At 73.3% G+C, this 55513-nt stretch carries 60 protein-coding genes (1 of these 60 cut by a window edge); 26 read left to right on the top strand and 34 right to left on the bottom strand.

Annotated features, from left to right (window positions below; all coding sequences use genetic code 11):
• The 12 genes from C5508_RS05320 to C5508_RS05265 all read left to right on the top strand — a co-directional run.
• Positions 1 to 164, top strand: partial view of an elongation factor G-like protein EF-G2 gene (locus C5508_RS05320; RefSeq protein ID WP_232796932.1) — the 3' portion only. It extends 1924 nt beyond the left edge of the window; only the last 164 of its 2088 coding nucleotides appear in the window; its start codon lies beyond the left edge, outside the window; its stop codon occupies positions 162 to 164.
• Between the two features lie 100 nt (positions 165 to 264).
• On the top strand, positions 265 to 924 hold the full coding sequence (locus C5508_RS05315; protein WP_198597893.1) for a CDP-alcohol phosphatidyltransferase family protein: 660 nt from the start codon (positions 265 to 267) through the stop codon (positions 922 to 924).
• Entirely contained in the window at positions 921 to 1826 is a 906-nt protein-coding gene (locus C5508_RS05310; protein WP_104523901.1) for a DUF881 domain-containing protein, read from the top strand. Before C5508_RS05315 ends, C5508_RS05310 begins: the two co-directional genes overlap by 4 nt.
• Before the next feature lie 4 nt (positions 1827 to 1830).
• Entirely contained in the window at positions 1831 to 2163 is a 333-nt protein-coding gene (locus C5508_RS05305) for a small basic family protein (RefSeq protein ID WP_104523900.1), read from the top strand.
• The gene (locus C5508_RS05300; protein ID WP_104523899.1) at positions 2160 to 2981 is read left to right on the top strand and encodes a DUF881 domain-containing protein; all 822 of its coding nucleotides are present in this window, start codon (positions 2160 to 2162) and stop codon (positions 2979 to 2981) included. The genes C5508_RS05305 and C5508_RS05300 overlap by 4 nt, the downstream gene beginning before the upstream one ends.
• Before the next feature lie 97 nt (positions 2982 to 3078).
• Positions 3079 to 3483, top strand: a complete 405-nt coding sequence (gene gcvH / locus C5508_RS05295) for a glycine cleavage system protein GcvH (protein ID WP_104523898.1) — start codon at positions 3079 to 3081, stop codon at positions 3481 to 3483.
• A gap of 262 nt (positions 3484 to 3745) precedes the next feature.
• Complete coding sequence (gene odhI / locus C5508_RS05290; RefSeq protein WP_104523897.1) at positions 3746 to 4261, top strand: oxoglutarate dehydrogenase inhibitor Odhl; 516 nt, start codon at positions 3746 to 3748, stop codon at positions 4259 to 4261.
• Positions 4262 to 4266: 5 nt separating this feature from the next.
• The gene (ftsR, locus tag C5508_RS05285; protein WP_104523923.1) at positions 4267 to 4989 is read left to right on the top strand and encodes a transcriptional regulator FtsR; all 723 of its coding nucleotides are present in this window, start codon (positions 4267 to 4269) and stop codon (positions 4987 to 4989) included.
• A gap of 114 nt (positions 4990 to 5103) precedes the next feature.
• Entirely contained in the window at positions 5104 to 5595 is a 492-nt protein-coding gene (locus C5508_RS05280) for a bifunctional nuclease family protein (RefSeq protein ID WP_104523896.1), read from the top strand.
• 281 nt (positions 5596 to 5876) lie between these two features.
• Complete coding sequence (locus C5508_RS05275) at positions 5877 to 6452, top strand: MerR family transcriptional regulator (RefSeq protein ID WP_104523895.1); 576 nt, start codon at positions 5877 to 5879, stop codon at positions 6450 to 6452.
• A 90-nt stretch (positions 6453 to 6542) separates the two neighbouring features.
• On the top strand, positions 6543 to 9536 hold the full coding sequence (gene gcvP, locus C5508_RS05270; RefSeq protein WP_232796931.1) for an aminomethyl-transferring glycine dehydrogenase: 2994 nt from the start codon (positions 6543 to 6545) through the stop codon (positions 9534 to 9536).
• A 38-nt stretch (positions 9537 to 9574) separates the two neighbouring features.
• Positions 9575 to 10189: a DinB family protein gene (locus tag C5508_RS05265; RefSeq protein ID WP_104523894.1), complete on the top strand. Its 615-nt coding sequence runs from the start codon at positions 9575 to 9577 to the stop codon at positions 10187 to 10189.
• On the opposite strand, the gene C5508_RS05260 is transcribed toward C5508_RS05265, so the two are convergent.
• Positions 10179 to 10382 carry a DUF5999 family protein gene (locus C5508_RS05260; RefSeq protein WP_104523921.1) on the bottom strand — a complete coding sequence of 68 codons (204 nt, stop codon included), beginning with the start codon at positions 10380 to 10382 and terminating at the stop codon, positions 10179 to 10181. The genes C5508_RS05265 and C5508_RS05260 overlap by 11 nt on opposite strands.
• Positions 10383 to 10601: 219 nt before the next feature.
• Positions 10602 to 11564: a type I pantothenate kinase gene (gene coaA, locus C5508_RS05255; protein WP_104523920.1), complete on the bottom strand. Its 963-nt coding sequence runs from the start codon at positions 11562 to 11564 to the stop codon at positions 10602 to 10604.
• Positions 11565 to 11679: 115 nt separating this feature from the next.
• On the opposite strand from coaA, the gene C5508_RS05250 reads away from it, so the two are divergent.
• Positions 11680 to 12489, top strand: a complete 810-nt coding sequence (locus C5508_RS05250) for a GNAT family N-acetyltransferase (protein ID WP_104523893.1) — start codon at positions 11680 to 11682, stop codon at positions 12487 to 12489.
• A gap of 37 nt (positions 12490 to 12526) precedes the next feature.
• On the opposite strand, the gene C5508_RS05245 is transcribed toward C5508_RS05250, so the two are convergent.
• Positions 12527 to 13072, bottom strand: coding sequence for a YbhB/YbcL family Raf kinase inhibitor-like protein (locus C5508_RS05245; protein WP_104523892.1), 546 nt, complete (start codon positions 13070 to 13072; stop codon positions 12527 to 12529).
• 170 nt (positions 13073 to 13242) lie between these two features.
• Between C5508_RS05245 and C5508_RS05240 the strand changes: the two genes are divergently transcribed.
• Both C5508_RS05240 and C5508_RS05235 read left to right on the top strand, forming a co-directional pair.
• A complete protein-coding gene (locus C5508_RS05240; protein WP_104523891.1) occupies positions 13243 to 13986 on the top strand; it encodes an HAD family hydrolase in 744 nt (247 codons plus the stop codon).
• Entirely contained in the window at positions 13983 to 16352 is a 2370-nt protein-coding gene (locus C5508_RS05235; protein WP_104523890.1) for a glycoside hydrolase family 65 protein, read from the top strand. The genes C5508_RS05240 and C5508_RS05235 overlap by 4 nt, the downstream gene beginning before the upstream one ends.
• Before the next feature lie 158 nt (positions 16353 to 16510).
• On the opposite strand, the gene C5508_RS05230 is transcribed toward C5508_RS05235, so the two are convergent.
• On the bottom strand, positions 16511 to 17215 hold the full coding sequence (locus tag C5508_RS05230) for a M50 family metallopeptidase (protein ID WP_104523889.1): 705 nt from the start codon (positions 17213 to 17215) through the stop codon (positions 16511 to 16513).
• Positions 17216 to 17337: 122 nt separating this feature from the next.
• Here C5508_RS05230 and C5508_RS05225 point away from each other — a divergent pair, with 122 nt between their 5' ends.
• Positions 17338 to 17949, top strand: coding sequence for an antibiotic biosynthesis monooxygenase (locus C5508_RS05225; RefSeq protein WP_104523888.1), 612 nt, complete (start codon positions 17338 to 17340; stop codon positions 17947 to 17949).
• Here C5508_RS05225 and C5508_RS05220 read toward each other — a convergent pair.
• Genes C5508_RS05220 through C5508_RS05210 form a run of 3 tightly spaced genes read right to left on the bottom strand, consistent with a single transcriptional unit; the run spans position 17946 to position 19214 of the window.
• Complete coding sequence (locus C5508_RS05220; RefSeq protein WP_104523887.1) at positions 17946 to 18134, bottom strand: hypothetical protein; 189 nt, start codon at positions 18132 to 18134, stop codon at positions 17946 to 17948. The genes C5508_RS05225 and C5508_RS05220 overlap by 4 nt on opposite strands.
• 34 nt (positions 18135 to 18168) lie before the next feature.
• Positions 18169 to 18573, bottom strand: a complete 405-nt coding sequence (locus tag C5508_RS05215) for a VOC family protein (protein WP_104523886.1) — start codon at positions 18571 to 18573, stop codon at positions 18169 to 18171.
• 56 nt (positions 18574 to 18629) lie between these two features.
• Complete coding sequence (locus tag C5508_RS05210) at positions 18630 to 19214, bottom strand: hypothetical protein (RefSeq protein ID WP_104523885.1); 585 nt, start codon at positions 19212 to 19214, stop codon at positions 18630 to 18632.
• A 517-nt stretch (positions 19215 to 19731) separates the two neighbouring features.
• On the opposite strand from C5508_RS05210, the gene C5508_RS05205 reads away from it, so the two are divergent.
• The gene (locus C5508_RS05205; RefSeq protein ID WP_104523884.1) at positions 19732 to 19968 is read left to right on the top strand and encodes a hypothetical protein; all 237 of its coding nucleotides are present in this window, start codon (positions 19732 to 19734) and stop codon (positions 19966 to 19968) included.
• A 10-nt stretch (positions 19969 to 19978) separates the two neighbouring features.
• Here C5508_RS05205 and C5508_RS05200 read toward each other — a convergent pair whose 3' ends face one another.
• Positions 19979 to 20263 carry a hypothetical protein gene (locus tag C5508_RS05200; RefSeq protein ID WP_104523883.1) on the bottom strand — a complete coding sequence of 95 codons (285 nt, stop codon included), beginning with the start codon at positions 20261 to 20263 and terminating at the stop codon, positions 19979 to 19981.
• 262 nt (positions 20264 to 20525) lie between these two features.
• Between C5508_RS05200 and C5508_RS05195 the strand changes: the two genes are divergently transcribed.
• The 5 genes from C5508_RS05195 (at position 20526) to C5508_RS05175 (ending at position 24921) form a co-directional block, all read left to right on the top strand.
• Positions 20526 to 21302 carry a glycerophosphodiester phosphodiesterase gene (locus tag C5508_RS05195; RefSeq protein ID WP_198597891.1) on the top strand — a complete coding sequence of 259 codons (777 nt, stop codon included), beginning with the start codon at positions 20526 to 20528 and terminating at the stop codon, positions 21300 to 21302.
• Positions 21299 to 22189: a lysophospholipid acyltransferase family protein gene (locus C5508_RS05190; protein WP_104523919.1), complete on the top strand. Its 891-nt coding sequence runs from the start codon at positions 21299 to 21301 to the stop codon at positions 22187 to 22189. Before C5508_RS05195 ends, C5508_RS05190 begins: the two co-directional genes overlap by 4 nt.
• Positions 22176 to 23594, top strand: coding sequence for an MFS transporter (locus C5508_RS05185; RefSeq protein ID WP_104523882.1), 1419 nt, complete (start codon positions 22176 to 22178; stop codon positions 23592 to 23594). Before C5508_RS05190 ends, C5508_RS05185 begins: the two co-directional genes overlap by 14 nt.
• A complete protein-coding gene (locus C5508_RS05180) occupies positions 23591 to 24385 on the top strand; it encodes a thymidine kinase (RefSeq protein WP_232796930.1) in 795 nt (264 codons plus the stop codon). The genes C5508_RS05185 and C5508_RS05180 overlap by 4 nt, the downstream gene beginning before the upstream one ends.
• Positions 24386 to 24576: 191 nt before the next feature.
• Entirely contained in the window at positions 24577 to 24921 is a 345-nt protein-coding gene (locus tag C5508_RS05175) for an RNA polymerase-binding protein RbpA (protein ID WP_104523881.1), read from the top strand.
• Between the two features lie 129 nt (positions 24922 to 25050).
• On the opposite strand, the gene C5508_RS05170 is transcribed toward C5508_RS05175, so the two are convergent.
• From C5508_RS05170 to C5508_RS05160, 4 genes are all read right to left on the bottom strand, one after another.
• Entirely contained in the window at positions 25051 to 25557 is a 507-nt protein-coding gene (locus tag C5508_RS05170; RefSeq protein ID WP_104523880.1) for an FxsA family protein, read from the bottom strand.
• Positions 25558 to 25594: 37 nt separating this feature from the next.
• Positions 25595 to 26356, bottom strand: coding sequence for a polyprenol monophosphomannose synthase (locus tag C5508_RS19825; RefSeq protein ID WP_198597890.1), 762 nt, complete (start codon positions 26354 to 26356; stop codon positions 25595 to 25597).
• Entirely contained in the window at positions 26353 to 28014 is a 1662-nt protein-coding gene (gene lnt, locus C5508_RS19820; protein WP_232796929.1) for an apolipoprotein N-acyltransferase, read from the bottom strand. Before lnt ends, C5508_RS19825 begins: the two co-directional genes overlap by 4 nt.
• A 532-nt stretch (positions 28015 to 28546) precedes the next feature.
• The gene (locus tag C5508_RS05160) at positions 28547 to 30052 is read right to left on the bottom strand and encodes an amidohydrolase (protein ID WP_104523879.1); all 1506 of its coding nucleotides are present in this window, start codon (positions 30050 to 30052) and stop codon (positions 28547 to 28549) included.
• 246 nt (positions 30053 to 30298) lie between these two features.
• On the opposite strand from C5508_RS05160, the gene C5508_RS05155 reads away from it, so the two are divergent.
• Entirely contained in the window at positions 30299 to 30826 is a 528-nt protein-coding gene (locus tag C5508_RS05155) for a GNAT family N-acetyltransferase (RefSeq protein WP_104523878.1), read from the top strand.
• A gap of 4 nt (positions 30827 to 30830) precedes the next feature.
• Here C5508_RS05155 and C5508_RS05150 read toward each other — a convergent pair whose 3' ends face one another.
• Together C5508_RS05150 and C5508_RS05145 are read right to left on the bottom strand one after the other, a co-directional pair.
• Positions 30831 to 31691: a lysophospholipid acyltransferase family protein gene (locus C5508_RS05150; protein WP_104523877.1), complete on the bottom strand. Its 861-nt coding sequence runs from the start codon at positions 31689 to 31691 to the stop codon at positions 30831 to 30833.
• A gap of 9 nt (positions 31692 to 31700) precedes the next feature.
• A complete protein-coding gene (locus tag C5508_RS05145) occupies positions 31701 to 32864 on the bottom strand; it encodes a carboxylate-amine ligase (RefSeq protein WP_232796928.1) in 1164 nt (387 codons plus the stop codon).
• 199 nt (positions 32865 to 33063) lie between these two features.
• Here C5508_RS05145 and C5508_RS05140 point away from each other — a divergent pair, with 199 nt between their 5' ends.
• Complete coding sequence (locus C5508_RS05140; RefSeq protein ID WP_104523875.1) at positions 33064 to 33921, top strand: hypothetical protein; 858 nt, start codon at positions 33064 to 33066, stop codon at positions 33919 to 33921.
• Between the two features lie 10 nt (positions 33922 to 33931).
• On the opposite strand, the gene C5508_RS05135 is transcribed toward C5508_RS05140, so the two are convergent.
• From C5508_RS05135 to C5508_RS05125, 3 genes are read right to left on the bottom strand one after another with little or no spacing between them, the layout of a single operon-like run.
• Positions 33932 to 36115 (bottom strand): intein-containing Rv2578c family radical SAM protein, encoded by a 2184-nt coding sequence (locus tag C5508_RS05135; protein ID WP_232796927.1) that lies wholly within the window; start codon positions 36113 to 36115, stop codon positions 33932 to 33934.
• 27 nt (positions 36116 to 36142) lie between these two features.
• Complete coding sequence (locus C5508_RS05130) at positions 36143 to 36613, bottom strand: Lrp/AsnC family transcriptional regulator (RefSeq protein ID WP_104523873.1); 471 nt, start codon at positions 36611 to 36613, stop codon at positions 36143 to 36145.
• Complete coding sequence (locus C5508_RS05125) at positions 36588 to 37736, bottom strand: M24 family metallopeptidase (protein ID WP_232796926.1); 1149 nt, start codon at positions 37734 to 37736, stop codon at positions 36588 to 36590. Before C5508_RS05125 ends, C5508_RS05130 begins: the two co-directional genes overlap by 26 nt.
• A gap of 76 nt (positions 37737 to 37812) precedes the next feature.
• Here C5508_RS05125 and C5508_RS05120 point away from each other — a divergent pair, with 76 nt between their 5' ends.
• Positions 37813 to 38718: a 5'-3' exonuclease gene (locus C5508_RS05120; RefSeq protein WP_104523914.1), complete on the top strand. Its 906-nt coding sequence runs from the start codon at positions 37813 to 37815 to the stop codon at positions 38716 to 38718.
• Here C5508_RS05120 and C5508_RS05115 read toward each other — a convergent pair.
• The 9 genes from C5508_RS05115 to C5508_RS05075 all read right to left on the bottom strand — a co-directional run bounded on the left by C5508_RS05115 (position 38681) and on the right by C5508_RS05075 (position 47260).
• Positions 38681 to 39049: a DUF4333 domain-containing protein gene (locus C5508_RS05115; protein WP_157943997.1), complete on the bottom strand. Its 369-nt coding sequence runs from the start codon at positions 39047 to 39049 to the stop codon at positions 38681 to 38683. The two genes, C5508_RS05120 and C5508_RS05115, sit on opposite strands and share 38 nt — an antisense overlap.
• The gene (locus C5508_RS05110; RefSeq protein ID WP_104523871.1) at positions 39037 to 39723 is read right to left on the bottom strand and encodes a DUF4333 domain-containing protein; all 687 of its coding nucleotides are present in this window, start codon (positions 39721 to 39723) and stop codon (positions 39037 to 39039) included. Before C5508_RS05110 ends, C5508_RS05115 begins: the two co-directional genes overlap by 13 nt.
• 93 nt (positions 39724 to 39816) lie before the next feature.
• On the bottom strand, positions 39817 to 42654 hold the full coding sequence (locus C5508_RS05105) for a DEAD/DEAH box helicase (protein ID WP_104523870.1): 2838 nt from the start codon (positions 42652 to 42654) through the stop codon (positions 39817 to 39819).
• Positions 42655 to 42769: 115 nt separating this feature from the next.
• Positions 42770 to 43675: a diacylglycerol/lipid kinase family protein gene (locus C5508_RS05100; RefSeq protein ID WP_104523869.1), complete on the bottom strand. Its 906-nt coding sequence runs from the start codon at positions 43673 to 43675 to the stop codon at positions 42770 to 42772.
• 4 nt (positions 43676 to 43679) lie between these two features.
• A complete protein-coding gene (gene tatC, locus C5508_RS05095; protein WP_104523913.1) occupies positions 43680 to 44549 on the bottom strand; it encodes a twin-arginine translocase subunit TatC in 870 nt (289 codons plus the stop codon).
• Positions 44550 to 44635: 86 nt separating this feature from the next.
• Positions 44636 to 44989: a Sec-independent protein translocase subunit TatA gene (gene tatA / locus C5508_RS05090; RefSeq protein ID WP_104523868.1), complete on the bottom strand. Its 354-nt coding sequence runs from the start codon at positions 44987 to 44989 to the stop codon at positions 44636 to 44638.
• Between the two features lie 88 nt (positions 44990 to 45077).
• Positions 45078 to 45290, bottom strand: coding sequence for a hypothetical protein (locus C5508_RS05085; RefSeq protein ID WP_104523867.1), 213 nt, complete (start codon positions 45288 to 45290; stop codon positions 45078 to 45080).
• A gap of 9 nt (positions 45291 to 45299) precedes the next feature.
• Positions 45300 to 46286, bottom strand: a complete 987-nt coding sequence (locus tag C5508_RS05080; protein ID WP_104523866.1) for a helix-turn-helix transcriptional regulator — start codon at positions 46284 to 46286, stop codon at positions 45300 to 45302.
• Positions 46283 to 47260, bottom strand: coding sequence for a helix-turn-helix transcriptional regulator (locus C5508_RS05075; protein ID WP_104523865.1), 978 nt, complete (start codon positions 47258 to 47260; stop codon positions 46283 to 46285). Before C5508_RS05075 ends, C5508_RS05080 begins: the two co-directional genes overlap by 4 nt.
• A gap of 114 nt (positions 47261 to 47374) precedes the next feature.
• Here C5508_RS05075 and C5508_RS05070 point away from each other — a divergent pair, with 114 nt between their 5' ends.
• Positions 47375 to 48553: a DUF3866 family protein gene (locus C5508_RS05070; protein WP_232796925.1), complete on the top strand. Its 1179-nt coding sequence runs from the start codon at positions 47375 to 47377 to the stop codon at positions 48551 to 48553.
• A gap of 57 nt (positions 48554 to 48610) precedes the next feature.
• Here the strand turns inward: C5508_RS05070 and C5508_RS05065 are convergent, their stop codons facing one another.
• The 8 genes from C5508_RS05065 to dop form a co-directional block, all read right to left on the bottom strand.
• Positions 48611 to 49363: an SDR family oxidoreductase gene (locus C5508_RS05065; protein ID WP_104523912.1), complete on the bottom strand. Its 753-nt coding sequence runs from the start codon at positions 49361 to 49363 to the stop codon at positions 48611 to 48613.
• A 5-nt stretch (positions 49364 to 49368) separates the two neighbouring features.
• The gene (gene pafA, locus C5508_RS05060; protein ID WP_104523864.1) at positions 49369 to 50727 is read right to left on the bottom strand and encodes a Pup--protein ligase; all 1359 of its coding nucleotides are present in this window, start codon (positions 50725 to 50727) and stop codon (positions 49369 to 49371) included.
• Between the two features lie 94 nt (positions 50728 to 50821).
• Positions 50822 to 51175: a hypothetical protein gene (locus tag C5508_RS05055; protein WP_104523863.1), complete on the bottom strand. Its 354-nt coding sequence runs from the start codon at positions 51173 to 51175 to the stop codon at positions 50822 to 50824.
• A gap of 34 nt (positions 51176 to 51209) precedes the next feature.
• On the bottom strand, positions 51210 to 52082 hold the full coding sequence (gene prcA / locus C5508_RS05050) for a proteasome subunit alpha (RefSeq protein ID WP_104523862.1): 873 nt from the start codon (positions 52080 to 52082) through the stop codon (positions 51210 to 51212).
• A gap of 3 nt (positions 52083 to 52085) precedes the next feature.
• A complete protein-coding gene (gene prcB / locus C5508_RS05045; RefSeq protein ID WP_232796924.1) occupies positions 52086 to 52937 on the bottom strand; it encodes a proteasome subunit beta in 852 nt (283 codons plus the stop codon).
• A gap of 103 nt (positions 52938 to 53040) precedes the next feature.
• Complete coding sequence (locus C5508_RS20670; RefSeq protein ID WP_104523861.1) at positions 53041 to 53664, bottom strand: endonuclease domain-containing protein; 624 nt, start codon at positions 53662 to 53664, stop codon at positions 53041 to 53043.
• Positions 53665 to 53684: 20 nt separating this feature from the next.
• The gene (locus C5508_RS05035; protein WP_104523860.1) at positions 53685 to 53894 is read right to left on the bottom strand and encodes a ubiquitin-like protein Pup; all 210 of its coding nucleotides are present in this window, start codon (positions 53892 to 53894) and stop codon (positions 53685 to 53687) included.
• Between the two features lie 115 nt (positions 53895 to 54009).
• A complete protein-coding gene (gene dop, locus C5508_RS05030) occupies positions 54010 to 55509 on the bottom strand; it encodes a depupylase/deamidase Dop (protein WP_104523859.1) in 1500 nt (499 codons plus the stop codon).
• Positions 55510 to 55513 lie beyond the last annotated feature (4 nt).

Genomic DNA, 55513 nt, shown 5'->3' with positions numbered 1-55513 from the left:
CCGACCCCGACCGGGACAGGTCCACCGTGCGGGCGGAGGTGCCCGAGGTGGAGCTGCTCGGCTACCCCGGGGTGCTGCGGTCGGTCACGCACGGCACGGCCGTCTTCGACCGGCGGCCGCTGCGGTACGAGCCCGCCCCGGCGGCCTTCGCCGTGCCCGCCTAGCTCCGGGCCCCGTCCCCGGGCTCGCGGGAGCCTGCGAGCGGCGGGCGGACGGGATCCGTCGACTAGCCTCGGGTGTGGTGGTGCAGGGGCTGGAGGAGTCGTGACGTCGTCGAACGGGCCGTCGGCGCCCGCAGCCGTACCCCCGGGCCGGGGCGGCGCCCCCGTGGTCGCGAACCGCGACGAGCTCTCCGACCGGATCTGGACGCTGCCCAACGCGCTGTCGGTCCTGCGCCTGCTCGGCGTCCCGCTGTTCCTGTGGCTGCTGCTGGGGCCCGAGCAGGACGGCTGGGCGATCGCCGTCCTCATGGTGTCCGGGTTCACCGACTGGGCCGACGGCAAGCTGGCCCGCTGGCTGGACCAGGGCAGCCGGCTGGGGGCCCTGCTGGACCCCGCAGCTGACCGGCTCTACATCGTCAGCACGCTCGTCGCCCTGGCCCTGCGCGGGATCGTCCCCGTGTGGCTCGTCGCCGCGCTGGTCGGCCGCGAGTTCGTGCTCGCCGGAATGCTCCTCCTCCTGCGCCGCCACGGGTACCCGCCGCTGCAGGTGCACTACCTCGGCAAGGCCGCGACGCTCCTGCTGCTGTACGCCTTCCCCGGCCTGCTCCTGGCCGACGGCTCCGGCTGGCTCGCCACGGCGATCGCGCCGTTCGCCTGGGCCTTCACGATCTGGGGCACGGCCCTGTACCTCCTCGCCGGGGTCTTCTACGTCGTCCAGGTCGTCGGGCTGGTCGCCCGCGACCGTGCGGCGAGCCGGTCGTGACGAGCACTGCCCGGTCGGGCGGGGTCCGGTCCCTGGGAGCCTCCCTCCTGGACGACGTGCTGGCCGAGACCCTCGACCCTGCCTACGCGCAGGCCGCCGCGGCCCGCGCCTCCCGCGAGAAGGCCGGCGGCACGCCGCGACGGCGCGGTCAGGTGCTGGTGGCCCTCACGATGGCCGTCGCCGGACTGCTCCTCGCGGTCACCTACAACCAGGCCGCGGCCAGGGAGCAGGGGCGCCAGGAGATCCGCACCGCCCTGGTGCGCGACATCCAGGACGAGTCCGCCGTCAGCGACGAACTGACCGCCCAGCTCGAGGAGCTCCGGGCAGAGGTCGGCCGCACCAGCGACGACCTGCTGGCGGCGACCGCGGTCGGCCAGCGGGCGCTCGACGCGCTGGCCCGGGCCGAGCAGGGCACCGCCGCCGTGGCGGTCACCGGACCCGGTCTGCTGGTCACCCTCGCGAACGCCGACGCCGACGCCGACGACGACCCGGTGGGCGGGGCGACGACGGAGAACAGCGGCGAGCGGGTGCAGGACGGCGATCTGCAGAAGGTGGTCAACGCGCTGTGGGCCTCCGGCGCCGAGGCGGTCAGCATCAACGGGCAGCGGCTGGGACCCACCAGCGCCATCCGGTTCGCCGGTGAGGCCGTGCTGGTGGACTTCCGGCCCGTCACCAATCCCTACGAGATCAGCGCCATCGGGGAGCCGGACGAGCTGGCCGCGGCCTTCCTGCTCGATCCCGAGGTGCGGTCGGTGGCCTGGGTGTCCAAGAACTACGGCCTGCGCTTCGAGTTCGCCAAGGAGGACGAGCTGTCCCTGCCCGCCGCGAGCCCGCCCGAGCTCCGCTTCGCCGAACCGCTCGGCACCCGCCGGGCCGGCGCCGACCCCTCACCCGGAGGCTGACCCCGTGATCCCGATCCTCGGACTCGCGGTCGGCATCCTCCTCGGGCTGGTCTTCGACCCGACGGTGCCGCTCGGCCTGCAGCCCTACCTGCCGATCGCGGTCGTGGCCGCCCTGGACGCCGTCTTCGGTGGGTTCCGGGCGCGGCTCGACGGCATCTTCGACGCCAAGGTCTTCGTCATCTCGTTCGTGTCCAACGTCGTCGTGGCCGCGCTCATCGTGTTCCTGGGCGACCAGCTCGGGGTGGGCGCGCAGCTGTCGACGGCGGTCGTGGTGGTCCTCGGGATCCGCATCTTCGGCAACGCGGCGGCCATCCGGCGGCACGTCTTCCGGGCATGACCGAGGACGAGCGGCCCGCCGCGCCGGAGGAGCCGGCCGACGGCCCGGCCGCGGACAGCCCGTTCCCCGTGCCGACGGCGGCACCCGTGCCCGCGACCGACGGGACGGGCCCCGTCGCGCCCGCCAGCCGGCGCCGCCGCGACCTGCGGGCAGCGGCCCTCATCGGCGTGCTGACCCTGCTGCTGGGCTTCGCGCTCGCGGTGCAGGTGCGCAACGCCGACGAGGCCCAGGTGCTCGCCGGCGCCCGCGAGGAGGACCTCGTGCGCATCCTCGACGAGCTCAACTCCCGGGAGGAGCGGCTCCGCGCGCAGATCGCCGAGCAGCGCACGGCGCTCCAGGAGCTCTCCGGCTCCGGCAGCCGTACCGGCACGGCGCTCGAGGAGGCCCGCCGCCAGGCCGAGGCGTTCGGCATCCTCAACGGCACCCTGCCGGCGCAGGGTCCCGGCATCACCCTGACGATCGGCGACCCCTCCGACGAGGTGCGGGTCCGCGACCTGCTCGACGTCATCCAGGAGCTGCGCGGGGCGGGAGCGGAGACCATGCAGGTCGACGGCGTCCGGATCGGGCTCTCCTCGGCCGTCACGGGCTCGGCCGGCAGCCTCCGCGTCGACGGCACGGGGCTGCGGGCGCCCTACGAGTTCCTGGTCATCGGTGACCCCCAGGGCATCGAGACCGCCATGAACATCCCGGGCGGCGTCGTCCAGGCGATCGGCAACCGCGGGGGCAGCGCAACCATCGAGCAGTCCGAGCTCCTGGTGGTCGACGCGTTGCGGCCGCTGGACCGGCCTCAATACGCTGCCCCTGACGAGGACGACTGAAGAAGGACCTCGGTGCCCCCACCTCTCGCTCCGCTCGAGGCGGGCCCCTGCACCGAGGCCGCAGCCGCAAGCAACCCAGTCTGGAGACGACCGCCGCATGAGCACGCCCGACGACCGCCGCTACACCGACCAGCACGAGTGGGCGATGGTGCAGGGCACGGACGGCACCTCCACCGTCGTCCGGATCGGCATCACCGACCATGCCCAGGACGCCCTCGGCGACATCGTGTTCGTGCAGCTGCCGGAGGTCGGCGACGAGGTGACCCCCGGGACGGCGATCGGCGAGGTGGAGTCCACCAAGTCCGTCTCCGACTTCTACGCCCCCGTGGCCGGTGTCGTGGCCGCGGTGAACGAGCGGCTCGCCGACGCGCCGGAGACGCTCAACAGCGATCCGTACGGCGACGGCTGGCTGGTGGAGATCGCGGTTCCAGGGGAGGGTGGCGACCCGGTGGGTCAGCTGCTCGACGCCGCCGCCTACCAGGCGCTGGTCGAGGGTTCGTGACCGGCCCGCCGGGAGGCTGACTCCCGGCATCGATCACTATGATCGCGCTGGGACGAGAGCTCGGGGTCCCCCCGGGAGACCGGCTCGTCCCACCCGGCACATCCGGTTGACCCTCGGGTCGACCGACTGGTTCCATGACCAACGGTCCGCCGCCACCTGCGGTGGCCGACCCACGACGGGCTGACCGGCCCGCCGTCAGCCGGCCGCCCGCGGCCCGTTCCGAGGCCCCGCGGCGGGCCCCTCGCACCGGAGGAGACGCAACGTGCACTGCACTCGATGTGGCCACGAGAACCCCGAGGGCAGTCGCTTCTGCGCGCAGTGCGGTGCGGCGCTGGCCTCCGAGCGCGTCGGCGACGCGACCAGCGTGATCCCCAAGGTCGGCGGGGAGGACTCGGGCGACCAGCCCGAGGCCACCGAGGCCGCCGACGTGCACGCCGGCGCCGTCGAGTCGCTGCCGGCGGGCTCCGCCCTGCTGGTGGTCAAGCGCGGCCCGAACGCCGGCAGCCGCTTCCTGCTCGACCAGGACGTCACCACGGCCGGTCGGCACCCCGACAGCGACATCTTCCTCGACGACGTCACGGTCAGCCGCCGGCACGTCGAGTTCCACCGCGAGGGCGGCGGCTTCTCCGTGCACGACGTCGGCAGCCTCAACGGCACCTACGTCAACCGCGAGCCGGTCGACGTCGCGAACCTGGCGGGCGGTGACGAGGTGCAGATCGGCAAGTTCCGGCTCGTCTACCTCACCGGCCCGCGCACCGGCGAGCCGGCCGCTCGCTAGTGGGCGTGCCCGAGCGCGACCGTGCGCTCGGGGACGCCGCCGACCAGCACACGCCACGCCTGACCATCGGTGAGGTGCTGGCTGTTCTTCGCGACGACTTCCCCGACGTGACGATCAGCAAGATCCGCTACCTCGAGTCCGAGGACCTGGTCCACCCGCAGCGCACGCCGTCGGGGTACCGGAAGTTCTCCCGGGCCGACGTGAGCCGACTGCGCTACGTGCTGACCGCGCAGCGGGACCACTACCTCCCGCTGCGCGTCATCAAGGACCACCTCGACGCGCTGGACCGCGGCGAGGAGCTCCCCGGCACCGGCGGCGCGACTCCGCTCCCGCCGGCGTCGACGGGGGAGGGGGAGGAGGCTCCGCTCACCGCGGACCAGTTCGCCCGCGCCGCCGGCCTGGAGCCCGACCAGCTGGCCGACTGCGTGCAGTTCGGTCTGCTGTCCACCGACGCCGACGGCCGGCACCCCGCCGGCGACCTGCCCATCGCCCGGGCAGCCGCGGGACTGGCCCGGCACGGGATCGAGCCTCGGCACCTGCGCGTCTACCGGAGCGCCGTGGAGCGCGAGGCCGGGCTCGTCGAGCAGCTCGTGGCGCCGGTCCTGCGGGCGCGGTCGGAGGAAGCGCGGGCCCGCGCCACCGAGAAGCTGGGGGAACTCGCGGCGCTGTCCGCGCAGTTGCACACGGCACTGCTCGAGACGCGCCTGCGGGACCTCCTGCGGCCCTGACCGGGCGTACCGTGGGGACGTCGCCGCCCGAGCCCGATCGACGTCCCGACCCGTGACCGGCCGTCTGACCAGACCGTTCCGCCCGACCCCGGGCCGCAGCCGAGGAGCCGCACCGTGCAGGAGCTTCGAGTCGTCGGCGTCCGCGTCGAACTGCCGGGCAACCAGCCCATCCTGCTGCTCAAGGAGACGCAGGGTGAGCGGTACCTGCCCATCTGGATCGGCGCGGTCGAGGCCGCCGCGATCGCGTTCGAGCAGCAGGGCGTCCGCCCGGCCCGCCCGATGACCCACGACCTGCTGCGCGAGGTCGTGCGCACGCTGGGCGCTGAGCTGGAGGCGGTCAACATCACCGAGATGCGCGACGGCATCTACATCGCCGAGCTGGTGTTCGGCGACGACCGGATCGTCAGCGCCCGTCCGTCGGACGCCGTCGCGCTGGCCGTCCGCACCGGAGCTCCCATCTACGGCGCCGAGGACCTCCTCGACGAGGTCGGCATCGAGATCCCCGACGAGCAGGAGGACGAGGTCGAGAAGTTCCGCGAGTTCCTCGACCAGATCTCCCCGGAGGACTTCGGGGCGGGCTCCGGGTCCGGCGGCGGCCCCGCCTGAAGAAGGACCCCGCTGCCCCCGCCACTCGAACGCTGGCGGCGGGTCCCTGCAGCGGGGCCGTTCCAGCACCTCACCTGCCGGAGCCCAACCACTTCCTATCGGCAGCTGGCGACGGATCATCACTCGAAATGAGTGAGCGGTCCCGACACGCCGTCCCGCTCAGTTGACCGGCCCCCCGGCCCGGCTTACCGTCGGCGGACAACAACGGTGTGACACCTGGTCTCCCGGGTGCGGGCCGTCGACCTGCTGCAACTCGCGGCGGGATGAGGAGGACGCTGAGCGTGAGCGACCAGGACAACGGCTCCCAGGGTCAGCTGTTCAGCGACGCCGCCGTCGGGGCGCCGTCGTACGACGATGCCGACTCCGACCTGGTTGGCTACCGCGGCCCGACCGCGTGCTCCGCCGCCGGCATCACCTACCGCCAGCTGGACTACTGGGCCCGAACCGGGCTCGTGGCACCCTCGGTCCGCAGCGCCACCGGCTCGGGCACCCAGCGGCTGTACTCCTTCCGCGACATCCTGGTGCTCAAGGTCGTCAAGCGGCTGCTGGACACCGGCGTCTCGCTGCAGAACATCCGCAAGGCCGTCGACCACCTCCGCCAGCGCGGGGTGAAGGAGCTGGCCAACGTCACGCTCTTCTCCGACGGCGCCACGGTCTACGAGTGCACCTCCGCCGAGGAGGTCGTCGACCTGCTGGCCGGCGGGCAGGGTGTCTTCGGCATCGCCGTCTCCGGCGCGCTGCGCGAGCTCTCCGGTGAGCTCGCCGAGCTGCCCGCCGAACGCATCGACGGCGGCCAGGTGGTGCCGTCGGACGACGAGCTCTCCATGCGCCGTCGCCGCCGGGCCGCCACCGCCTGACTCCTCGTCTCCGAAGGGCCCTCCCCGCGCTGCGGGGAGGGCCCTTCGGCCGTCCCGGTGGGTGTGCGCGGCGCTGGTAGCGTCGGGACAGTGACCCTCCGCGCTGACGTGCCCGCGCCGCTGCCCTCACTGAACGCCCTGGACCCCGCGGGATCGTTCATCGGCCGGCACATCGGCCCGCGCCCCGGTGACACCGCCGCGATGCTGGAGGTCGTCGGGCACCAGTCCCTGGAATCACTCGTCGACGCCTGCGTCCCCGAGGGCGTGCGGGACCGGGAGCCGCTGGCGCTGCCCCCGGCGCAGGACGAGGCCGCGGTCCTGGCGCTGCTCCGCGAGCGCGCGGCGGCCAACGCGGTGTTCACCTCGATGATCGGGCTCGGCTACGCCGGCACCGTCACGCCGCCGGTCATCCAGCGCACCGTGCTGGAGAACCCGGCCTGGTACACCGCCTACACGCCCTACCAGCCCGAGATCAGCCAGGGCCGGCTCGAGGCGCTGATCAACTTCCAGACGACGGTCGCCGACCTCACCGGCCTGGACGTCGCGGGCGCCTCCATGCTCGACGAGGCGACCGCCGCCGCGGAGGCGATGACCCTGGTGCGCCGCGCCGGGCGCGCGAAGCCGGACGCGGTGTTCGTCGTGGACGCCGACACGCTGCCGCAGACCCTCGGGGTGCTGCGGACCCGCGCCGAGCCGCTGGGTATCGGGCTGCACGTCGCCGACCTGTCCGCCGGCTGGCCGACCGACCTGCCCGAGGCCGGCGCGTTCGGCGTCCTGCTGTCCTACCCGGGCGCCAGCGGCGCCGTCCGCGACCACCGGGCCCTGGCCGCTGCCGCACACGAGGCCGGCGCGTCCGTCGTCGTCGCCGCCGACCTGCTCGCCCTGACGCTGCTGGAGGCACCGGGGGAGTGGGGCGCCGACGTCGCCTGCGGCACCAGCCAGCGCTTCGGCGTCCCCATGGGCTACGGCGGTCCGCACGCCGGTTACCTGTCGGTGCGCGAAGGACTGGCCCGCCAGCTGCCCGGACGCCTCGTCGGCGTCTCCCTGGACGCCGACGGCGACGTCGCCTACCGGCTGGCCCTGCAGACCCGCGAGCAGCACATCCGTCGCGAGAAGGCGACCAGCAACATCTGCACCGCCCAGGTGCTGCTGGCCGTCATGGCCGGCGCCTACGCCGTCTACCACGGGCCCGACGGCCTCACCGCGATCGCTGCCCGGGTGCACCGCAGCGCCACCGTGCTGGCCGGCTGGCTGCGCGCCGGCGGGCTCGCGCTGGCGCACGAGCAGTTCTTCGACACGATCCAGGTGTCGGTGCCCGGCCGCGCGGCCGAGGTGGTCGCGGCAGCCGCCGAGCGGCGGATCAACCTCTGGCAGGTCGACGCCGACACCGTGCAGGTCGCCTGCGACGAGACGACGACGCCGGCGACCCTGCGATCGGTCGCCGAGGCGTTCGGCGTCGCCGTGGACGACGCGGCCCTCGACGACGCCGGCGCGGTCGCGCTGCCCGACGAGCTGCGCCGCCGGACGCCGTTCCTCACCCACCCGGTCTTCTCCGCGCACCGCTCCGAGACGGCGATGCTGCGGTACCTGCGATCGCTCAGCGACAAGGACCTGGCGCTGGACCGCACGATGATCCCGCTGGGCTCGTGCACGATGAAGCTCAACGCCGCCACCGAGATGGCCGCCATCACCTGGCCGGAGTTCGCGAACCTGCATCCCTTCGCGCCGGCCGAGCAGGCCCGCGGCTACCGGCAGCTGATCGACGAGCTCTGCGCCGGTCTGGCCGAGGTCACCGGCTACGCCGCGGTGAGCGTGCAGCCCAACGCCGGATCCCAGGGCGAGTTCGCCGGTCTCCTGGCGATCCGCGGCTACCACCGATCGCGCGGGGACGAGCAGCGCGACGTCTGCCTGATCCCGAGCTCGGCCCACGGCACCAACGCGGCCAGCGCCGTGATGGCCGGCATGCGCGTGGTCGTCGTGGCCTGCGACGAGGCCGGCAACGTCGACGTCGCGGACCTTCGCGCGAAGGTGGAGCAGCACGCCGACCGGCTGGCCGCGCTGATGATCACCTACCCGTCGACGCACGGGGTGTTCGAGGTCGACATCCAGGAGATCTGCGGGGCGGTGCACGACGCCGGCGGCCAGGTCTACGTGGACGGCGCGAACCTCAACGCCATGGTCGGGCTCGCGCGCCCCGGCCGCTTCGGCTCCGACGTCAGCCATCTGAACCTGCACAAGACCTTCTGCATCCCGCACGGCGGCGGCGGGCCCGGGGTGGGCCCCATCGGCGTCCGGGAGCACCTCGTGCCGTTCCTTCCGGGCCACCCGGTCGTGGACACCGGCAACACCGGCCCGGTCGTCTCGTCGGCCCCGTGGGGATCGGCGGACATCCTGCCGATCTCGTGGGCCTACATGCGGTTGATGGGCCCCGACGGGCTCACCCGGGCGACCCAGCACGCCATCCTGGGCGCGAACTACCTGGCCGCCCGGCTGCGGGAGCACTTCCCGGTGCTCTACACCGGCGGGAACGGGCTCGTCGCCCACGAGTGCATCCTCGACATCCGCCCGCTCACCAAGGCCACCGGCGTCACCAACGACGACATCGCCAAGCGGCTCATCGACTTCGGCTTCCACGCGCCGACGATGAGCTTCCCGGTGGCCGGAACGCTGATGGTCGAGCCGACCGAGAGCGAGGACAAGGCCGAGCTCGACCGCTTCGTCGACGCCATGGTGCACATCCGGGGCGAGATCGAGAAGGTGGCCACGGGGGAGTACGACCGGGAGGACAATCCGCTGCGCAACGCCCCGCACACGCTCGCGATGGTGGCGGGGGAGTGGGGTCGGCCCTATCCCCGGAGCGAGGCCGTCTACCCGGTCCCGGCGCTGAAGGGGCGTGGCTATCTCAGCCCGGTGCGGCGGATCGACCAGGCCTACGGCGACCGGAACCTGGTCTGCTCGTGCCCGCCGCCGGAGGCCTTCGCCGATCCGGAGCCGCGTGAGGTGCCGAGCACCGTGCCCGGCCCCGCCCAGGGGGCGCCCGACGACCTGGGCACGGCGGCCGACGTGGTGGGGGCCGCGCGGTAACGACCGTTCTGTCGGCGCCTCGTGGGAGGCTGCCCGTCATGACCGGCGGGGACCAGCTCAAGGCCGACCTCAGGGACTACCTGCAGGAGGGCCGCGACGTGCTCCTGCTCAAGGCCGACGGTCTGTCCGAGCACGACGTCCGGCGCCCGCTGACACCGACGGGCACGAACGTGCTGGGCGTGATCAAGCACGTGGCGCTGGTCGAGGTGGGCTACTTCAGCGTTCCGTTCGGACGCCCGGTCGGCCTCGCGCACCCGTGGTTCGACGACGACGCCGAGGACAACGTCGACATGTGGGCCACCGCGGAGGAGTCGCGCGAGGCGATCCTCGAGGGCTATCGCCGCGCGTGGGCGCAGACCGATGCCGCCGTCGCCGAGCTGCCGATCGACGCGGTCGGCCGGGTCCCGTGGTGGGGGCCCGACGGTGGCAGTCAGGTGACCCTGCACCGCGTCCTGGTCCACGTCATCGCCGAGACCCACCGGCACGCCGGGCACGTCGACATCGTGCGGGAGCTCATCGACGGCGTCGTCGGCAACCAGTGGGTCGGCGACAACCTGCCCGAGCACGACGCCGCCTGGTGGCAGGAGTACCGCGACCGGGTGGAGCGCGCCGCACAGGAGGCGGCGGGACGGCCGGGTCTTCTCAGGCGCTGACGAGGTCCGGGGCCAGCCACACGTGGTGGTCGCTGAACGCGCGGCCGTCGGGGAGCAGCTCGCCGTCGTCGTCGAACAGGACGACGCCGTTGCAGAGCAGCCGCCACCCCTGCTCGGGGTGGCTGCTGACCACGGCGGCGAGGTCACGGGCCTCGCTGGTGGCCTCGGGGCAGGGGCTGCGGTGTGCGCACATGGCGGTCACTTCCGTTCGGCCGGGGGAAGCCGGCAGTCACTAGGTGTACATGAACGCTTACGCGTCTCACCCAGTGTCGGCACGCCAGGTGCTCCAAGTCACGTGATTCGGATCACCTGATCCCCCGAAGGAGTCGTCAGGTCCTGCCATGGCGGGGACCGGCGACGCGTGGATCGCCCGGTCGCCCTCGGCGTGTCGCCTCGGCCGACGGCCGCCGGGTCAGAGCTTGCGCAGCAGGACCCGGCGCACGGAGTGGTCGGCGGCCTTCTGCAGCACCAGCCGGGCGCGCGACCGGGTGGGCGCGATGTTGTCCCGGAGGTTCGGCCCGTTGACCGCCGACCAGATGCTCAGCGCGGTCTCGCGCGCCTCGTCCTCGGAGAGCCCGGCGAAGCGGTGGAAGTACGCGGAGGTGTCCTGGAACGCGGTCCGGCGCAGGGCCTGGAAGCGCTCGACGTACCAGCGCTGGATGTCGCTCTCCGCGGCGTCGACGTAGACGGAGAAGTCGAAGAAGTCCGACAGGAACACCTCGGGCGCCGACCCGTCGGTCCGGCGCCCGGCCTGGAGCACGTTCAGCCCCTCCACCACGAGGATGTCGGGTCGGTCCACCGCCTGCACCTGTCCGGCGACGACGTCGTAGGACTGGTGGTCGTACACGGGCGCCACGACCTCCTCGCGGCCGGACTTCACGTCGGCGAGGAAGCGAAGCAGCGCCCGCCGGTCGTAGCTCTCCGGGAAGCCCTTGCGCCCGAGCAGGCCGCGCTCCGCCAGGACGGCGTTGGGCAGCAGGAACCCGTCGGTGGTGACCAGGTCGACCCGGGGGGACCCGGGACCGGCGGCGAGGAGCGTCTGCAGGAGCCGCGAGGTCGTGCTCTTCCCCACGGCGACGCTGCCCGCCACGGCGACGACGAACGGCACCTTGGCGGTCGAGTCGCCGAGGAACTCGCTCTGCGCCGCCCACAACCGGCGGCCGGCGGCCACGTGCAGGTCCAGCAGCCGGGCGAGGGGCAGGTAGACGGTGGCCACCTCGTCGAGGTCGATCCGGTCGCCCAGCGACGCGAGCGACTCCAGCTCGGCCTGGTCGAGCGGCAGGCGGTCACCGGCCGCGAGCGCCCGCCACGAGGCGCGGTCGAACACCGCGTAGGGCGATATGGAGCCGCGTGTCCCTGCCGTCACGGCACCCATCGTGCCGTCCCGACCGCCGATGACCTGCGCGCGGGTCACCCGGGCGGGTGGGCACGGGTCCCGGGACGGGCGCCGGGGGGACCCGCCCGGGCCCGGACGCGTCTAGGGTTCTGATGTGTCTTCCCGCCCGGGGCCGCTCGAGTGCATCGAGCGCTACTTCGCCGCCGCGCCGCTGCCCGACGCGCGCCTCGAGCGAGCCGGTGCGCTGGACGTCCCCCTCGCCGACCCGGCCTGGCCGTACCCGGCGCGGCCGGCCCGCGACGGCGGGAAGCCGGTCACTGTCGAGGACGTGCGCGCGGCGGTCGAGCTGCAGCGGGGGGCGGGGCTGCCGGCGGCGCTGGAGTGGATCCCCGAGTGCTCGCCGGAGATGGCGGCCGCGGTCCGCGCGGCCGGCATGCCGATCGAGGAGCTCCCGCTGCTCGTGGCCGACGACCCGGTCGACCTCGTGCTACCGGCCGGCGTCCGGTTGTTCCTCGTCGGCGCCGACGACCCGCAGCTGCCGGAGTACCAGCGCGTCGCCGATGTCGCCTTCGCCCACCCCGGCGGCCGGGCCGACGTGCACGAGGCGCCGCTGGACACCTCACCGGAGGCGCGCGCACGCACCGCCGCCCTGCGCGAACGGATCGGGGCCGGCCGCACCGTCATGATGGTGGCCCTCGAGGACGGGCAGCCCGTGGCGGTCGGCTCGCACCAGCCCATCGATATCGGTGGCACCGAGGTCAGCGAGATCGTCGGCGTCGCCACCCTGCCGCGCCTGCGGGCACGGGGCCTGGGTGCCGGGATCGCCTCCGCGCTGGTCGAGCACGCCCGGGAGACCGCCGACCTGGTGTTCCTCGCCGCGGGCGACGACGACGTCGCCCGCGTCTACGAGCGCGTCGGCTTCGCCCGCCTGGCCACGACCTGCGTGGCCGAACTGCCCGGGTGACCGTCCTCCCCGTCGATGCCGGGGAGGACGGTGCCGCTCAGTTCTCCTCGTAGGTGAGGACCAGGGTGGCGCGGGCCAGCGTGTGGAAGAACAGGTTGAAGCCCAGGACCGCCGGGGTGGTGTCGGCGTCGACGTCCAGCGTCTCGGTGTCCACCGCGTGCACCACCACGAAGTAGCGGTGCGGGCCGTGCCCGGCCGGCGGAGCGGCGCCCACGTAGCCGGCGAAGCCGCCGTCGTTGCGCAGCTGGAGCGCACCCGCGGGCAGCTGCGGGGCGTCCTTGTCGCCCGCACCCGAGGGCAGCTCGGTGGTCGAGGCGGGGAGGTTGGCCACCGCCCAGTGCCAGAAGCCGCTGGCCGTGGGCGCGTCGGGGTCGTACACCGTGACGGCGAAGCTCTTCGTGCCCTCGGGAAAACCGGACCACGACAGCTGCGGTGAACGGTCCTCGCCGCCGGCCCCCATGACGCCGCTGACGTGCGGCAGGGGCAGGACCTGGCCGTCGCTGACGTCGGTGCTGGCGACGGTGAAGCCGGGCACCTGCGGCAGGAAGTCATAGGGGTTCGGTGGGGTGGGCCGGTCGGCCATGGGAGTCCTCTCGGTCGGTCGTCGGGAGGCGCCGCTCGGCTGCGGGTCGCCGTCCCCGCAGCGACCCTAGGCAGCGGGGGAGAGGGGCGCCCGTCGGCGCCGGTCCCGCCGTCACTTCCCCGTGGCTGCTCCGACACGTGCGCACCGCCGTGCGCCGGTAGCGTCGCGCCGTGCCCTCTCCGCGAGAACTCGGTCTGCCAGACGGCGTCCGCGCCTGCCTCTTCGACCTCGACGGCGTGCTGACACGCACCGCCACCGTGCACATGGCGGCGTGGAAGCGCACGTTCGACGAGTTCCTGCGCACCACTGATCCCGCCCAGCCGGCGTTCTCGCAGGAGGACTACAACCGCTACGTCGACGGGAAGCCGCGCGCCGACGGCGTCCGCGACTTCCTCGCCGGGCGGGGCCTGACGCTGCCGGAGGGGTCCGCCGGGGACGCCCCGGACGCCGCCACGGTGCAGGGCCTGGCCACCCGCAAGAACGAACTGGTGCTGCGCGAGCTCGACGAGCACGGCGTGGAGGTCTACGAGGGCTCGGTCCGGTACCTGCGTGCGGTCAAGCAGGCGGGGCTGGCCACCGCGGTGGTCACCGCGTCTGCCAACGGGGAGCAGGTGGTGGCCGCCGGCGGCTTCGCCGACCTGATCGACGCCCGGGTGGACGGCGTCGTCGCCGCCCGCGACGGCCTGCGCGGCAAGCCGGCGCCGGACACCTTCCTCGCGGGCGCCCGCGCGCTGGGCGTGCAGCCGGGGGAGGCCGTGGTGTTCGAGGACGCGCTGGCCGGTGTCGCCGCCGGGCGCGCGGGAGGCTTCGCCTTCGTCGTGGGCGTCGACCGGGTGGGCCAGGCCGACGAGCTGGCCTCCTCGGGCGCCGACGTCGTCGTGACCGACCTCGACCAGCTGCTGGGCGCTTCGTGACCGAGGGCCGCGCCGTCTTCCCCATCGAGCCCTGGGCACTGACCGAGGTGGGGCTGGACCACGGCTCCCTCGGCGTCCACGAGTCGGTGTTCGCGCTCGCCAACGGCCACATCGGCATGCGCGGCTCGTTCGAGGAGGGGGAGCCGGTCGCCGTGCCGGGCACCTACCTCAACGGCTTCTTCGAGGAACGGCCGCTGCCCTATGCCGAGGCCGGCTACGGGTTCCCCGAGATGGGACAGACGGTCGTGAACGTCACCGACGGCAAGCTGATCCGGCTGCTGGTGAACGACTCACCGCTGGACCTCACCTACGGCGAGATCATCGAGCACCAGCGGACCCTCGACCTGCGCGCCGGCGTGCTCCGCCGGGCCACGGAATGGCGCTCGCCCGGTGGGCGCACGGTCCGGGTGACCAGCACCCGGCTGGTGTCGCTCGTCCGCCGCTCGATCGCCGCCGTCGAGTACAAGGTCGAGGTGGTCGACGACCTGGGCGACCTCTACGTCGCCCTGCAGTCGGACCTGCTGGCCAACGAGGACGGCATGGCGGCCCACGACGACGACCCGCGGGCCGCGGCCGCGCTCGCCAATCCGCTGCAGTGCGAGCTGGCGGCCGCGCGCGGTCGCAGGGCGGTGCTGGTGCACCACACCAAGCGCAGCAGACTGCGGGTGGCCGCCGGCATGGACCACGTCATCGAGATCCCCGACAGCGGCACGGAGGACGCCGAGGCCGCCGGCGACCTGGCCCGGTACTCCCTCGCCGCTCGCATCCCGCCCGGTGGCTCCCTGACCCTGGTGAAGTTCCTGGCCTACGGCTGGTCCTCGCGCCGGTCGGCCCCGGCCCTGCGCGACCAGGTGGAGGCGGCGCTGTCGACCGCGAAGCTCGCCGGCTTCGACCGGCTGCTGCGCGAGCAGCGCGAGCTGCTGGCCCAGCACTGGGACGAGGCCGACGTCGAGATCGAGGGCGACGACGAGCTGCAGCAGGCCGTCCGGGTGGGCATGTTCCACGTCCTGCAGGCCGGGCTGCGCGCCGAGCGGCAGGCGATCCCCGCCAAGGGGCTCACCGGGCCGGGGTACGACGGCCACACGTTCTGGGACACCGAGACCTACGTGCTGCCGGTCCTCACCTACACCGCGCCGCACGCGGTCCGCGACGCGCTGATCTGGCGGCACTCGACGCTGGGCCTGGCGCGCGACCGCGCGCGTGTGCTCGGGCTGCGCGGCGCGGCCTTCCCGTGGCGGACGATCCGCGGCGAGGAGACGTCGGGGTACTGGCCGGCGGGGACGGCGGCCTTCCACATCAACGCCGACATCGCCGACGCCGTCATCCGGTACCACCACGCCACCCTGGACGAGTCCTTCGACCGCGACTACGGCGCCGAGCTGCTGCTGGAGACGGCGCGGCTGTGGGCCTCCCTGGGCCACTTCGACGCCGAGCACGGCTTCCGCATCGACGGCGTCACCGGTCCCGACGAGTACACCGCCGTGGTCGACAACAACGTCTACACGAACCTCATGGCGCAGCGGAACCTGCGGGAGGCGGCCGAGGCGGTGCGGCGCCAGCCCGAGGTCGCGGCCCGCCTGGGGATCACCGACGACGAGGTGGCGGAGTGGCTGCGGGCGGCGTCGCTCATGGCGGTGCCCTACGACACCCAGCGTGGCGTGCACATGCAGTCCGACGGGTTCACCCACCACGAGGAGTGGGACTTCGCGGGCACGCCGCGGGGGAAGTACCCGCTGCTGCTGAACTACCCCTACTTCGAGATCTACCGGACGCAGGTGGTGAAGCAGGCAGACCTGGTGATGGCGCTGCACCTGCGCGGCGATGCGTTCACCCTCGAGGAGAAGATCGCCGACTTCGCCTACTACGAGCCCCGCACCACGCGGGACTCCTCGCTGTCGGCCACCCAGCAGGCCGTCGTCGCCGCGGAGACCGGTCACCTGGAGCTCGCCCACCAGTACTGGGCCGAGGCCGCTCTGACCGACCTGCAGAACCTGCACCACAACTCGGGGCACGGGCTGCACATCGCATCGCTGGCCGGCGGGTGGACCGTCGCCGTCGCCGGCTTCGGGGGTCTCCGCGACCACGGGGGGGAGCTGACCTTCGCGCCACGGCTGCCGGAGCGGATCACGCGCCTGCGGTTCCGGGTGGTGTACCGCGGCCGCAAGCTGACCGTCACCGTGGAGCCGGGCCGGGCCACCTACCGGTTGGTGGACGGTGATCCGCTGCCGATCCGCCACCACGGCCGGCAGGTGACCGTGGACCACGCCGACCTGGTGCTCGACGTGCCGCCGCCGCTCGCGGTGGAGCCGGTCACCCAACCGCCCGGCCGCGAGCCCCAGCGGCGGTCCCGCCCCACCTCGCGCTGAACCCGGCGGCGCCTCCTCCCGCTCTGGAGGTCCTTCCCGCGCTGGACGGCGCCAGCAGCAGGCGGGCAGCACGAGGAGCAGCCGCAGAGCGACGCCCCGGTGCCGTCGTCGTCGGCTACGACCGTTATCCCCAACAGCGGACTGATCTAGTCGGTGGTTCAGCCGAGCAACCACCTCGCGCCCAGAACGAGCGCACCGACGTCGACGAGCAGGAAGAACGCCACCCAGAACAGCGCCGGGAAGGGCGTGAGCCGGGCCAGCTGGTCGGCATCGGAGTCCGAGGCCGACCGTCGCCGGCGCGCGGCCTGCAGCTCGAGGACGGCGCGGGGAGCGGCGAGCAGCAGGAACCAGGTGGCCAGCGCGGCGAAGGCGGCCTGCCCGTCCGGGGGAAGCCACCACGTGGCGGCGAAGAGGATGCCGCCGGTGACGAGGACCGACCACATTCCGTACCAGTTGCGGATCTGCACCAGCAGCAGCGCCAGGAGGCCGAGGAGCGCCCACAGCAATCCGACGGCGTGCCCGGCCCCGAGGAGCGCGGCCGCGCCCAGGCCGAACAGGGCCGGCCCGGTGTAGCCGGCGGCGCACGTCAGCACCATGCCCAGCCCGGTGGGGCGACCGGCCGAGACGGTCAGGCCGGAGGTGTCGGAGTGCAGGCGGATGCCGGCCAGGCGCCGCCCGGCCGCCAGGGCGACCAGGCCGTGCGCGCCCTCGTGGGCGATCGTGACGACGTTGCGGGCCGGACGCCACAGGGCGGGGGAGAGGACCAGCACCGCCGCCACGGCCGCGGTGGCCAGCAGCACCGTCGTCGACAGGTCCGGCACCGTCGCGGTGACGCGCGTCCAGAACCGGCCGAGGACCTCCACGTCCGGCAGTCAACCGCACATGCCTGGGAGGACCGGGGGAGCGGCAACCGTGTCGGTCACGAGGCGCGCCTCACACCGCCTCCGGGGACGCGCATCGGCTGCCCACGCCGGATGCTTGAGCGATGACGACCCCCACCACCGTGCTCCGGGACGACCTTCCGGTGACGGTGTCCTTCACGCGGCGCGCCGACCCGGCGCACGCGCGCGAGATGACGGCGTGGATCCGCGCCGGCCTCAGCATGGCCGAGACCTTTCCCGGATTCCTGGGTGGCGGCTGGGTGCGGTCCCGCCGCGATGCCGACGAGTGGCACATGCTCGCCCGCTTCGCCGATCACACGGCCCTGTCCGGCTGGGAGGCGTCCGCGGAGCGGCAGTGGTGGCTGCGGTCGGCCCAGGGGCTGGCCGAGGTGACCCGCACCGAGCGCCGCACCGGCATCGAGAGCTGGTTCGACTCGCCCGTCGCCGAGGAGGTCGGCGCCGCCCCGGCTCCCGCCGCGCCGGCCCGGTGGAAGCAGTCCATCACGATCTGGCTGGTGTTCTTCCCGCTGAACCTGCTGGCCACCGTGACCCTCGGCGCCGCCCTGGCCGACGTGCACGTGATCCTGCGGGTCCTCGTGATGACCGCGGTCCTCACACCGATCATGGTCTTCGTGATGCTGCCGTGGATCACCGCGCGGCTGCAATGGTGGCTGCAGGGCAGGACCCGGCGCGGCCAGGTGCCGGGCTCGGCCTAGTTGCCCGGCTTGACCGCCTTGCCGCGCTCCTGCTCCGCCTCGTCGGCCTCGTAGGCGCCGGGCACGGCCTTCGCGAAGCCGTCGTCGCCGGGGGAGAGGGGGCGCTCGGTCAGGTTATCCGGGCCGGGGGACGGGGTGCCGCCGGGCTCGTTCCGCTCGCCGGTGTCGGGGCGCTGGTCGCTCATCGCTTCTCCTCGCGGTCGGATCGTCTTCCGACCGCTACCCGTACATCGCCGGCGGAACCGGCGGAGCGGCGTCCAGCTGCTGGGTCACGTTGAGCGCGTTGCCGTCGGGATCGGTGATGTGCGCGACGCGCTGCCCCCACGGCAGATCGTTCGACGGTGCCGGTGCCGGTGCCTGGCCGCCGAGGTCCTGGACACGGGGGAGGAGCGCGTCGACGTCGGGCATGTCGATGCTCAGAAGCACCCGGCCGGGCCTGCCCGGTTGCACCGCGGCGTCGGCGGGCAGGCCCAGCCGCGAGTCGCCGACGCCGAGACCCAGGTAGAACAGCGGCCCGTGCCCGGGGAAGCGTTCCTGCTCGGTGGCGTCGAGCAGGCCGACGTAGGACGACCGCAGCCGTTCGATGTCGGGGGTGACGATGATCGCGCTGACAGTGCCGGGCACGGGGACCTCCGGGGGAGAGGGGTGGATGCGGGTAGGACCCCTGCCCGGAACGGAACTCACCGGTCGGTGCGGGTGAACAACCAGCGTGCGAAGACGGCGTCCTCGGTGAGCTCGGTGCGCCAGAGGACCGACAGCCGGAAGCTGCCGGGCGGGACGACGAGCAGGGGGCTGCCGTCGTCGGGCACGTCGGCGTCGGACGACGGCGTGGGCCCGGGGGACTCGGGCATGAGGAGCGCCCCGTCGTCCCCGGTACCGTCGAGGGCGGCGCTCACGAACGCCAGCCGGCCGCTGGTCACCGTCACGGCGTCGCCCTGCTGGTCGCCCGTCGTCGGGTAGCGCAGGGCCAGCTCCAGCACGCCGCGGTAGTCCTCGGCGTTCACCTGGACCACCGCGATGCTCCCGTCGTGGGCGCGGAACACCTCCAGCCAGCCCTCGTCGCTGATCTCCGGATCGGTCAGGACGACCGCGGCCGAGCCGGCGCCCACCGGGATGCTGGTGAGCTCGTAGGTCAGGTGCGGGACCAGCGCCTCGTAGGCCTGACCGGACAAGCCGTGCCAGGCCGGGAGGAGGTCCTCGTCCAGCGCCAGGAACGGCTCGCCGTTGGTCCAGAAGCGGCCGACGTGCGTCCAGGCAACAGGCATGCGGTCATCGTCTCCCGCGTGGATGGGCTCAGCAGCAGGTACCCAGGTCGTCCGCCGCGCGAGTTGACATAACGTTGATTATCGGCGTTATGTGCAGGCGGCGAGGAGGGGTCGGTGATCTTGCACCTCATGCCGGCTTGGACGCGAGTTTCCTGCGTCTGCCTGCACGACGTCCACGCGCTCCGGTGTACTGGCTCAGACCTACGCGCGCCGTCGTTCCGAGTTCGCCCGACGCTCCGAGTCCTGCCGCGGCGGATCGGCACCCGCGCCGAGCTCCGCTGCCTTCCGGACCGGTCCCCGACTCCCCCGCAAAGTTGATCTTGCCGTCGATGATCTTGATGGTCGGTTCGCGGCGACGCCGCTGGTCGCTGATCGCCCATCCGAATGCCCTCCGTTCGTCCCGACCGACCACTCCCCTCGTCCGCCTGGACCCGGGTAATTACGTAACCGTGACGTAATTACCTGGGTCCAGGCGGTTCGACGGGCGCCGGTGCGCGGGTGTTCGTAGGGTCGAGTCATGCAGATCAGACGACCGCTCGCCGCCCTGCTGGCCGCCCTGGCGTTGTTCGGGGGCGGGGCCACGCTGACCGCATGCGGGGATCCGGCCGGCCTGGACCGCAATGACGGAACCAGCGACGACACGGGAAACACCAGCGGCAACGACCCGGGCAGCGAGGAGCAGGGCGACCTGCCCGACAACAGCAACCGGCAGACCGGCCAGAACACCGACGACGACACGCAGGACCCGGACTGATCCCAGGCGATCAGCTCGAGCGCTCGGTGACCCAGAGCCGGTCGAGGCGCCCGGTGGAACGCACCAGGTCGGCCAGCGAGCGCTCGAGCTCTGCCTTCGTGGGCTTCTCGGTGAGCATGGTCTGCACGTCCTCGAGGGCGCAGCGCAGCTGGTACAGCCGGTCCTGCAACCCGTCCAGATCGGCGCGGGACACGAGGACGACGTCACCGGGCAGCCCGGCCTTCTGAGTGGCCGCCCGCTGCTCGTAGGCGCGCTGGCGGCACGCCTGGCCGCAGTACAACCGAGGCCGGCCCACCGACCCCTGCTCGGGCAGGACCCGGCGGCACCACCCGCAGCGCCGTTGCTCGTCGCTCCCCCGGCTGGGGAGGGGGACGACAGGACGAGTGGTCGTGCTCCCGGACGCGTGCTGCTGTGCCACGCCTGGGGACGGTAGACGCCGCTGCCGACAGAGCCGGGTGACACGCCCTGGCGGGCCGAGGGAAGGACCGCTGCCGTGTGCCGTCGGGAGCCGACCGGGGTCCTGCAGCGGCGCTCCGGCACCCCACTAGCGTGGACGCGTGCTCCCCGCGCGGTTCGCCTACCTCGACGCACCGACGCCGTTGGCCATGGCCCACCGCGGTGGAGCGATCGAGCACCTGGAGAACACCATGCCTGCCTTCCAGGCCTGCGTGGACATGGGCTACCAGTACCTGGAGACCGACGTCCAGGTGACCGCGGACGGCGTCCTGGTCGCCTTCCACGACCCCACCCTCGAGCGGGTCACCGGCCAGTCCGGCCGGATCGATTCCCTGACCTGGGCGCAGGTGAGCGAGGCCCGGATCGGTGGTCGGGAGCCGATCGTGCGGCTGGAGGACCTCCTGGCGGCCTGGCCCGACGTCCGGTTCAACCTCGACATCAAGGCCGCCGGGGTGCTCGCTCCCCTCGTCCGGCTGGTCCGTCGCATGTCGGTGGCCGACCGAATCTGCCTGGGCTCCTTCTCCGACGCCCGCATCGCCGCGGCGCGCCGGCTGTTCGGTCCGGCCGTGTGCACGTCGCTGGGCCCGCGAGGCGTGGCGGCGCTCCGGCTGTCCTCCTACTCTCCCCGGGCCGCGGGGCTCGTCCGCATCCAGGCCGGCTGTGCCCAGGTGCCGCTGCAGCTGGGTGGCCGGGCGCTGGTCGACGAGCGGTTCCTGGCCGCCGCGCACGCCCGCGGCCTGAAGGTGCACGTGTGGACGGTCGACGACCCGGTCGAGGCGGAAGCCATGCTGGACCTCGGGGTCGACGGGATCATGACCGACCGTCCGGCGATGCTCCGCCAGTTGCTGGAGAACCGCGGCCAGTGGACCGGCCGGTGACCCTGCGGGCGCGGGTCCTGGGATGGCGCCCCAGCACCCCTCCCCTGCCGGAGGACCTGGCCCAGCTCGTGCGACCCGAGGATCCCGAGTGGTTCGCCCGGGAGCTGGCCATCGCCGTCGCCCCGCCCTGGTGGTTCTGGTGTCTCGTCCTGCGCCGGTTCTCCTGGCTGGTCAGCATCTTCGGGCGGGTGGAGGTCACCGGGAGCATCCCGGTTGAGCTGCGCCGAGGGCCGCTGCTGCTGGCCGTCAACCACATCGGCGACTTCGACCCGTTCGTCGTCGCCGTCGCCCTCCACCGGGTCGGCGTGATGCCGCGGATCATGGCCACCGGCGGCATCATCGGCGCGCCCGTGGCCGGACCCCTGCTCGAGCGCACCGGGGCCATCCGGGTGGAGCGGGGCACCGAGCTGGCCCGGCACGCCGTGCGGGTCACGGAGGTGGCGCTGGTGCACGGTGGCCACGTCGTCGCCTACCCCGAGGGACGGGTCGGTCTGGCCCCCGACCTGTGGCCCGAGCGCGGTCGCACCGGCATGGCGCGACTGGCTCTCGGCCTCCGGGTGCCGGTGATCCCGGTGAGCCAGTGGGGCGCGCACGAGGTGCTGCAGTACGGGAACGACAAGGGCAAGCTGCGCACCCTGGTGCGGGCGCTCGTCCGGCGGCCACGGCTCAAGGTCCACGTCGGTCCGCCGGTGTACTTCGACGACCTGGAGATGGGCCGCGTCGGCGACGCCAGCCGGGCCCGGATGCGCATCGCCGCGGCGCTCACCCGCGGGCTGCGGCCACTGCGGGCCGACGAGCTCGACGGCCCGGCGTTCGTCGACCCGACCCGTCCCACGACCGCCGTCGCGGCCTTCCCCGGAGGCGTCGTCCCGGATGGCATCCCGTGACGACGCCGGTGCGGTGCTGGACCGCTCGCGGCCGGGCTGGAAATCTGCCGCGGTGACCTCAACCGCGCCCGCCGCTCCGTCGGTGCCACCGGTCGACCGCGCGCTCAAGCGCGAGCGGTTCGGCTGGTACTCCTACGACTGGGCCATGTCGGTCTTCAACACCTCGGTGACGACCGTCTTTCTGGGTCCGTACCTGACGGCGATCGCGGAGGACGCCGCCGGTCCCGACGAGCGGCTGTCGTTCCTCGGCCTGTCTATCGCCGCCGGCAGCTGGTTCTCCTACGTGCTGTCGGCGTCAGTCGTCCTCCAGCTGCTCGTGCTGCCGCTCACCGGCGCGATCGCCGACCGGACCGGCCGCAAGCGCGAGATGCTCGCCGGCTTCGCCGCGATCGGCGCGCTCGCCACCACCGGCCTGTTCTTCGCCGGTGACGGGCGCTGGCTGCTGGGCGCGGCGCTGTTCGTCGTGGCCAACATCAGCTTCGGTGCCGCCACGGTCGTCTACTACTCGTGGCTGCCCGACCTGGCCGGCCCGGACGAGCGCGACATGGTGTCCAGCCGCGGCTGGGCGTTCGGGTACGTCGGCGGAGCGCTCCTGCTGGCCATCCACCTGGGCCTGGTGCTCAGCGCGGAGTCCCTGGGTCTGACGACGGGTGAGGCGGTGCGGATCTGCCTCGCGACTGCCGGACTGTGGTGGGGCGCCTTCACCGTCTTCACCGTGTCCCGGCTGCGCAACCGCCCCGTTGCGGCGTCCGCGGCGCGCTCGGGCAGCAGCTTCCGCCAGCTGGCCAGGACCTTCCGCGAGATGCGGGCCTTCCCGTTGACCCTCTGGTTCCTCGGCGCCTACCTGCTGTTCAACGACGGCGTCCAGACGGTGATCTCGCTGTCGGCGGTGTACGCCACCGAGGAACTGGGGCTTGAGCAGTCCGTCCTCACCGGCGCCATCCTGATGGTTCAGGTCGTCGCGATCGCCGGCGCTCTGGGACTGGGCCGGCTCGCCGGTAGGTACGGGGCCAAGCGGGTCGTCCTGGGCGCCCTCGTGGCCTGGATCGGCGTCATCGGTGCCGCGTTCTTCCTCCAGGAGGGGGCGGCCGCGCAGTTCTACGCGCTCGCCGCGGTCATCGGTCTCGTGCAGGGCGGCACCCAGGCGCTGTCGCGCTCGCTGTTCAGCCAGCTGATCCCCGCCGGCAAGGAGGCCGAGTACTACGGCTTCTACGAGATCAGCGATCGGGGGACGAGCTGGCTGGGGCCCCTGGCGTTCGGACTGACCTACCAGCTGACCGGCTCCTACCGGCTGGCTATCTTCAGCCTGGTGTTCTTCTTCGTCGCCGGCTTCATCGCGCTGGCCGCCCTGCCGATGCGCCGGGCCGTCGTCGCCGCCGGCAACACCGCTCCGGAGAAGCTGTGACGACCCTCGGGACCGGTCCGGTCCAGCTGACCTCCGCCGACGGGAACCGCACCGCTCCCCTCCCCCAGCACACCTCGGCGGCCGAGCTGCCCTCGGTGGTGCCCGCCGCGGGCGACCGGCGGCGGCACCCCGCACCGGCCCACCTGCGGTTCTTCCACGGGCCGATGGACTGCGGGAAGTCGACCCTGGCCCTGCAGGTCGATCACAACCAGAGCCGCCAGGGACGGCACGGGCTGCTGGTGACCCAGGGCGACCGCTCGGCGGCCCCGCAGATCAGCTCGCGCGTGGGCCTGTGCCGGGCGGCCATCGAGATCTCGACCCACACCGACCTCCGGCTGCTGGTGCGCGACCGGTGGGCCGACGGGCACAGGGTGGACTACCTGATCGTCGATGAGGCCCAGTTCCTCTCCCCCGGGCAGGTCGACCAGCTCGCCGAACTGGTCGACGAGTCGCACGTCGACGTCTACGCGCTCGGGTTGACCACCGACTTCCGCGCCCGGCTCTTCCCCGGCACGCAGCGGCTGCTGGAGGTCGCCGACGACGTGCAGCGGATCCAGGTCGAGGTGCTGTGCTGGTGCGGCCTGCCCGGGCTGCTCAACGCCCGCGTGGTGGACGGGGTCATGGTCCGTTCCGGCGCGACGGTCGTCGTCGCCGACACCGCTCCCCCGGAGTTGCCCGGAGCGGGCGGCGACTCCCCCTCCGTCCGGTACCAGGTGCTCTGCCGCCGGCACCACGTGCGCGGCGAACTGGGGCCCACGGGGGCCGGTCCGGGGCAGCTCGCCCTCCCCTGAGGCCGCGGACGTCACCCCTGCGGGGGGCGGTGGAGGCCGAGATCTGACCCCATGCGATGATGAGCAGCCGATTCGGCGGAATCTCTCCGCCTTTTTCGTCGTTTATCTCTCTGATTCCCGGTTCTCGTGGGTATGCCCCTGTCGACCGGACGTCGAGTCCCGACCGAAACAAGACGAGAGGACGGTGTGCCATGGGTGAGCGTTCCTTGCGCGGCAGCCGACTGGGCAGCGTCAGCTACGAGACCGAGCGCAACACGGCTCCCATCGAGCGGCAGTACGCGGAGTACCGGTGCGCCTCCGGCCACCTGTTCACGGTGCCGTTCGCCGATGACGCCGAGCTCCCCGACACGTGGGAGTGCAAGTTCGACGGCTCCGCGGCCAAGCTCATCGGTGGGACCGAGCCGGCCCCCAAGAAGGTGAAGCCCCCGCGGACCCACTGGGACATGCTGCTCGAGCGTCGCAGTGTCGAGGACCTCGAGGAGGTCCTGGCCGAGCGCCTCGAGGTGCTCCGCGGCCGACGTACCCGCGCCAGCTAGGAGAAGGGCCTCGCTCCCTCCCGACCGCTCGCGAGCTCGCAGCGGGCCCCTGGAGGCGGGCCGTTCCAGCGTCTTACCGACGGCCCCGGTGGATTCTCCACCGGGGCCGTTCGGCGTTCCGGGGGACGCTCAAACGGGACGGCCCTGCGCGTCCCGCAGGACCTCGCCGTCGATGACGAGCGGCTCGCCGGAGGGCGCGCGCCGCTCCCCCACCCCCGGCGTGCGGGTGCTGCGCACGTGCACCGGGCCGCGCATCCCGGCCGGCAGCCGCGAGAGCACCAGGGCGCCCAGCGCACGGCGGACCAATCCCCGCGTCCCGGGCATCAGGCACAGCAGGCCGACGACGTCGCCGAGGAAGCCGGGCAGCACCATGAGCAACCCGCCCGCGGCGACGAGACCGGCGTTGCCCAGCTCGGTCCCCGCGCCGCGACGGCTGCGTGCCCGCTCCCGCAGGTCCGTCAGCGCACGGCTGCCCTGGCGGGCGAGGAGGAGGGCGCCCAGCGCGCTGGTGGCCAGGGTGGCCAGCACCGTCCACCCCGCCCCGATCCAGGCGGCCACGAGCACGAACACGACCAGCTCGGCGAGGGCCGTCACCCCCACGACCAGCTTCAGCCGTCGGCGCACCAGATCAGCCACGTCGGTCTCCCCTTCCGGTCCTCGCGCCCCGGGCCGGTCAGTCGGCCTTTCCGGGCACCGGCGGCCGTACCCGGCCGGGCAGCAGGCCCGCGAGCCGGTCCTGGACACCCCAGACGGTCACGCGCACCCATGCCTCTCCAACGATCGAGCCGCTCATCTTGCTCCGGCCGTACTCCCGTTCGGTGAACGTGATGGGCACCTCCACCACCCGCGCCCCGGCGCGCAGCGCCCGCCAGGCCCAGTCGACCTGGAAGCAGTAGCCGGCGCTGGACACCTCGTCGAAGGGCAGCCGGTCGATCAGCTCGGCGCGTGCGGCGCGGAACCCTCCGGTGGCGTCCTGCAGCGGCAGCCGCAGCGCCCAGCGGGTGTAGCCGTTGCCGACGCGCGACAGCAGCAGGCGGTGCACCGGCCAGTCCTCGACCCGGCCGCCGTCGACGTAGCGGGACCCCAGCACCAGGTCGGCGTGCTCCAGGGCGGCCAGCAGGTCGGGCAGCTGCTCGGGAGGGTGCGAGCCGTCGGCGTCCATCTCGACCAGGACGTCGTAGCCCCGCTCGCGGGCCCAGCGGAAGCCGGCGACGTAGGCCTGGCCGAGACCGGCCTTGGCGGTGCGGTGCAGCACGTGCACCCGCGGGTCGCGGGCGGCGACGGCGTCGGCGAGCGCCCCGGTGCCGTCGGGCGAGCCGTCGTCCACGACGAGCGCGTGCACCTCCGGCACGCTGGCGTGCAGGCGCGCCAGGATCCGCTCGACGTTCTCGGCCTCGTTGTAGGTCGGGATGATGACCAGGACCCGGTCGCTCACGCCGTCGTCCTCCGCCGGCGGGCCAGCCCGGACCGCACGACGACGAGCAGTGCGCCCAGCCCCAGGGCGGCGAGCACCCACTCGGGCGCGGCGCCCAGGCGCTGTGCCACCGTGACGTCGTCGCGCTGGGCCACCGCCTCGACGAACACGTCCGGGGTGAAGAGCCCGGACTGCCGCACCACGCTCCCGTCCGGGGCGACGATCGCGGAGATGCCGCTGGTGGCCACCACGGCGACGGTGCGGCCGAACTCCACCGCGCGCAGCCGGCTCATGGCCAGCTGCTGGGCGCTCTCGTCGGTGTAGCCGAAGGTGGCGTTGTTGGTCTGGACGACGATCATCCCCGCGCCGCCGTCGACGACATCGCGGACGAGCCCGTCGTAGACCACCTCGAAGCAGATGAGGTCCCCGAGCCGGACGCCGCCGACGTCGAGCACGCCGACCTCGCTGCCCTTGGCGAAGTCGCGCCGGACGAGGTCGACCTTCTCGCTGAAGAAGCGGAAGAAGCTGCGGGCCGGCACGTACTCGGCGAGCGGGACGGGGTGCCGCTTGACGTAGGTGTCCCCCGGCCCGGTCTCGGGGTCCCAGACGATCGCGGTGTTGCTGACGAACCGCCCGGGCCCCTCGACGACGGCTCCGACGAGCACCGGCGCGCCGATGGCCTCGGCGGCCTGCTGGATGCGGCGGGCGGCGTCGGCGTTGGTGTACGGGTCGATGTCCGAGCTGTTCTCCGGCCACAGGACGACGTCGGGCCGGGCCTGGCGCCCGGCGGCGACGTCGGCGGCCAGCTGCAGGGTCTGCTCGACGTGGTTGTCCAGCACCGCCCGTCGTTGGGCGTTGAAGTCCAGGCCGGCCCGCGGCACGTCGCCCTGGATGACGGCGACCGTGCTCGTGGGGCCGCCGTCGGTGAGCGAGGAGCCCGGGAGCGGCAGCCAGGCGGCCGCTCCGGCGAGGGGCACGGCCAGCGCCGCGGCGACGGCGACCGCGGCGCCGCGCAGGGCCGGACCCCGGCCGTCCGCGGAACGGCCGCGCCAGGCGCGGGAGGCGGTCAGCACCGCCGCGGCCAGCAGCGTGCCGGTCAGGGCGACCGCGAAGCTTACCAGCGGGACACCGCCGTAGGCGGCCAGCGACAGGAACGGTCCCTCGGTCTGGCTGAAGCCCAGCCGGCCCCACGGGAAGCCGCCGAGGACGAACCGGCCGCGCAGCACCTCGTCGGCGACCCAGAGGGCGGCGCCCCACAGGGGCCACAGCGGGAGGCGGGAGGTGGCGGCGAGGGCGGCACCCAGGAGCGCGATGTGCAGCGCCTCGAAGACCGCGAGTGCGAGCCAGGGGAACGGGCCGACGTAGACGCCGGTCCAGGACAGCAGCGGCACGAAGAACGCCAGCCCCAGGACGAGACCCAGCCAGAGGCCGGAGCGGGGCCGTCGGCCGTGCACGGCAAGGGACAGCGCGGCGGGGCCGAGGACGGCCATCGCGGGCAGGTCGTGGCCGGGGAAGGCGAGCACGAGGGCGAGGCCTCCGACGACCGCCAGTGGGGTCGGCCAGGGCAGCCGACGGGTGACCCCTCGCCGCGGGGAGCCCCGCAGCGAGGACGTCGCGCCCCCGGCAGCGGTCGACCGGGGCAGCGTGCCCGTTCCCGGCCCGCTCTCGCCTGCAGGCACGCCCTGCCTCCTGGATGCCGCCGCCCCGACGGGCGGACCGTCCCCGCACCGCTCGGGCGGGGTCCGGACCGCCGGTGGTGGCGGTCCCGACCCAGCATCCCATTCCGTGCCGCGCGGCGGTCGGGCCTACGCCGACGTCGCCCGCACGGGTTGCGGACCTTCCTGGCCGACGGCGCCGGCGAATGCACCACGTGGTCGACGCGCCTTCGGGCCGGACGGCCGCTCGCCGGATGCGAGCGGCGCGACCGTTGTCTGATGGCGCGGGTCCGCATGGGCTCCGCCGGGGGCCCGCGCCCTCCTCCTCCGGGGTGCGTGCCGCTCCTCCTCGGCCCGGCTGTCGCGGGCGGCCGGAGCCGCACCGCGTCGACCGGGAGGACCGACGCGCCCGCCGGAGAAGCACGGTGTGGTGCTTCCGGTCAGGAACTCCAGGGACTGTAAGAAACGCACGCCGAGGAATCGAGACCCGGGAGGGCTGCGAGTCGGAGTGTGATCGGATCGTTACTGATCGCCAGCGGACGCACCGCTGGTCCTGTCACCCGAGCGGTTCGCCGTCCACGACGAGCAGGCGGCACCCGGGTCGGCCGCGGTCGGCCAGCACGCGGGAGAGGCCGTCCGTCGTCGCCCAGAGAGCCAGGTCCGCGGGCGCTCCCACGCCCAGCGGGCCCGCCGGGTGCTCCGCCCGCACGGCGTACCAGCCGCCGTGCGTCGCGGCGTCGAAGGCATCGAACGGACGCAGGCCCGACCCGGGCGTCCGATGGTCGACGGCGGCGTGCACGCCACCCCACGGGTCGAGCGGCGTCACGGGGGCATCGCTGCCCAGCGCCAGGACGACGTCGCCGTCGGCGAGGTCTGCGAACGGGTTGCACGCCAGTGCCCGCGCCACCCCGAGGCGCTCGGCGTACATCCCGGCGTCGCCACCCCATGCGGCGTCGAACGCGGGCTGCACGCTGGCGACCATGTCCCACGCCCGCATCCGCTCGAGCACCTGATCGGACACCATCTCCAGGTGTTCGAGGCGGTGCCGGCAGGCCCGGACGGTGGCGATCCCGAGCTCCTCGACGACGACGCCCACGGCGTCGAGGACCTGGTCCACGGCGGCGTCGCCGATGCAGTGGAACCCTGCCTGGATGCCGGCCGCCGTGCAGGCGCGGACGTGCTCCACCAGCGATGCGCTGTCGAAGCGGAGGGCCCCGGAGGTATCGGGCCGGTCGCTGTAGGGGGTGCTGAGCGCGGCGGTGTGCGAGCCCAGGGCGCCGTCGCAGAAGAGGTCTCCCCCGGCGCCGGCCAGACCCAGCTCGCGCACCAGGTCCAGCCCCCCGCGCTCGGACAGCTCGCCCCAGTAGCCCAGCACCCGCGGACCGGGGGATGCCGCGGCGAGCGCGAGCAGCTCGCGCAGGTCGTCGTCCGAGGAGACCTCGGGGCCGGCCATCTCGTGCAGGCTGCCGACGCCCAGGGCCACCGCGGCGTCCAGGGTGGCCCGCTGCGCCGCACGGCGCTGGCTCGTGTCGACCGCCCCGTAGGCGGCCCGGCGGGCGGCGTGGTGGGCGTCGAGGCGCAGCCGGCCGTCGGGTGAGAAGCCGGGCAGGTCCGCGATGCCGGGGATGCGGTCGAGCAGGGCGGTCGACACCGTCGCTGAGTGCACGTCGACCCGCGCCAGGTAGGCCGGCCGTTCCCCGACGACGGCGTCGAGATCCTGCCGGGTCAGCCCGCGCTGCTCCGGCCAGCCGGTCTCGTCCCAGCCCGTGCCCAGGAGGATGCCGTTCCCCGACCGCGCGGCGTGCGACCGGAGCGAGGCCACGGCATCGGCAACGCTGAGGCTCGAGTGGAGGTCGAGCCCGGTCAGCGCCAGGCCCGTCGCCGTCGCGTGCACGTGCGCGTCCACGAAGGCCGGGGTCAGCAGCGCCCCCTCCCCCGCGACCACGCGGTCCGCAGCCGGGGCGTCCACGGCGTCACCGAGCCAGGTGATCCGGCCGCCATCGACGTGCACCGCCCGCCCGGGACGGTCGCCGACGGTGACGTCGGTGACGAGCAGGCTCATGCGGAAGGTCCTCCGGGAGGTCGGTGCGTGGCCGGGACAGCAGACCACGGTGTCCTCGTGACCGGGTGACCGGTTCCTCTCGGCGGCCGGGCGCGGCAGGCTCCACCCATGGGCAGCGTGGTGGTGCGGACGACGGTGTCGCTGGACGGCTTCATGGCAGACGCGCAGCTTCGGCAAGGGCGTCGTCCTCCTGCGGCACGCGCGGGCGTGATGTTTGTCGATCGACGGCGGCGGTAGCCACCGGCGATGGGATCCGGGGGCGAGCGGCTGTGCACCGAGCGGCTGCAGCTGCGCGCCTGGACCACGGCTCCTGACGATCTCGCCCGGCTCGAGGACCTGTACGGCCGCGACGAGGTGACCCGGTGGCTGGGCGGCCCGCCGACGCTGCCGATGGCGGAGCTCGTGGCCCGCTGGCAGGTGGTGCGTCGGGCCGACGAGCGATACGGCTGCTGGGCGGTCCAGCGTCCCGACGGCGTTGCCGCGGGCACGGTGCTGCTCAAACCGCTCCCCCAGGGCGTCGGCGAGGTCGAGATCGGATGGCATCTGCATCCGGACTCGTGGGGGCAGGGCTACGCCACCGAGGCCGCCCGCGCCGTGATCGGCCGGGCGTTCGGGCTGGGGCTACCGGAGGTCTACGCCGTCGTCCGTCCCGGCAACGAGCGCTCGATGGCGGTCTGCCGGCGGCTGGGCATGGCTCCGCTCGGACGCATGCGGCACTGGTACGACGTGGAGCTCGAGGCCTTCCGGCTGATGGCTCCCGTCGTCGTCGACTGACCGGTCACCGGCGGCGGAGCCGGCCGGCGAGCAACGCCCGCGGCGACTTCTTCGCCGCCCGGACCTCCTTGCCGGCGGCCCGGATGGCGGCGGCCGAAGCGGCCTCCGCCGCCGTGGGAGCGGTGCCCCCCAGGTGTGCGGGCAGCCACCAGCGGTCGTCGTCACCGGCCGGCTGGTCGGGGTAGCCGCGCTGCGCCTCGTCGAGGAGGGCCTCCATCGCCACCCGCGTGCGCTGCATGAGGGCCGACACCTGCTCCCCCGGTGCGGGGACGATCGGCTCCCCGAGGAAGACGCTCACGGGGACACCGCGGCGCAGCTCCACCTTGTGGCCCCTGGTCGCCACGCGGTGCCCTCCCCAGACCGCCGCCGGGATGATCGGGACGCCGGAATCGACGGCCATGCGCGCGGCGCCGGCCTTCAGGTCCTTGATGGTGAAACTGGTGCTGATCGTGGCCTCGGGGAAGATGCCGACGACCTCGCCGTCCTTGAGCGCGCGGACCGCGGCCTCGAACGCGGCCGAGCCGGCTCTCCGGTCGACCGGGATGTGCCGCATGGCTCGCATGAACGGCCCGGCGACCCCGTTGTCGAACACGGCCTTCTTCGCCATGAACCGCACCAGCCGCTGCTGCGGGAGCGCCCCCAGGCCCAGGAAGGTGAAGTCGAAGTAGCTGACGTGGTTGCTGCAGATGATCGCACCGCCGGTGGCCGGCACGTGCTCCGAGCCGCGGACGTCGAACCGGAAGCGGAACAGGTGGAAGACGACGAGAGCGATCCGGATGACGAACCGGTAGGGCTTGTCCCTCGGGTCCGGGGAGACTCCGAAGAGTTTCGGACGGACCACGTCGCGCCAGCTCGCCGTGTACATGCGCGGAATCTAGCCGGTGGCCTCGGCCGTTGCCCGGTCGGCGTCCTCGTGCGTGGCCTCGACCGCTGCACGCACGACGGCGGCCGGATCGCCGGTCTCCCGGTGCACCCGGCGCTGGAGGTCCGCTCCGGTGCCGCGCTCCAGTATGGCGCGGACACCCTGCTCGACGGCCTGCTCGTCGCCGGCGTCGGACAGCGCCGGGCGGATGGAGTCGACCAGCTCGGCGAGGACGTCGGTGGCGGGCGCGGGGCGGCCGGTGGGCGGGTGCACCAGGTTGCCCGAGAGCCCCGAGCGCCCTGCCCGCCAGGCGGCCAGCCGGAGCACCTCGGGGCGCATGTGGGGTACAGCTCCCCCGGCGCGGGCCTCGCGTGCGGCGGTCTCGACCAGGCCACGCACGATCCCGGAGAGCGTCACGGCGTCCTCGACCCGCAGGGCGACGTCGGCGGTTCGGACCTCCACCGTCGGCCACTTCGCCGAGAGCCGGGCGTCGAAGTAGATCATCCCGGTGTCCAGGACCGTCTCGGTGGCCAGCACCTCGTCCACGAGCCGGTGGTAGTCGGCCGCGTCGGCGAACGGGCCGTTGGGGCCGGCCGAGGGCCAGCGGTGCCACACCTGCGACCGGAAGCTGGCGTACGCGGTGTCGCGGCCGCGCCAGTACGGGGAGTTGGCGGTCATGGCGGTCAGGACCGGCAGCCAGACGCGGATCCGGTTGAGGACCGCCACGCCCTCCTCGTCGTCCGCCACCGAGACGTGCACGTGGCAACCGCAGGTGAGGACGTCCCAGGCCGTCAGTCCGAAGGCCTCGTTCAGCCGGGCGTACCGCTCCCCTTCCGTCGGCACCGGCTCGACGGCCACCGGCGAGGTGGCGAGGGCGGCGACGCGCGCTCCGACGGCGGACGCGGCGGCGTCGGCCCGGCCACGCCAGTGCCGCAGCTCGCGGCGGACGTCGTCCAGGGTGCTGCAGACCGGAGTGCCGAGCTCCAGCTGCTGAGCCTTGAGCTCCGGCATGAGGTGCGCGGTCTCCGGGGTCTCGACCTCTCCGTGCTCGGCGCGGTCGTGCAGGTTGACGTCCTCCCCCTCGCCGGCGCGCGACGCGACGTCCAGCGCCTGGGGACCCTTGGGCACGGGGCGACCGTTCGCGTCCACGACCAGCAGCTCTTCCTCGACGCCCACGGTTCGCACCTGTCCATGATCCGGCGTTCGAAGCGGGAGTGCAGGTGCCCGGAGGGCGGTCTCACTCCGACGAGCACCGCGATGAGTGGCACTGTGTGTCTTGGTGCTGCGGCGCCCGGAGGGCGCTGTGATCGCGGTCTCGGTAGGTGACCACAACGGGATTTCGTAATGTTGTTGGGGATAACGGTAGTATTCGAGCATGTCTCGTGCGTGGCAGCAGCCGCTGCCCGACATGCCTGCTCCACCTCCGTCCACCGCCTGGGGGCGGCTGGCGGTGCCGCAGGGCTACGAGCCGCAGTGGCGCCGGTTGATCGATGCGGCGCTGGAGCTCGACCTCGGCCCGGACGACCTTGCCGCGCAGGGGCTCGACGTCCTCGCCGTGGCTCGCGAGTGGAAGCCGGCGACCGTGGCGCTGTACACCAAGGTGGCGCGCTACGGAGGCCTTGCTCTGCCGATCGCGCCCACTCCGGAACCCGATCCGCAGGAGCTGGACCTGCGTCCGCTGACGGACGTGCGCAGCAACGATCCGGAGCACCTGCGCTCGGTCGCCTGGTGCGCCCTGGCGCTGGGCTGGCCGGCGCCGGTCGGGGTGTTCCGCTCGCTGCGGCGTGAGCAGGTGCGGACGACGGCCCGGCGGCTGCTCATCTCCACCGACGACGGCGAGTGGGCCGTGCCCGGGGCGCTGACGGCGTGGCACGCCTGGGAGTCCGCGCGCGGGCGCTTCCCGGCGTTGTCCGCGAGCCCGTGGGTGCTGCCGGCACTGCGCCGCGGCCCGGGTCTTGACTCGCGGATCGGCGGCCGGCTCTCGACGCAGGCGCTCCAGGCCACCTTCACCAAGCATGCCCGCAACACCGTCGGTCACCTCCGGGCCACCGTTGCCCCGTCCCGCCGGGAGGTGGTCGAGGAGCTCGCCGCCGCGTACCGGCACCTGTCCTACGACTCCTACCGGCGGCTGGCGCTGGCCGCAGGAGCTCCTCCGGTGGCGTCCCGCGGCGTCGTCCGTGCCGCTCGGTCCGTGCACCGGTCGACCGCCCGGGCTGTTCGGCTCGCCGGCTGACCGCCGCCGGTCAGAGCAGCGTCAACTGCTCCGAAGCCGGCTTCTCCTCGGGCGCTGCGGGGGGCGCCGTCCAGGGCGGGCGGACGCCGGGCAGCCCGCCGGTGGGCAGGCTCCCCTCGGGGAAGCCGACCTCCTCGTCGCCCGGCACGCCGGTCACTCCGGAGCCGTCCACCCGGCGTGCGGCGCCACCGGACTGCCGGTCCAACCCGTGCCGCGCCAGCAGTGGCGCCACCCGCGCCGACAGCCAGGATCGGTACTCGGCGGAGACGTAGGCCCGGCGTGCGTACATGCGCTCGTAGCGCGGGACCAGCTCCGGACGGGCGGTGGCCAGCCAGGCCATGAACCACTCGCGGGCGCCCGGCCGCAGGTGCAGCGGGATCACGGTGATCCCCGTGGCCCCGGCGGCGGCGATCGCGCCGATCGCCGCGTCCAGGCTCGCCTGGTCGTCGGTGAGACCGGGCAGCACGGGGGCCAGGAAGACCCCGCACGGCAGACCGGCGTCCGTGAGCGCCCGGACCAGGTCCAGCCGGGCCCGCGGTGAGGGGACGCCGGGCTCGAGCGCGGAGTGCAGCTCGTCGTCCCAGATGGCCATGGAGATGCCCAGTCCCAGCGGCACCTGCCGGGCCGCCTCGGCCAGCAGCGATACGTCGCGGCGCAGCAACGTCCCCTTGGTGAGGATCGAGAAGGGCGTGCCGGATTCCGCGAGCGCACGGATGACGCCCGGCATGAGATGGTAGCGCCCCTCGGCCCGCTGGTAGGGATCGGTGTTCGTGCCCAGGGCGACGTGCTCGCGCTTCCAGGACGGTCGTGCCAGCTCCCGGCGCAACACGTCGACGAGGTTGGTCTTCACCACGACCTGCGTGTCGAAGTCGCGACCGGAGTCGAACTCCAGCCACTCGTGCGTCCTCCGAGCGAAGCAGTTGTGGCTGATGACCCCGTTGGCGACGAAGTCCCCGGTCCCGGTGGTGATGTCGAACATCGGCATGTCGTAATGGAGATCCTCGACGCTCCGGACGCGGAGGTCCGCATCGCTCTTGACCGCGACTCCCTCCACTGAACATTTCCGGCGGATGGCGGGATCGACGAGATGGGTGAAGCGGAGTTGTTCCCGTAGTCCCCCTCGGACTCGGACAGTCTTGACGTGATTGGCGAGACCTGGGTCCTCGAGGATGCAATCGAAGCCGAAGTTCGTCAGCGCTGCCTGAAGGCGATCAAGTATCTCGTCGTCACGATTGCTGATCCGTAGAACGCCCCGGCTCCGGCTGCCTTCGGCATCGAAGATGCCTGCGAGGAAACCCCGGTGCCATGCAGCAGTTACGGCGTCCGGCCACTCGACGAGTTCTTTGATTCTGTCCACAGCCGCCCTCGTCTGGGCGCGGATGGCCGACAGCGACTTACGGGTCGGCGTGGCGCGGGAGAACTCGTAGCGAGTCGTGTCGATCCCCTCACGAAGGAGGTAGGCGGCCGTGCGGTCCAGTCCCTCCCCGTCGACCAAAACCAAACGGAATTGATGGACTGTCGCGCTGCCACCGCCGGCGCGCTCGTACCGGTATGTCTTGAGGGTTCCATCGCCACGCACCATTCCGGTCAGGTAGCCCCGCCGGTAGTCCGCGCACGCATCCACTGACGCCACCGTGCGGCCGAAGCCGAGAAGCTTGTCGTTGGTGGTCAGGTAGGGCCGCTGATGGGCGCCGCTCATCGAACCGGTGACGTGCTTCCAGCCGCGTCCGGTGAGGAAGCGGTGATCCCCGCTCGCCACGATCTCCGTCCCGTCCTGGAGCGTCACCTGAAATGCCGGCTTGACCGTGGACCAATGGGCCAGCACCTCGGTCGTCACGTAGTGGCGATACGTCTCGCGCTTCTCCGTCCCGATGATGCGGTCACCGACCCGGAGGTCCGAGATGCGGCGCTGCGTACCGTCGGCCATCAGAACCTGCGTTTCCCCGGAGACGCAGTAGACGCACGAATGGGAGCAGCCCCGGTACGGGTTGATCGTGTACGGGAACGGCATCGCGGAATCGCCCGGCACGGCGTTGAGCGCGCTGCGTGTCCGCACCTCGTGGAACGTCAGCCCCGGGAACTCCGGCACCTGGACGCTGCGCAGCAGCCCGCGGATGCTCGGCATGCCGGGAAGCGACCCGTCGTCGAGGTCCAGCCGCTGCGCATCCCACCGCATGACCCGATCCGAACACACGTTCGAAACGATGTCCAGTCCGCCGCTTCAGATCGGCGGGCGGGCCTCGTAGGAGGTGGACAGGACGACCGTCGTCCTGGTGGTGACCTTGGCGGTGGCCCGGATGTCCTTGAGCAGGACCTCGAGCGCGTCGGGAGAAGCCACCCGCACCTTGAGGATGTAGCTCTCCACCCCGGCCACCGCGTGGCACTCCTCGATGGCGTCGAGGTGGGCCAGCAGGGACGGTGCGTCGTCGGTCTGGGTGTCCGACGGCGTGATGGAGACGAACGCGGTGAGCGAGAGGCCCAGCTGCCTGGCGTCCAGCGTGGCCCGGTAGCCGGTGATCAGACCGCGCTGCTCCAGCCGGCGCACCCGCTGGTGCACCGCCGAGACCGACAGTCCCACCATCTCGGCCAGCTCGGTGTAGCTGGCCCGGCCGTCCCGCGCCAGCGCCGCCATCAGCGCCCGGTCGACGTCGACGGCGCCGGCGGGCTCAGCCGGGGAGTTCGACGAGCTCACGGGGACCGTTGTTCAGGACGCGGACGCCGTCGTCGGTGCAGACGACGATGTCCTCGATGCGGGCGCCGACCTGACCCGGCAGGTAGATCCCCGGCTCGACGGAGAAGGCCATGCCCGGCTCCAGCGGCAGGTCGTTGCCCGCCACGATGTAGGGCGGCTCGTGGGTGTCCAGGCCGATGCCGTGACCGGTGCGGTGGATGAAGTACTCGCCCCAGCCGGCGTCGGCGATGACCTGGCGCGCGGCGGCGTCGATCTGCTCGGCGGTCACGCCCGGGCGCACGGCCGCCGTGGCGGCCAGCTGGGCTGCGTGCAGCACCTCGTACCACCGGGCGACCTCCGCGGGAGCGCTGCCGCCGACCACGTAGGTGCGGGTGCAGTCGGAGCGGTAGCCGGTGGCGGTCTCCCCGCCGATGTCGACGACGACGACGTCACCGGCCTCCACCCTGCGCCCGGACAGCTCGTGGTGCGGGCTGGCGCCGTTGGGGCCGGAACCCACGATGGTGAAGTCGACGCCCACGTGGCCCTCGGCGAGGATCGCCGCGGCGATGTCGGCGCCCACCTCGGCCTCGGTGCGGCCGACCCGCAGCCACTCCCCCATCCGGGCGTGCACCCGGTCGATGGCCGCGCCGGCCAGCGCCAGCTCCTCGACCTCCGCGGGCGTCTTGACCATGCGCAGCCGGTCGATGACGGGGCTCGCGAGCTCCAGCGCGGAGCCGGGCAGCGCACGCTGGACGCCCAGGGCGTGCTCGGCCCAGGTGCGGGACCCCACGCCCACACGCGTCGGCGCCGAACCGAGCCGGGCGGTCGCTGCGGCGGCGAGGACCCCGAAGGCGTCGTGGGTCTCGTCCCAGGCGAGCAGCTCCAGGCCCAGGGTGCCGGCGGGGCTGGCGTCCACCATCGGCGCCTCGAGCCGGGGCACCACGAGGAACGGCTCACCGGTGCGCGGCACCGCAAGGGCGGTCAGCCGCTCCATGGCGTGCGCGTCGTACCCGCACAGGTAGCGCAGGTCGGCGCCCGGGGTGAGGACGAGCAGGTCGATCCCTGTCTCCGCGGCGAGAGCCCGCGCCGCGTGCACGCGGTCGATGGTGACCAGCGGGGAGGCCGACGCGCTCGGGTTCGTCACAGCGGCAGAGTAGCCAGGGACCCCGCTGTTCCCCGCACGAGTTCCCGGGCCGCTACCGTCCGCCGTCGTGACGACGATGCTCCTGGATGCGGCCAGCCTCTACTTCCGGGCCTTCTACGGCGTGCCCACCAGCGTCACCACCCCGGACGGGCGGCCGATCAACGCCGTCCGCGGCTTCCTCGACATGTCCGCCCGGCTGATCGGCACCCACGGGCCCGACCGGTTCGTGGCCTGCTGGGACGACGACTGGCGCCCGGCCTTCCGCGTGGAGGCGCTGCCGTCCTACAAGGCGCACCGGGTGGCGCCCGAGGGTGGCGAGGAGACCCCGGACGAGCTGGGACCCCAGGTGCCGATCCTGGTCGACGTGCTCGCTGCGGCCGGGATCGCGCGGGTCGGGGCCCCCGGCTACGAGGCCGACGACGTCATCGGCACGCTCGCCACCCGGGCGCGGGGCCCGGTCGACGTGGTCACCGGTGACCGCGACCTGTTCCAGCTGGTCGATGACGCACGGGGCGTGCGGATCCTCTACACCGCCCGAGGCATCTCCGACCTCGACTTCGTCGACGAGGCCGCCGTGGCCGAGAAGTACGGCATCCCGGGCCGAACCTATGCCGACTTCGCCGTCCTGCGCGGCGACCCCAGCGACGGGCTGCCCGGTGTCGCCGGCGTGGGCGCCAAGACGGCCGCGGCCCTGATCAACGAGTTCGGCGACCTCGCCGGCATCCGGGCGGCGGTGGCCCGCACCGTCGTCCCGAAGCCCCCGCTGACGGCCGCCGTGCTCAAGAAGCTGCACGCCGCCTCCGACTACCTCGACGCGGCACCGGTCGTCGTCGCCGTGGCCCGCGACATCGATCTGCCCGCGGTCGAGGGCACCCTGCCCCGCTCCCCCGCCGACCCCGATGCGCTGGCCGCCCTGGCCGAGCGGCACGGGCTGCAGTCCTCGGTCAGCCGCCTGGCTGCGGTGCTGGGGTGGGCGGCATGACCTCGCCCCAGGTGTAGGTGCCGTCGAGCCGGTCGTCGATCTGGACCCACACGTCGATCGGCTCGCCGTCGGCCGTCGTCCCGTCGCAGGAGTAGCCCTCGCCGGAGGCGACCGGCATCTCCCGGGGGCAGTCCAGGTCGAGGGCGACGCCTCGCCGCTCCTCGAACTCGGCGGCGATGTCGCGCTCGACGACCGCACCCTCCAGCGGGTCCGGCCCCCAGTTCTCGATCAGCAGCGAGCACCCGGTGACACCGCCGAGGAGCAACCCGAGCAGCACGAGTCGGGGCGCCGCGCGGGGCCGGTGCGGCACGGTGGTGACTACTCCGTCCACGTGTAGCGAGCCTCCTCGGCGTCGGTGATCTCGATCCGGAGGGTGATCTCCTCGTCGTCGGCGGTCACGCCGGTGCACTCGTACGTGGCGCCCTCCTCGACTCTCATCTCCTCGGCGCACCCGAGGTCCAGCGCGACGCCCTCGCGCTGCTCGAACTGCTCGGCGACGTCCCGCTCCACCGCGCTGCGGGACAGCACGGTGGCCCCGGTGGTCGTCGCCAGCGCCAGGCCCCCGGCGAGGAGGACGAGGGCGAGGGCGATCAGCCCGAAGAGGAGACCCCGCCGCTTCTTCGGGGCGCGCTGCGGAGCGCCGTAGGGCGGCAGGCCGTAGCCCGGCACACCGTAGCCAGGGGCGCCGTGCTGCGGCGGCCCCTGCGGGGGCATGCCGTAGCCGGGGGCGCCGTACGGCGGCCGCCCGTAGGGCTGCTGCGGCGGGCCCCCGAACTGCGCAGGCCGCGTCTCACCGAACGGCGGCTGCCCGTAGGGCTGGGTCTGCCCGAAGGGCGGCGGTTGCCCGTAGGGCTGTGGATGGCTCCCCCAGGGTGGCGCCGCGCCGCCGGGCGGTGCCCAGGGCTGCTGGGGCGCGCCGCCGGGCGGTGCCGACGGCTGCTGCGGCTGGTTCCCGTCGGGACGCGCGCCCTCGGGGCGCTCGTCGTCGTGCGGCGGGTCGGTCATGGTCGCTCCCGGAGCCGAGGCGCGCCCGGCAGCGGCCGGGCGCGGGGAATTGTGCCCCACCCGCGCACCGGGCGGCGGGCAACGAATCGCTGGTCAGCCGCCGACGGCGACCGCGACCACGCCCCGGCGGATCCGCTCGACGGCGGCCCGCGCGGTGCGGGCCACCGCGTCGTCGGCCACCTTCGCCAGCTGGTCCAGCAGGTCGATGAGCTGCCGGGTCCAGCGGACGAAGTCACCGCCGGACAGCTCCGTGCCCGCCTGCTCGGCGCCGGCCAGCACCCGGTCCAGGCTCTGGCCGTCGGCCCAGCGGTAGGCGGCCCAGGCGAACCCGAGGTCCAGGTCACGGGTGGCTCGCACCCCGTGGTCGAGCTCGACGTCCTGGAGCCGGGACCGGATGGCGCGCATCTCCCCGATCGCGGCCGCCACCTTGCCGGCCGGGACGGCGGGCAGGCCCGGGGTGTCGCGCCGCGCCTCGAACACCAGCGTCGACACAGCCGCGGCCAGCTCCGCCGGCGTGAGGCCGCGCCAGACGCCCGCCCGCAGCGACTCCGCCACCAGCAGGTCGGCCTCGGACCAGATGCGGGCCAGGCGCCGGCCGTCGTCGGTGACGAGCGGGACGTCGTCGACCGCGCCGAGCACCTCGGTGTCGGCGGGCACCAGCGGCCCGACCTCGGGCACCAGGTAGCCGAGCTCCTCCAGCACGTCGCAGGTCGCGTCGAACTGCCGCGTCAGCGAGCCCGTGCGCTCGGCCATCTTCCGGTGCAGCAGCTCCGCCTCGGAGCCGGCGCGCAGCCAGCGTTCGGCGGTCCGCACCCGGTCCTCGCGGTCGGGCAGCTGGTGCACGGGGTGGTTGCGCAGCGCCTGCCGGAGGTCGGCGAGCACCGGGTCGTCGGCGGCCGCGGAGCGGCCCTTCCTGATCCGCCGGGCGCCGAGGTCGTTCTCCACGCGGGCGTTGCGCAGGGTCGCGGCGAGGTCCCGCCGGGCGTGCGGGCTGCGGTGGTTGAAGTTCTTCGGCACGCGCACGCGGGCCAGGGCCTCTACGGGCGTCGGGAAGTCCACCGAGCCCAGCCGGCCGGCCCACTTGTCCTCGGTCAGCACGAGCGGCCGGGGATCGGCGAGGTCGGAGATGCCCGGGTCCAGCACGACGGCGAGGCCCTGCCGGCGACCCGTCGGCACGCGGATGACGTCTCCCGGGCGCAGGGCGGCGAGGGTGTCGGCGGCCTCCATGCGGCGCTTGGCCTGCGAGTCGCGGGACAGCTCCTTCTCGCGGTCGGAGATCTCCCGCCGCAGCCGGGCGTAGGCGCCGACGTCGCCCCGGTCGGAGCGCATCTCGGCTGCTGCCTGCTCGGCGTCCCGCTCGTGCCGGGCCGCCGACCGCGCGAGGCCGACGACGGATCGATCGGCCTGGAACTGTGCGAAGGAGCTCGCCAGCAGCTCGCGGGCGCGGGCCCGGCCGAAGGAGCTCACCAGGTTGACGGCCATGTTGTAGCTGGGCCGGAACGAGGACTTCAACGGGTACGTGCGCGTGCTGGCCAGCCCGGCCACCACCGACGGGTCCATGCCCGGCGCCCAGACGACGACCGCGTGTCCCTCGACGTCGATGCCGCGGCGTCCGGCCCGACCGGTGAGCTGGGTGTACTCCCCCGGCGTGACGTCGACGTGCGCCTCGCCGTTCCACTTCACCAGCCGCTCGAGGACGACGGTGCGCGCAGGCATGTTGATGCCGAGCGCCAGGGTCTCGGTCGCGAAGACGGCCTTGACCAGCCCCCGGACGAAGCACTCCTCCACGGTCTCCTTGAACGCCGGCACGAGGCCCGCGTGGTGGGCGGCCAGGCCGGCGAGCAGGCTCTCCCGCCACTCCCAGAAGCCCAGGACGTGCAGGTCCTCCTCGGGCAGCGACCCGGTGCGCTCGTCGATGATCTTGGCGATCTCGGCGCGCTCGGTCTCGTCGGTGAGCCGCAGCCCGCTCGCCAGACACTGGGAGACGGCGGCGTCGCAGCCGTTGCGGCTGAACACGAAGGTGATCGCCGGGAGCAGCCCCGCCTTGTCCAGCCGATCGATGACGTCGGAGCGCGGGGGCGGGCGGAAGCGCGGCTTGTGCCAGCTCTCCCCGCGCTTGCCGCTCCCCCAGCCCTCGATGCGCCGTTCGTGCTCGCGGACGTAGCGCACCAGCTCGGGGTCGACCACCGAGGCACCGCGTTCCCGGGTGGACCGGCCCCGCGGCGACTCCTCATGCTCGCCGGCGTGCGCGGCCGGGCGCAGCGAGAACAGGTCGAACACCCGGTTGCCGACGAGCATGTGCTGCCACAGCGGGATGGGCCGGACCTCGCTGACCACGACCCTGGTGTCGCCCCGGACGGTGACCAGCCAGTCGCCGAACTCCTCGGCGTTGCTCACCGTCGCCGACAGCGAGACCAGAGTGACCGACGCCGGGAGGTGGATGATCACCTCCTCCCACACCGCGCCCCGGAAGCGGTCGGCGAGGTAGTGCACCTCGTCCATGACCACGTAACCGAGGCCGTTGATGGTCGGGGACTCCGCGTAGAGCATGTTGCGCAGGACCTCGGTGGTCATCACGACCACGGGCGCATCGCCGTTGACGGCGTTGTCGCCGGTCAGCAGGCCGACGCGGTCGGCGCCGTACCGCTCGACCAGGTCGTTGTACTTCTGGTTGGACAGCGCCTTGATCGGCGTCGTGTAGAACGCCTTGCGGCCCTCGGCGAGCGCCTTGTGCACCGCGAACTCGCCCACCACGGTCTTGCCCGCGCCCGTGGGTGCGCAGACCAGCACCCCGGAGCCCTCCTCCAGCGCCTCGCAGGCCTCGACCTGAAAGGGGTCCAGGGAGAAGCCGAGTTCGGCGGTGAAGTCGGCGAGGGTCGGGTGGGAGGTCCGCCGGCGGGAGGCTGCGTACCGCTCAGCGGGGCTGGACATGCCTCCCACGTTAGGCGCTGGGACGACTGCCGACCGGTCGGACCACCGACGATCAGCTCACCTGATCGTTCGGGGTCCTGGCTCACCGTCGGTGCTGAGCCAGGACCACCGACGATCAGCCCACCTGATCATCCGGGGGCGCCGGGGTGCCGACGACGCGCACTGCGGCGGGCACGCACTCGGTGACCGCGGGCAGTGGCGCCACGGGCTCGCCGTCGGCGTAGGTCGTGACGCCGGCGCAACCGAGCTCCACGCGGCGGGCACGGTGGACCGAGACGGCCGGGTGCTGCACGTGGCTGCCGTCGGCGAGCCGGGGCTTGGAGCGGATCAGCTCCAGCCGCGAGCCCAGCTCCACCACGGTGACGTCGAGCAGCCCGTCGGTCGGGTCGGCCGCGGGGCACATCTTCAGCCCGCCGCCGTACCAGGGCGTGTTGCCCACGGCGACCATCGTGGCGGCCAGCGTCCGGGGCTCGCCGTCCAGCGTCAGGGTCACCTCGTAGGGGCGCAGCCGGGCCAGCTCCACCAGGACGGCGAGGTCGTATCGGCGCCGGCCGCGCGGCCAGCGCAACCGGTTGGCCCGGTCGGTGACCGCGGAGTCGAAGCCACAGCACAGCACGGTCGCCCACCAGCGGCCCTCCGTGCGGCCCGCGTCGATCGTCCGGCTGCGCCCGGCCAGGAGGTCGGCCGCTGCCGCCCGGGCGGCCACCACGGGGTCGGCGGGCAGGCCCAGCGCGAGCGCCAGGTCGTTGCCCGTGCCCGCCGGGACGACGGCCAGCGGCACCGACGTCCCCGCCACCGCCTGGAGCGCCGCGTGAGCCGTCCCGTCCCCGCCGACGGCGACGACCGCACCGGTGCCCTGGGCGACGGCCGCCGCGGCCCGGGTCTCGGCGTCGGCGCCGGTGGTCGCGGGCAGCACGTGCGGGGTCAGTCCGGCGTCGCGCAGCCCTGCCAGGACGGCGTCGGCCCGGGCTCTGGCCCGTCCGCGTCCGGCGGCGGGGCTGACGAGGACGGCGACGTCCACCGGGTCAGCCGCGCGGGACGGTCGGGGTGTCGACCGGTGCGTCGAGGTCCGTGGGCCGGGTGTCCAGCGCCGACGGGCGTGCGTCGAGCGGGGACGCCGCGTCGTCGTCGATCTCGTGGAAGTGCTCGACGGCCTCGCGGCGGGCGCGCCGGCGGTCGACCAGCCGCGTCACCTGGATGGCCAGCTCGAACAGCACGATCATCGGCCCGGCCATGAGCAGCATGGTGAAGGGGTCCTGCGTCGGCGTGACGAAGGCGGCGAAGACGATGGTGAGGAAGAAGATCCAGCGCCGGCCCTTGGCCAGCGCCTCGTGGCTCAGGACGCCGACGAGGTTGAGCGCGACCGCGATCAGCGGCACCTCGAAGCTGACGCCGAAGGCGACCAGCAGCGAGAGCAGGAAGCTGATGTAGTCCGGGGCGGTGAGCGCCACGACCACGCCCTCGCCGGCCAGCGACAGCAGCAGCTCCAGGCCCTTGGACAGGGAGACGTAGGCGAGGACGGCGCCCAGGACGAACAGCGTCGTCGAGACGGCGACGAAGGCGATGCCGTACCGCTTCTCGTTGCGCTTGAGTCCCGGGGTGATGAAGGCCCACAGCTGGTAGAGCCAGAACGGCGCCGACAGCACCGCGCCGGCCAGCAGGGAGACCTTGAGGCGGATGAACACGCCACCGAACACGTCGAGGATGAGCAGCCCGCAGCCGGTGTCCGCGTCGCCGTAGCGGAGGTCGGGGTCGAGGTTGCAGTACGGCGCCCGGATGAAGTCGCCCAGGCCGTGCTCGTACCACCAGAAGGACACGGCCGTGCCGATGAACAGGAACAGCAGCGCCTTGCCGATGCGGCTGCGCAGCTCGGCCAGGTGGGAGACGAGGGTCATCGTCGCCTGGGGGTCGCGCGGTGCACGCCGCCGCCGTGCGCCACGGGTCGCCTCGCCCACCGCCGTCCTGCCCGGTGCGGGGTGGGTCAGCGGGAGCCGTCGGCCGAGCGTGCCTGCTCGGCGCGGACGCGCAGCTCCGCGGCACGGATCTCGGCCTCGCGGGCCTCCGCGTGCAGCTGCGCGCTCAGGTCACCGGACGCCGAGGGAGCCGTCGCAGGCGGCAGGACCTCGCCGCGCACCGGGCTGCTGGTCGTGGCGGCGTCCTTGGTGCGGACTCCGCCAGCAGCGGCGGAGTCGTCCTTCATGCCCTTCATCTCGCCCTTGAAGATGCGCAGCGAGCGGCCGAGGGAGCGCGAGGCGTCGGGCAGCTTCTTGTAACCGAAGAGCAGCAGGATGGCCAGGATGATCAGGCCGATCTCCAGCGGGCCCAGGGAACCCATGGCACGTCCTCCAGATGTCGAGACTTCCGACGATGTTACGCCGGGAGGTGTTCGGTTCCCGACGGTCGAGCGGTTCGCCGACGGGTGTTCACCGATCGTTCGCGCGGGCCTTCGTACCGGCCTTCGTGCGCTCGGCGGCGGCCACGGTCGCCTGCACCTGCTCCAGGACCGGGCGCAGCTCGCGGGCGCCGGCGTCCAGCTCGCGGCGCAACCGGCCGATCCCGCCCACGACCCCGTGCACCAGCACGGCGAGGGCGACGAGCGCGACGACGGCCACGGCGAGCGCGATCCAGAGCAGCACGCCCCGACCCTAGCCGTCGCCCGGCGCGGGTGGGACGCCGTAGCGGCGCAGCGCCTCCCGGGCCTCGGCGGCGACCTGGGCGCCCAGCTCGGCCGGCTCGTCGACGACGGCGTTCCCACCGAGGGTCGCCACGAGCCGGCGTGCCCAGGCCAGGTCGGCGGTGCGGACGGTGACGGCGAGTCCGCCCGGTGGGTCGTCGACCGGGGCGACGTCCTCGACCGGGTAGTAGTCGGCGACCCAGCGGCCGGCGCGGGCCAACCGCAGCTTGACGGCGGGCGCGTCCTGGCCGGGACGGTAGACGCCGTCGTCGATGCTGCGGCTGGTCGCCTGCGGCGGCGGCGCGGCGGGCTCGTCGAGCACGACGACGTCGTCCACCCGGTCGAGGCGGAACAGCCGCACGCCCTCGGCCCGGCGGCACCAGGCCTCCAGGTACCAGCGCCCGTCGACCAGCAGCAGCTGCATCGGGTCGACGGTGCGCTCGGTGCGCTCGTCGCGGGTGGGCACGTAGTAGTGCAGGTGCAGCGCCCGCTGCTGCTCCAGCGCCGCGCGGACGACGGTCAGCGTCTCCTCGCGGGCGTCGACGCTGACCGCGACCGGGGTGACGCGCTCGGCGGCGTCACCGGCGGCCGCCGAGACCTTGGCCAGCGCCCGGCTGACCGCGTCCCGCTCGGCCAGCCCGGGCAGCTCCAGCAGCGTGCGCAGGGCGACCACCAGCGCCACCGCCTCGTCGGTGGTCAGCCGCAGCGGCCGCACCATGCCGGCGCTGAAAGTGACCTTGACCCGGTCGCCCTCGAAGGAGACGTCGATCAGGTCGCCGGGACCGTAACCGGGCAGGCCGCACATCCACAGCAGCTCGAGGTCGCTGCGCACCTGGCGCTCGGTCACCCCGAAGTCCCGGGCGGCCTCGCTCAGGGCGACGCCGGCGGGCCGGGCGGAGAGGTACGGGACGAGGGCGAGCAGCCGGGTCATCCGGTCGGTGGTGCCGGCGGCGCTCATGCGCTCTCCCCCATCGCGGCCAGACGGGTGAGCCGCTCGACGACGGCCTCCCGGATCTCGGTCGGCCCTTCGACCACGACGTCCGCGCCGTAGGCGGTGAGCTCGTCGGCCAGGGCCCACGGTTCGGTGGTGCTCAGCTGCAGCCGGTCGTCGCCGTCGTCGGCGGGGCCGAGCGAGGTCGCCCGCCGGCGGAGTCCGACGGCCGTGCCCGGCCGGGCGCGGACCACGACGAGGTGCTCCTCTCCCCCGACCTGACGGGCGACGACCGACGTGAGGTCGAGGTCGGCCGGCGGGTCGAAGGCGCCGGCGGGACCGGTGGCCTTCGGGGTGCCGACCACCCGGGACAGCCGGAACACCCGGTCGGCCCGCCGGTCGAGGTCGTGGCCCACGAGGTACCAGCGGCCGTGCCAGGCGACGACGCCCCAGGGCTGCACGTGCCGGCGGACGGCGGTGTCCTCGTCGGGCCGGCGGTAGTCGAACTGCAACTGCCGGCGGTCGCGGGCGGCGGCGTAGCAGGGCTCGAACGCAGCCTCACCGCGGTCCAGCCGGGGCTGGATGGGCAGCGACCGCGTCGGGTCGAGGTCGATCCCGGCGGCCCTGAGCTTCACCAGGGCGCTCTGCGCGGCGCCGGCCAGCTGGGCGGACTCCCACAGCCGCAGCGCGAGGCCGACGGCGGCGGCCTCCTCACCGGTCAGGTGGATCTCGGGGAGCTCGTAGTCGGCCCGTGCGATCCGGTAGCCGTCCTCGGTGTCGAAGACGCTGGTGCGGCCCGTCTCGAGCGGCACACCCATCTCGCGCAGGTCGGCCTTGTCGCGCTCGAACATCCGCTTGAAGGCCTCGTCGGCCCGGTCGCTGCCGTCGTCGGCCTCGTATCCGGGGACCGTGCCGCGGATGCGTGCGGCGGTGACGTACTGCCGGGTGCTGAGCAGTGCGATGACCAGGTTGACCAATCGCTCCGCCCGCTTGGCCGCCATGCCCCACAGGCTAGAGGGAGGCCCCCCGTCCCCCGCCACTCGCACGGTCGCCGCGGGCCCCTGGACGGAACCTGCCGTCCAGCCGCGCGGCGGGAGGCTCGTTAGCCTCGCGGTATGAGCAGCTCCTCCGCCGCCGCGCCCGTCTCCCGCATCCGCTGGCGGCGCGGTCGGGTGACCGCGACCGGGCGGTCGTGGCGCGACGCGTTGGAGCTGACCGTCGCCGTGGAGGGCGAGGGCGAGCTCTCCTCGCTGGCCTACCCGTCGCTGGTCGGGGTGCCCGAGGTGGGCGACGACGTGCTGCTCAACACCACGGCGCTGGCCCAGGGCCTGGGCACCGGCGGCTACGCCATCGTCGTCGCCGTCCCCGACCGGCTGCCCGCGGACCCCGAGGGGCCGGGGCACCTGGTCAAGGCCCGGTACACGCCGCTGCAGGTGCTGGTGCAGGGCGTGGACGAGCAGGAGACCGAGCACCACGAGGTCATCGCCGCGGCGGACGACCTCGGCGGGATGCCCGTGGTCGTCGCCGACCTGCACTCCTCGCTGCCCGCGATCCTGATCGGGATGCTGGCCACCGATCCCGACCTGAAGGTCGCCTACGTGATGACCGACGGCGGAGCCCTTCCCGCGGCCTTCTCCCGGACGGTCACCGCGCTCAAGTCGTCGCTGGCCGGGGTGGTGACCGTGGGCCAGGCCTACGGCGGCGACCTCGAGGCCGTCACCCTGCACACCGGGCTCCTGGCCGCCAAGCACGTGCTGGGGGCCGACCTGGCGATCGTCACCCAGGGCCCGGGCAACCTGGGCACCGGGACGCCGTGGGGCTTCTCCGGGGTGGCCGCGGGCGAGGCCTGCAACGCCGTCTCCGTGCTGGGCGGCCTGCCCGTCGGAGCGCTGCGGATTTCCGATGCCGACCCCCGTCCGCGGCACCGCGGGGTCTCCCACCACTCCCTGACCGCGTTCGGCCGGGTGGCGCTGGGCGGCGTCGCACTGGTCGCGCCGCGCGGGCTGTCCTCGGAGCTGGGCGGGCAGGTGGACGAGGACCTCGCGGGCCAGCCGGAGCGCAACGTCGTCGTCTGGGTGGACACCGACGGGCTGGACACCGCCCTCGGCCTCTCCCCCGTGCCGCTGCGCACGATGGGGCGGGGCTACCCGGAGGAGCGCGCCTACTTCCTGGCCGCCGCGGCGGCCGGCCGGTACGCCGCCCTGCAGGTGCCGGTGCCCGAGGACGCCGCCGCGCCCGCCGGGGCCCCCGCGACGGCGGAGCAGTTCCAGGACGGCAGCACGTCAGCGCCGTGATCACCGGAGCGGGCGACCGGCGCCCGTAGGAGCGGTGGACGTGCGGCTCGTCGGCGATCAGCTGCGCCAGCGGCGGAAGCCACCCTCGGCGTCGATCGTCTGACCGGTGACCGAGGCGGCGTCCGGGCCGGTCAGCCAGGCGACGACCGCGGCTGCCTCGGCCGGCGATCCCCAGCGCCTCCGCGGCAGCGCGCCGGCCAGCTCGTCCACCAGTCCAGGCGTGGCCCAGCCCGTGTCGGTGGGGCCCGGGTTGAGGCAGTTCACCGTGATGCCGCGCTCGATCAGCTCGTCGGCGAGCGTCGCGGTGATCTGCTGGATCGCCCCTTTGCTCAGCGCGTAGGCGACCTCCTCGACCATGGGACCGCGGTGCTGGCCCGAGGTGAGCAGGACCACCGCGCCGGGCCCGGCGGCCGGGTCGTACTGGGCGGCGAACGCCTGGACCAGCAGGACGGCGGCGCGGGCGTTCACCGCGAACGAGGTGTCGAGCTCCGCGGCCGTGACCTCCGCCAGCCGGCTGGTCGAACTACGCGCGTGATTGACGACCAGGGTGGTGAGCGGGCCGACGGCTCCCAGGGCGTGAGCGACGAGAGCGGCGGGTGCCCCCGGGTCGACGAGGTCGGCCTCGATGCTCGGAGGTCGGCCCAACTCGGCCAGCACGGCGTCCGGGTCGTCGCCGCCCCAGGGCTGCTCGCGGTCGTGCGGAGCCCAGGAGTGCACGGCCACCCGGTCCCCGCGGCTCAGCAACCGCTGGGCGACGGCGAACCCGATCCCGGCGCGGCGGCTGACGCCGGTCACCAACGCTGTGGCCACGGCGGTCACATACTCGCGATCAGTTTCTCCACGCGTTCGTCGACGGCCTTGAACGGGTCCTTGCACAGGACGGTGCGCTGCGCCTGGTCGTTGAGCTTCAGGTGCACCCAGTCGACGGTGAAGTCGCGGCGCTTCTCCTGGGCCTTGCGGATGAACTCGCCGCGCAGCCGTGCGCGGGTGGTCTGCGGCGGCACGTTCTTCGCCTCGAACACCTCGGGCTCGTGCGCCACGCGCTCGACCTGACCGTTGCGCTCCAGCAGGTAGTAGAGCCCGCGGGTGCGGCTGATGTCGTGGTAGGCCAGGTCCATCTGGGCGATCCGCGGAGAGCTCAACGACAGGTCACGCTTGGCGCGGTAGCGCTCGATGAGGCTGAACTTCGTGGCCCAGTCGATCTCCCGGTCGATGAGGCTCAGGTCCTCGGTGTCGACCGCCTTGAGCACGCGGCCCCACAGCTCCAGCATCCGCCGGTGCACGTCGCCGAGGCCTTCGCGGTCGACGAACTCGGTGGCGCGGGAGTGGTACTCGGCCTGGATCTCCAGGGCCGACATCTCCTTGCCACCTGCCAGCCGCACCTTGCGCCGGCCGGTCATGTCGTGGCTGATCTCCCGGATGGCCCGGATCGGGTTCTCCAACGTCATGTCCCGGATGGGGACGCCGGCCTCGATCATCCGCAGCACCAGGTCGGTCATCGTGACCTTGAGCAGCGTCGTCGTCTCGTTCATGTTCGAGTCGCCGACGATGACGTGCAGCCGCCGGTAGCGCTCGGCGTCGGCGTGCGGCTCGTCGCGGGTGTTGATGATCGGCCGGCTGCGGGTGGTGGCGCTGGAGACGCCCTCCCAGATGTGCTCCGCGCGCTGGCTCACGCAGTACAGCGCGCCGCGGGGGGTCTGCAGGACCTTGCCGGCGCCGACGACGATCTGGCGGCTGACCAGGAACGGGATCAGCACGTCGGCGAGGCGGCCGAACTCGCCGTGCCGGCCGACGAGGTAGTTCTCGTGGCAGCCGTAGCTGTTGCCGGCGGAGTCGGTGTTGTTCTTGAACAGGTAGATGTCGCCGACCACGCCCTCCTCGGCCAGGCGCTGCTCGGCGTCGACGACCAGCCCCTCGAGGATCCGCTCACCGGCCTTGTCGTGGACGACGAGCTCGCTGACGTCGTCGCACTCGGCCGTGGCGTACTCGGGGTGGCTGCCGACGTCGAGGTAGAGCCGGGAGCCGTTGCGCAGGAAGACGTTGGAGCTGCGCCCCCACGACACCACCCGGCGGAACAGGTAGCGGGCGACCTCGTCCGGGGAGAGCCGGCGCTGCCCCTTGAAGGTGCACGTGACGCCGTACTCGGTCTCGATGCCGAAGATCCGTCGGTCCACGCCCCGAGCCTAGGCGCCGGGGACGACAGCGGCCCGGCGTGCGCGCACCGGCACGGTCACCGGGCAGGGACACGCCGGGACGACGCGCGGGTGCTCAGGCATCCCGCTTCCGGTCGAGGCGCTGCAGCAGCTCGTCGAACGCCCGCTCGATCTCCGCGTGGTCGTTCTGCGCGGCGCGCTGCTTGCCGTGGATCAACGCGGCGCGGTTGACCTTGCGGAAGTCGCCGTAGGGGAACCGGTAGCGCTTCTTGGTCTCCTCGTTGGCGTCCGGGTCGATCGCGAGGTGCCAGCTCGCGTACCCGTCCCAGCCGTGCTCCTCGATCTCGGTGTTGCCGTCGTCGGCCGACGGGGCGGCGTCCGACCACTCCGTCGTGTCGTCGACCGCGCCGTCGTCGATGAGCTTCCGGGCCTGGCGGAGGGCGTCGTCGTTGAGCTGGTACGTCGGCATGGCGCTCCCCTACCCCGTGACGGGGGCCCGGCACTCAGCCCTCTCCGCCGTCCTCGTCGTGTCGGAGTTCGTACTCGGCGCCGCCGGCGGTGTCAGGGGCAGCGGGGTCGCCCAGGCCGGCCGGGGTGCCCGGCGCGGGGTGGCTGGGCGTGTGGGCGTGCGTGCCGCCCTCGGACGCCTCGCGCGCGGCCTGTCCGTCGCCCAGGAGGGCGTGCAGGGCCGCGCCGATGACCCGGCGGAAGGCTCGCTTGGGGCGGCGCCGATCGAGGACGGCGACCTCGAGCTGCTCGGCGTTCAGCCGCGTGTGGCCGCCCTGCCCGGTGCCCGCCGTGGCCGGGCTGACGGCCGACAGCGCGTCGATGCCGACCTTGAGCGCGTCGGCCAGGCCCATGCCGACGTGGAAATTCTCCCGGAGGTGCCCGGTGACGGCCTCGGCCTGACCGCCCATCACCACGAAGTTGGGCTCGTCGACGACCGAGCCGTCGAAGGTGAGCCGGTACAGCTGGTCACGCTCGGGGGTGTCCCCCACCTCGGCGACGCAGAGCTCCACCTCGTAGGGCTTCATCTGCTCGGTGAAGATCGCACCGAGGGTCTGCGCGTAGGCGTTGGCGACGATCCGGCCGGTGACGTCGCGGCGGTTGTAGGAGTAGCCGCGGACGTCGGCCAGCCGGACGCCGGCGACGCGGAGGCTCTCGAACTCGCTGTAGCGGCCGACCGCGGCGAAGCCGATGCGGTCGTAGATCTCGCCGAGCTTGTGCAGCGTGGAGCTGGGGTTCTCGGCGATGAGCAGGACGCCGTCGGCGTAGGTGAGGACGGCGACGCTACGACCGCGGGAGATGCCCTTGCGGGCGTACTCCGAGCGGTCGCGCATGACCTGCTCGGCGGAGGCGTAGTACGGCATCGTCATGGCTCAGGCCTCCCGGTTCATGTTCTGGCGGTCGGCGTCGGCGCGTTCGGAGATGATCGTGTCGGCGATCGCGGCGACCTCGGCGTCGGTGAGCCGGACGGCGCCTTCGGCGTCGACCCGGTAGACGATCGGGTACAGCCGGCGCACCGGGTCGGGCCCGCCGGTGGCGGAGTCGTCGTCGGCGGCGTCGTAGAGCGCCTCGACGACCGTGCGGGTGGCGGCGTCGGCGGGCAGGCCGGAGCGCCACGTCTTCTTGAGCGAGTTCTTGGCGAACAGCGAGCCGGAGCCGACGGCGGCGTACCCGCGCTCCTCGTAGTTCCCGCCGGTGACGTCGTAGCTGAAGATGCGGCCCGGAGCGGTGCCGGCGGCGGCGTCGAGGTCGAAGCCGGCGAACAGCGGGACGACGGCGAGGCCCTGCAGAGCGGCGCCGAGGTTGCCGCGGATCATCTGGGCGAGCCGGTTGGCCTTGCCGTCGAGGGACATGGTGAGCCCCTCGATCTTCTCGTAGTGCTCGAGCTCGACCTGGTAGAGCTTCACCATCTCGATGGCGATGCCCGCCGCGCCCGCGATGCCGATGACGCTGTAGGAGTCGGCCGGGTAGACCTTCTCGATGTCGCGGCTCGAGATCAGGTTGCCCATGGTGGCGCGGCGGTCCCCGCCCATGAGCACACCGCCCTCGTAGGTGACGGCGACGATCGTCGTGCCGTGCGGGGCGATGTCACCCACCGGCAGCTGCGGAAGAGGACGGCGACCCGGGAGCAGGTCGGGCGCGCTGGACGCGAGGAAGTCGGTGAACGAGGACCCCACCCGGTCCAGGTAGGCGGGCGGGAACCCGCTCCGGCCAGCTGACGACACGTCCACTCATCCGCCTCTCCCGCCCGCACGTGCCGGCGTGAACCGCTGCATTGCCGGGTGCCGCGCGTACTGCTCGGACGCGGCCCCGGACGTCGCTGCGACCCTACCGGCGGTCACTGGCGCCGGCTGATCCGTCCGGGTTCTCGGCACAGGCGGCCTTGAGCGACTCGGATGCGTGCTGCTGTCGATGCCCGGTGACGTACAGCGCGGCCGCGTGCAGAAGCCCGGGCTCGTCACGGAAGAGGCCGAGCCCGTGGTTGCACCGCTGGCAGAGCAGCGCTCTGGTCTTCCCGCTGTCGTGGTCGTGATCGAGATGCTGCGGCTCCGCGTCACCGCAGATCGCACAGCGATTCAGCTGCTGCGCTCTTAACTCGGCGATCTGCGCCTTCGTGAGCCCGTGTGCGCGAGCGAAGTAGGCCTCGCTGCTGGCCGCGTTCTTGCAGGTTCGACACCAGCTCCCGAAGCCAGAGGCAGTGCGCCGGTTCCGTGTGTAGTCCTCGTGTGCCACGGGTTGCTGGCACGACGGGCACCAGCGAAACCCCTCAGGGACCCAGGAGTGGTCGCGGGTCTCCCGCCCCTCGAAGCGGCGCTTTGCGCGGTACCAGGCGTTGTTCCGAGCCCGGTTGCAGCTCAAGCAGTAGAAGGACAGCCCGTCCTCTCGCGCCTTGTTCCGCCCGAACTCCGCCGCGGCCTTCGTCCTTCCGCATGACGGACAACGCTTGGACATAACGCTATGGAGTCAGGTCGTCACTCTCCGCCCTTCTGCACGTAGGCACGAACGAAGTCCTCGGCATTCTCCTCGAGCACGTCGTCGATCTCGTCAAGAAGAGAGTCGACGTCCTCGGTCATCTTCTCGTGGCGCTCGGCGACGTCGGAGTCGACCGAGGCCTCGATCTCCTCGTTCTCCTCGCGCGAACGCGTCGCCTTCTGCTGCCCGCCGGTGTCCTTGGTGGCCATGCCGTGCCCTCCGGTCCGTGGAACTGCTGCTGATCAGGAAGCTACTCGCAGGCGCCGACATCCGGCGTCCGCCGACCGGGTGCCGTGGACGTCCAGGGCGCCTGTGGACGGACCGTCAGGTGCCGGTGATGGTGTCGACGAGCTGCTCGGCCGTCGCCGAGGCCTCGAACAGTGCGCCCACGTGCTCCCGCGTCCCGCGCAGCGGCTCCAGCGTGGGGATGCGCACGAGGTTCTCCCGGCCCAGGTCGAACACGACCGAGTCCCAGGAGGCGGCTGCCACCTGCGCCGGGTACCGCCGCAGGCACTCGCCCCGGAAGTACGCCCGGGTGTCACCGGGCGGGGTCGTCATCGCGCGGGTCACCTCGTCCTCGGTGAGCATTCGCTTCATGGCACCGCGGGCGACGAGCCGGTTGTACAGACCCTTCTCGGGTCGCACGTCGGAGTACTGCAGGTCGACCAGCCGCAGCCGCGAGTCGCCCCACTCCAGCCCGTCCCGCGACCGGTAGCCCTCGAGCAGCCGGAGCTTGGCCGGCCAGTCGAGCCGGTCGGCCAGCCGCATCGGGTCGGCCTCCAGGTCGTCGAGCACCGACGCCCACTGCCGCAGCACGTCGGCGGTCTGCTCGTCGTCCTCCCCCTGCTTCCCGACGAAGCGGACGGCGCTCTCCAGGTAGATGCGCTGCAGCTCGACGGCGGTCATCTGCCGCCCGTCGCGCAGCCGGACCCGATGGGCCAGCGACGGGTCGTGGCTCACCGCCTGCAGCTCCCGCACCGGCTCCTCGAGCGCGAGATCGTTCGGCAGGGCGCGCGCCTCGATCATCGCGAGCACGAGCGACGTCGTCCCGACCTTGAGGTAGGTGGAGAGCTCCGCCAGGTTCGCGTCCCCGATGATCACGTGCAGCCGCCGGTACTTGTCGGCGTCGGCGTGCGGCTCGTCGCGGGTGTTGATGATGGGCCGCTTCAGCGTCGTCTCCAGGCCGACCTCGACCTCGAAGAAGTCCGCGCGCGAGGAGAGCTGGAAGCCCGGTGTGCGGCTCTCCACGCCGATGCCGACCTTGCCCGAGCCGGCGAACACCTGACGGGTCACGAAGAAGGGCACGAGCCCGCGGATGATGTCGATGAACGGCGTCCGCCGGTCCATCAGGTAGTTCTCGTGGGCGCCGTAGGACGCGCCCTTGCCGTCGGTGTTGTTCTTGTACAGCTGGATGGGCTGGGTGCCCGGGATGCGCGCCGCCCGGCGGGCCGCCTCGGCCATCACCAGCTCCCCCGCCTTGTCCCACAGCACGATGTCGCGCGGTGAGGTGACCTCCGGCGTCGAGTACTCGGGGTGCGCGTGGTCGACGTAGAGCCGGGCGCCGTTGGTGAGGATGACGTTGGCCATCCCGGAGTCCTCGTCGAGGTCGGTGTGGTCCAGCGCCTGCGCGGGGGTGAGGTCGAACCCGCGGGCGTCGCGCAGCGGCGACTCCTCCTCGAAGTCCCACCGCGGCCGGCGCGGGGTCGGCGCCTCCGCGACCGCCCAGGCGTTCACCACCAGGCTCGACAGAGTCGTCGGGTTCGCCCCCGGCTGCCCCGGCACCGCGATGCCGTACTCGACCTCGGTGCCCTGGCTCGTATTCACATCT

Origin of the sequence: Blastococcus atacamensis (assembly GCF_002938425.1) — a bacterium.
Lineage (GTDB): Bacteria > Actinomycetota > Actinomycetes > Mycobacteriales > Geodermatophilaceae > Blastococcus > Blastococcus atacamensis.
The sequence above is the reverse complement of the archived record's forward strand: the minus strand, read 5'-3'. Positions and strand labels throughout refer to the sequence as shown.

What these genes read in the sequence shown, in the direction of transcription:
- C5508_RS05300 (WP_104523899.1), top strand. Translation starts at nt 2,160, where the DNA reads ATGACCGAGGACGAGCGGCCCGCCGCGCCGGAGGAGCCGGCCGACGGC.
- gcvH (WP_104523898.1), top strand. Translation starts at nt 3,079, where the DNA reads ATGAGCACGCCCGACGACCGCCGCTACACCGACCAGCACGAGTGGGCG.
- C5508_RS05265 (WP_104523894.1), top strand. Translation starts at nt 9,575, where the DNA reads ATGACCGGCGGGGACCAGCTCAAGGCCGACCTCAGGGACTACCTGCAG.
- C5508_RS05260 (WP_104523921.1), bottom strand. Translation starts at nt 10,382, where the DNA reads ATGTGCGCACACCGCAGCCCCTGCCCCGAGGCCACCAGCGAGGCCCGT.
- coaA (WP_104523920.1), bottom strand. Translation starts at nt 11,564, where the DNA reads ATGGGTGCCGTGACGGCAGGGACACGCGGCTCCATATCGCCCTACGCG.
- C5508_RS05245 (WP_104523892.1), bottom strand. Translation starts at nt 13,072, where the DNA reads ATGGCCGACCGGCCCACCCCACCGAACCCCTATGACTTCCTGCCGCAG.
- C5508_RS05225 (WP_104523888.1), top strand. Translation starts at nt 17,338, where the DNA reads ATGACGACCCCCACCACCGTGCTCCGGGACGACCTTCCGGTGACGGTG.
- C5508_RS05220 (WP_104523887.1), bottom strand. Translation starts at nt 18,134, where the DNA reads ATGAGCGACCAGCGCCCCGACACCGGCGAGCGGAACGAGCCCGGCGGC.
- C5508_RS05210 (WP_104523885.1), bottom strand. Translation starts at nt 19,214, where the DNA reads ATGCCTGTTGCCTGGACGCACGTCGGCCGCTTCTGGACCAACGGCGAG.
- C5508_RS05205 (WP_104523884.1), top strand. Translation starts at nt 19,732, where the DNA reads ATGCAGATCAGACGACCGCTCGCCGCCCTGCTGGCCGCCCTGGCGTTG.
- C5508_RS05185 (WP_104523882.1), top strand. Translation starts at nt 22,176, where the DNA reads ATGGCATCCCGTGACGACGCCGGTGCGGTGCTGGACCGCTCGCGGCCG.
- C5508_RS05175 (WP_104523881.1), top strand. Translation starts at nt 24,577, where the DNA reads ATGGGTGAGCGTTCCTTGCGCGGCAGCCGACTGGGCAGCGTCAGCTAC.
- C5508_RS05160 (WP_104523879.1), bottom strand. Translation starts at nt 30,052, where the DNA reads ATGAGCCTGCTCGTCACCGACGTCACCGTCGGCGACCGTCCCGGGCGG.
- C5508_RS05155 (WP_104523878.1), top strand. Translation starts at nt 30,299, where the DNA reads ATGGGATCCGGGGGCGAGCGGCTGTGCACCGAGCGGCTGCAGCTGCGC.
- C5508_RS05150 (WP_104523877.1), bottom strand. Translation starts at nt 31,691, where the DNA reads ATGTACACGGCGAGCTGGCGCGACGTGGTCCGTCCGAAACTCTTCGGA.
- C5508_RS05140 (WP_104523875.1), top strand. Translation starts at nt 33,064, where the DNA reads ATGTCTCGTGCGTGGCAGCAGCCGCTGCCCGACATGCCTGCTCCACCT.
- C5508_RS05120 (WP_104523914.1), top strand. Translation starts at nt 37,813, where the DNA reads ATGCTCCTGGATGCGGCCAGCCTCTACTTCCGGGCCTTCTACGGCGTG.
- C5508_RS05110 (WP_104523871.1), bottom strand. Translation starts at nt 39,723, where the DNA reads ATGACCGACCCGCCGCACGACGACGAGCGCCCCGAGGGCGCGCGTCCC.
- C5508_RS05105 (WP_104523870.1), bottom strand. Translation starts at nt 42,654, where the DNA reads ATGTCCAGCCCCGCTGAGCGGTACGCAGCCTCCCGCCGGCGGACCTCC.
- tatC (WP_104523913.1), bottom strand. Translation starts at nt 44,549, where the DNA reads ATGACCCTCGTCTCCCACCTGGCCGAGCTGCGCAGCCGCATCGGCAAG.
- tatA (WP_104523868.1), bottom strand. Translation starts at nt 44,989, where the DNA reads ATGGGTTCCCTGGGCCCGCTGGAGATCGGCCTGATCATCCTGGCCATC.
- C5508_RS05080 (WP_104523866.1), bottom strand. Translation starts at nt 46,286, where the DNA reads ATGAGCGCCGCCGGCACCACCGACCGGATGACCCGGCTGCTCGCCCTC.
- C5508_RS05075 (WP_104523865.1), bottom strand. Translation starts at nt 47,260, where the DNA reads ATGGCGGCCAAGCGGGCGGAGCGATTGGTCAACCTGGTCATCGCACTG.
- C5508_RS05070 (WP_232796925.1), top strand. Translation starts at nt 47,375, where the DNA reads ATGAGCAGCTCCTCCGCCGCCGCGCCCGTCTCCCGCATCCGCTGGCGG.
- C5508_RS05055 (WP_104523863.1), bottom strand. Translation starts at nt 51,175, where the DNA reads ATGCCGACGTACCAGCTCAACGACGACGCCCTCCGCCAGGCCCGGAAG.
- prcA (WP_104523862.1), bottom strand. Translation starts at nt 52,082, where the DNA reads ATGACGATGCCGTACTACGCCTCCGCCGAGCAGGTCATGCGCGACCGC.
- C5508_RS20670 (WP_104523861.1), bottom strand. Translation starts at nt 53,664, where the DNA reads ATGTCCAAGCGTTGTCCGTCATGCGGAAGGACGAAGGCCGCGGCGGAG.
- C5508_RS05035 (WP_104523860.1), bottom strand. Translation starts at nt 53,894, where the DNA reads ATGGCCACCAAGGACACCGGCGGGCAGCAGAAGGCGACGCGTTCGCGC.